The 57147-nt window shown below is 72.5% G+C and carries 52 protein-coding genes (2 of these 52 only partly in view); 41 read left to right on the forward strand and 11 right to left on the reverse strand.

Annotated features, from left to right (window positions below; genetic code table 11):
• Both ACZDYF_RS17180 and nrdR read left to right on the forward strand, forming a co-directional pair.
• A protein-coding gene (locus ACZDYF_RS17180) for a LysM peptidoglycan-binding domain-containing protein (protein ID WP_475060234.1) crosses the window boundary here: on the forward strand, nt 1-20 show its end. The gene continues 358 nt to the left of window position 1, outside the view; 20 of the gene's 378 nt are visible here — the last part of the coding sequence; its start codon lies beyond the left edge, outside the window; the stop codon is at nt 18-20.
• A gap of 433 nt (nt 21-453) precedes the next feature.
• Entirely contained in the window at nt 454-990 is a 537-nt protein-coding gene (gene nrdR / locus ACZDYF_RS17185) for a transcriptional regulator NrdR (protein ID WP_191790649.1), read from the forward strand.
• A 39-nt stretch (nt 991-1029) separates the two neighbouring features.
• On the opposite strand, the gene ACZDYF_RS17190 is transcribed toward nrdR, so the two are convergent.
• Entirely contained in the window at nt 1030-2106 is a 1077-nt protein-coding gene (locus ACZDYF_RS17190; protein WP_475060246.1) for an aldo/keto reductase, read from the reverse strand.
• Between the two features lie 112 nt (nt 2107-2218).
• On the opposite strand from ACZDYF_RS17190, the gene ACZDYF_RS17195 reads away from it, so the two are divergent.
• Complete coding sequence (locus ACZDYF_RS17195; protein WP_191790651.1) at nt 2219-2410, forward strand: DUF5302 domain-containing protein; 192 nt, start codon at nt 2219-2221, stop codon at nt 2408-2410.
• A gap of 102 nt (nt 2411-2512) precedes the next feature.
• Here the strand turns inward: ACZDYF_RS17195 and serA are convergent, their stop codons facing one another.
• Together serA and ACZDYF_RS17205 are read right to left on the reverse strand one after the other, a co-directional pair.
• A complete protein-coding gene (serA, locus tag ACZDYF_RS17200; protein ID WP_475060252.1) occupies nt 2513-3712 on the reverse strand; it encodes a phosphoglycerate dehydrogenase in 1200 nt (399 codons plus the stop codon).
• A gap of 72 nt (nt 3713-3784) precedes the next feature.
• Entirely contained in the window at nt 3785-6019 is a 2235-nt protein-coding gene (locus ACZDYF_RS17205; RefSeq protein ID WP_475060517.1) for a HelD family protein, read from the reverse strand.
• A gap of 318 nt (nt 6020-6337) precedes the next feature.
• On the opposite strand from ACZDYF_RS17205, the gene ACZDYF_RS17210 reads away from it, so the two are divergent.
• From ACZDYF_RS17210 to ACZDYF_RS17230, 5 genes are all read left to right on the forward strand, one after another.
• The gene (locus tag ACZDYF_RS17210; protein WP_475060257.1) at nt 6338-7663 is read left to right on the forward strand and encodes a PP2C family protein-serine/threonine phosphatase; all 1326 of its coding nucleotides are present in this window, start codon (nt 6338-6340) and stop codon (nt 7661-7663) included.
• Nucleotides 7660-9393: a sensor histidine kinase gene (locus ACZDYF_RS17215; protein WP_475060264.1), complete on the forward strand. Its 1734-nt coding sequence runs from the start codon at nt 7660-7662 to the stop codon at nt 9391-9393. Before ACZDYF_RS17210 ends, ACZDYF_RS17215 begins: the two co-directional genes overlap by 4 nt.
• Nucleotides 9394-9517: 124 nt before the next feature.
• Nucleotides 9518-9958, forward strand: coding sequence for a response regulator (locus ACZDYF_RS17220; protein WP_030150524.1), 441 nt, complete (start codon nt 9518-9520; stop codon nt 9956-9958).
• A gap of 177 nt (nt 9959-10135) precedes the next feature.
• Nucleotides 10136-11083 (forward strand): proteasome assembly chaperone family protein, encoded by a 948-nt coding sequence (locus tag ACZDYF_RS17225; protein WP_475060269.1) that lies wholly within the window; start codon nt 10136-10138, stop codon nt 11081-11083.
• 313 nt (nt 11084-11396) lie between these two features.
• The gene (locus ACZDYF_RS17230) at nt 11397-11600 is read left to right on the forward strand and encodes a cold-shock protein (protein WP_030150522.1); all 204 of its coding nucleotides are present in this window, start codon (nt 11397-11399) and stop codon (nt 11598-11600) included.
• Nucleotides 11601-11680: 80 nt separating this feature from the next.
• Here ACZDYF_RS17230 and ACZDYF_RS17235 read toward each other — a convergent pair whose 3' ends face one another.
• Complete coding sequence (locus tag ACZDYF_RS17235; RefSeq protein WP_475060278.1) at nt 11681-12790, reverse strand: spermidine synthase; 1110 nt, start codon at nt 12788-12790, stop codon at nt 11681-11683.
• Between the two features lie 127 nt (nt 12791-12917).
• Between ACZDYF_RS17235 and ACZDYF_RS17240 the strand changes: the two genes are divergently transcribed.
• The 3 genes from ACZDYF_RS17240 (at nt 12918) to ACZDYF_RS17250 (ending at nt 15089) form a co-directional block, all read left to right on the forward strand.
• Entirely contained in the window at nt 12918-13364 is a 447-nt protein-coding gene (locus tag ACZDYF_RS17240) for an SAV_6107 family HEPN domain-containing protein (RefSeq protein WP_204808589.1), read from the forward strand.
• A gap of 22 nt (nt 13365-13386) precedes the next feature.
• Nucleotides 13387-14646, forward strand: coding sequence for a DNA polymerase IV (gene dinB, locus ACZDYF_RS17245; protein WP_475060286.1), 1260 nt, complete (start codon nt 13387-13389; stop codon nt 14644-14646).
• 77 nt (nt 14647-14723) lie between these two features.
• Nucleotides 14724-15089 (forward strand): DUF3040 domain-containing protein, encoded by a 366-nt coding sequence (locus ACZDYF_RS17250; protein WP_475060522.1) that lies wholly within the window; start codon nt 14724-14726, stop codon nt 15087-15089.
• On the opposite strand, the gene ACZDYF_RS17255 is transcribed toward ACZDYF_RS17250, so the two are convergent.
• The 3 genes from ACZDYF_RS17255 to ACZDYF_RS17265 are packed head-to-tail and all read right to left on the reverse strand — an operon-like array spanning nt 15037 to nt 19710.
• Complete coding sequence (locus tag ACZDYF_RS17255) at nt 15037-17379, reverse strand: transglutaminase TgpA family protein (protein WP_475060289.1); 2343 nt, start codon at nt 17377-17379, stop codon at nt 15037-15039. The genes ACZDYF_RS17250 and ACZDYF_RS17255 overlap by 53 nt on opposite strands.
• Nucleotides 17376-18704: a DUF58 domain-containing protein gene (locus ACZDYF_RS17260; protein WP_475060292.1), complete on the reverse strand. Its 1329-nt coding sequence runs from the start codon at nt 18702-18704 to the stop codon at nt 17376-17378. Before ACZDYF_RS17260 ends, ACZDYF_RS17255 begins: the two co-directional genes overlap by 4 nt.
• Before the next feature lies 1 nt (nt 18705).
• The gene (locus ACZDYF_RS17265; RefSeq protein WP_307824053.1) at nt 18706-19710 is read right to left on the reverse strand and encodes an AAA family ATPase; all 1005 of its coding nucleotides are present in this window, start codon (nt 19708-19710) and stop codon (nt 18706-18708) included.
• A gap of 335 nt (nt 19711-20045) precedes the next feature.
• On the opposite strand from ACZDYF_RS17265, the gene mraZ reads away from it, so the two are divergent.
• From mraZ to ACZDYF_RS17385, 24 genes are all read left to right on the forward strand, one after another.
• On the forward strand, nt 20046-20480 hold the full coding sequence (gene mraZ, locus ACZDYF_RS17270; protein ID WP_204810482.1) for a division/cell wall cluster transcriptional repressor MraZ: 435 nt from the start codon (nt 20046-20048) through the stop codon (nt 20478-20480).
• A 241-nt stretch (nt 20481-20721) separates the two neighbouring features.
• Complete coding sequence (gene rsmH / locus ACZDYF_RS17275) at nt 20722-21744, forward strand: 16S rRNA (cytosine(1402)-N(4))-methyltransferase RsmH (RefSeq protein ID WP_475060304.1); 1023 nt, start codon at nt 20722-20724, stop codon at nt 21742-21744.
• Nucleotides 21741-22184 carry a cell division protein FtsL gene (ftsL, locus tag ACZDYF_RS17280; protein ID WP_191790662.1) on the forward strand — a complete coding sequence of 148 codons (444 nt, stop codon included), beginning with the start codon at nt 21741-21743 and terminating at the stop codon, nt 22182-22184. Before rsmH ends, ftsL begins: the two co-directional genes overlap by 4 nt.
• Before the next feature lie 266 nt (nt 22185-22450).
• Nucleotides 22451-24220 (forward strand): peptidoglycan D,D-transpeptidase FtsI family protein, encoded by a 1770-nt coding sequence (locus ACZDYF_RS17285; RefSeq protein ID WP_191790663.1) that lies wholly within the window; start codon nt 22451-22453, stop codon nt 24218-24220.
• Between the two features lie 245 nt (nt 24221-24465).
• A complete protein-coding gene (locus tag ACZDYF_RS17290) occupies nt 24466-26151 on the forward strand; it encodes a UDP-N-acetylmuramoyl-L-alanyl-D-glutamate--2,6-diaminopimelate ligase (protein ID WP_475060317.1) in 1686 nt (561 codons plus the stop codon).
• The gene (locus ACZDYF_RS17295) at nt 26148-27551 is read left to right on the forward strand and encodes a UDP-N-acetylmuramoyl-tripeptide--D-alanyl-D-alanine ligase (protein ID WP_475060323.1); all 1404 of its coding nucleotides are present in this window, start codon (nt 26148-26150) and stop codon (nt 27549-27551) included. Before ACZDYF_RS17290 ends, ACZDYF_RS17295 begins: the two co-directional genes overlap by 4 nt.
• Nucleotides 27548-28648: a phospho-N-acetylmuramoyl-pentapeptide-transferase gene (gene mraY, locus ACZDYF_RS17300; RefSeq protein WP_191790666.1), complete on the forward strand. Its 1101-nt coding sequence runs from the start codon at nt 27548-27550 to the stop codon at nt 28646-28648. The genes ACZDYF_RS17295 and mraY overlap by 4 nt, the downstream gene beginning before the upstream one ends.
• A gap of 8 nt (nt 28649-28656) precedes the next feature.
• Complete coding sequence (gene murD / locus ACZDYF_RS17305; RefSeq protein ID WP_475060328.1) at nt 28657-30111, forward strand: UDP-N-acetylmuramoyl-L-alanine--D-glutamate ligase; 1455 nt, start codon at nt 28657-28659, stop codon at nt 30109-30111.
• Between the two features lie 430 nt (nt 30112-30541).
• Complete coding sequence (locus tag ACZDYF_RS17310; RefSeq protein ID WP_400275072.1) at nt 30542-31753, forward strand: FtsW/RodA/SpoVE family cell cycle protein; 1212 nt, start codon at nt 30542-30544, stop codon at nt 31751-31753.
• A gap of 126 nt (nt 31754-31879) precedes the next feature.
• On the forward strand, nt 31880-33004 hold the full coding sequence (murG, locus tag ACZDYF_RS17315) for an undecaprenyldiphospho-muramoylpentapeptide beta-N-acetylglucosaminyltransferase (RefSeq protein WP_475060333.1): 1125 nt from the start codon (nt 31880-31882) through the stop codon (nt 33002-33004).
• 98 nt (nt 33005-33102) lie between these two features.
• Nucleotides 33103-34539 (forward strand): UDP-N-acetylmuramate--L-alanine ligase, encoded by a 1437-nt coding sequence (gene murC, locus ACZDYF_RS17320; RefSeq protein WP_475060526.1) that lies wholly within the window; start codon nt 33103-33105, stop codon nt 34537-34539.
• Entirely contained in the window at nt 34539-35591 is a 1053-nt protein-coding gene (locus tag ACZDYF_RS17325; protein WP_475060339.1) for a cell division protein FtsQ/DivIB, read from the forward strand. Before murC ends, ACZDYF_RS17325 begins: the two co-directional genes overlap by 1 nt.
• Before the next feature lie 173 nt (nt 35592-35764).
• Nucleotides 35765-37078 (forward strand): cell division protein FtsZ, encoded by a 1314-nt coding sequence (gene ftsZ, locus ACZDYF_RS17330; RefSeq protein ID WP_475060343.1) that lies wholly within the window; start codon nt 35765-35767, stop codon nt 37076-37078.
• A 3-nt stretch (nt 37079-37081) separates the two neighbouring features.
• Nucleotides 37082-37867, forward strand: coding sequence for a purine nucleoside phosphorylase YfiH/LACC1 family protein (locus ACZDYF_RS17335; RefSeq protein ID WP_475060349.1), 786 nt, complete (start codon nt 37082-37084; stop codon nt 37865-37867).
• A 145-nt stretch (nt 37868-38012) separates the two neighbouring features.
• A complete protein-coding gene (locus ACZDYF_RS17340; RefSeq protein WP_030150500.1) occupies nt 38013-38498 on the forward strand; it encodes a cell division protein SepF in 486 nt (161 codons plus the stop codon).
• A gap of 26 nt (nt 38499-38524) precedes the next feature.
• Entirely contained in the window at nt 38525-38809 is a 285-nt protein-coding gene (locus tag ACZDYF_RS17345) for a YggT family protein (RefSeq protein ID WP_191790671.1), read from the forward strand.
• Between the two features lie 154 nt (nt 38810-38963).
• Nucleotides 38964-39620: a DivIVA domain-containing protein gene (locus tag ACZDYF_RS17350; RefSeq protein ID WP_191790672.1), complete on the forward strand. Its 657-nt coding sequence runs from the start codon at nt 38964-38966 to the stop codon at nt 39618-39620.
• 162 nt (nt 39621-39782) lie between these two features.
• Nucleotides 39783-40244 (forward strand): TraR/DksA family transcriptional regulator, encoded by a 462-nt coding sequence (locus tag ACZDYF_RS17355; protein ID WP_191790673.1) that lies wholly within the window; start codon nt 39783-39785, stop codon nt 40242-40244.
• A gap of 105 nt (nt 40245-40349) precedes the next feature.
• Nucleotides 40350-41102: a signal peptidase II gene (locus tag ACZDYF_RS17360; protein WP_475060366.1), complete on the forward strand. Its 753-nt coding sequence runs from the start codon at nt 40350-40352 to the stop codon at nt 41100-41102.
• Complete coding sequence (locus tag ACZDYF_RS17365; protein ID WP_475060369.1) at nt 41102-42040, forward strand: RluA family pseudouridine synthase; 939 nt, start codon at nt 41102-41104, stop codon at nt 42038-42040. Before ACZDYF_RS17360 ends, ACZDYF_RS17365 begins: the two co-directional genes overlap by 1 nt.
• A gap of 43 nt (nt 42041-42083) precedes the next feature.
• Complete coding sequence (locus ACZDYF_RS17370; RefSeq protein WP_191790676.1) at nt 42084-42551, forward strand: GNAT family N-acetyltransferase; 468 nt, start codon at nt 42084-42086, stop codon at nt 42549-42551.
• Between the two features lie 187 nt (nt 42552-42738).
• Nucleotides 42739-46296 carry a DNA polymerase III subunit alpha gene (gene dnaE, locus ACZDYF_RS17375; protein ID WP_191790677.1) on the forward strand — a complete coding sequence of 1186 codons (3558 nt, stop codon included), beginning with the start codon at nt 42739-42741 and terminating at the stop codon, nt 46294-46296.
• Entirely contained in the window at nt 46281-46835 is a 555-nt protein-coding gene (locus ACZDYF_RS17380; protein WP_475060380.1) for an NUDIX domain-containing protein, read from the forward strand. The genes dnaE and ACZDYF_RS17380 overlap by 16 nt, the downstream gene beginning before the upstream one ends.
• Before the next feature lie 10 nt (nt 46836-46845).
• Nucleotides 46846-47253, forward strand: coding sequence for a pyridoxamine 5'-phosphate oxidase family protein (locus tag ACZDYF_RS17385; RefSeq protein ID WP_475060387.1), 408 nt, complete (start codon nt 46846-46848; stop codon nt 47251-47253).
• A 55-nt stretch (nt 47254-47308) separates the two neighbouring features.
• Here ACZDYF_RS17385 and ACZDYF_RS17390 read toward each other — a convergent pair whose 3' ends face one another.
• Nucleotides 47309-47536 carry an RNA-binding S4 domain-containing protein gene (locus ACZDYF_RS17390; RefSeq protein ID WP_475060391.1) on the reverse strand — a complete coding sequence of 76 codons (228 nt, stop codon included), beginning with the start codon at nt 47534-47536 and terminating at the stop codon, nt 47309-47311.
• A gap of 94 nt (nt 47537-47630) precedes the next feature.
• Between ACZDYF_RS17390 and hisD the strand changes: the two genes are divergently transcribed.
• On the forward strand, nt 47631-48956 hold the full coding sequence (hisD, locus tag ACZDYF_RS17395; RefSeq protein WP_475060394.1) for a histidinol dehydrogenase: 1326 nt from the start codon (nt 47631-47633) through the stop codon (nt 48954-48956).
• A 125-nt stretch (nt 48957-49081) separates the two neighbouring features.
• Here hisD and ACZDYF_RS17400 read toward each other — a convergent pair whose 3' ends face one another.
• The 3 genes from ACZDYF_RS17400 to ACZDYF_RS17410 all read right to left on the reverse strand — a co-directional run bounded on the left by ACZDYF_RS17400 (nt 49082) and on the right by ACZDYF_RS17410 (nt 53470).
• Nucleotides 49082-51376, reverse strand: coding sequence for a DEAD/DEAH box helicase (locus ACZDYF_RS17400; protein WP_475060529.1), 2295 nt, complete (start codon nt 51374-51376; stop codon nt 49082-49084).
• 391 nt (nt 51377-51767) lie between these two features.
• Complete coding sequence (gene adhP, locus ACZDYF_RS17405) at nt 51768-52799, reverse strand: alcohol dehydrogenase AdhP (RefSeq protein ID WP_475060398.1); 1032 nt, start codon at nt 52797-52799, stop codon at nt 51768-51770.
• Between the two features lie 191 nt (nt 52800-52990).
• Nucleotides 52991-53470, reverse strand: a complete 480-nt coding sequence (locus ACZDYF_RS17410; protein ID WP_475060403.1) for a hypothetical protein — start codon at nt 53468-53470, stop codon at nt 52991-52993.
• A gap of 155 nt (nt 53471-53625) precedes the next feature.
• Between ACZDYF_RS17410 and ACZDYF_RS17415 the strand changes: the two genes are divergently transcribed.
• From ACZDYF_RS17415 to hisH, 5 genes are all read left to right on the forward strand, one after another.
• Complete coding sequence (locus ACZDYF_RS17415; protein ID WP_475060406.1) at nt 53626-54129, forward strand: Rieske (2Fe-2S) protein; 504 nt, start codon at nt 53626-53628, stop codon at nt 54127-54129.
• Between the two features lie 188 nt (nt 54130-54317).
• On the forward strand, nt 54318-55457 hold the full coding sequence (locus ACZDYF_RS17420; RefSeq protein WP_191790744.1) for a histidinol-phosphate transaminase: 1140 nt from the start codon (nt 54318-54320) through the stop codon (nt 55455-55457).
• A complete protein-coding gene (gene hisB, locus ACZDYF_RS17425) occupies nt 55454-56053 on the forward strand; it encodes an imidazoleglycerol-phosphate dehydratase HisB (RefSeq protein WP_191790683.1) in 600 nt (199 codons plus the stop codon). The genes ACZDYF_RS17420 and hisB overlap by 4 nt, the downstream gene beginning before the upstream one ends.
• An 86-nt stretch (nt 56054-56139) precedes the next feature.
• Nucleotides 56140-56658: a hypothetical protein gene (locus tag ACZDYF_RS17430; RefSeq protein ID WP_191790684.1), complete on the forward strand. Its 519-nt coding sequence runs from the start codon at nt 56140-56142 to the stop codon at nt 56656-56658.
• Nucleotides 56655-57147 carry the 5' portion of an imidazole glycerol phosphate synthase subunit HisH gene (gene hisH, locus ACZDYF_RS17435; RefSeq protein WP_191790685.1) on the forward strand. It continues 155 nt past the right edge of the window, so 493 of the gene's 648 nt are visible here — the first part of the coding sequence; the start codon lies at nt 56655-56657; its stop codon lies off the right edge, out of view. The genes ACZDYF_RS17430 and hisH overlap by 4 nt, the downstream gene beginning before the upstream one ends.

The raw sequence follows: 57147 nt of genomic DNA on the forward strand, positions 1-57147 counted from the left end.
ACCCCGACTTCGCGCGCTGACCGGTCGAGGGTTCCGTGCCGCTCAGGCGTCGGCAGCCCTTCGGCCCGGGGTGATGCTGCCCTCGCTGTGAGGGCCCGTGCCCGGAGGGCTTGCGCAATCGCATTAGGTTCCCCTAAGTTAGTGCTGCCTCACCAACCCGGCTGGGGGGTCGGTCGGTGAGGAGGGGGCGCGCCAGCGCGTCTCCGCAGTTGCGTCGACGTTCGCGAGGCGAGTCGCGGACGTGAGATGGGGACGGGGGCGTCCCGACGGAGGTGGCCGATCATCGGCCACCTCCGTTCTCATGTGTGTGCTGACCGGCGTGTGGAACGCGTCGTGCTGTCTCGTCGTGGCGGGGCGCCTTGCGCCTCGTCAGGGTCGAGACATAGGTTCGGGACGCACCGTCCGTGGCGACCGCCACGGAGCACTCGCGCAGACCCACAGGAGTACCGCCTCATGCACTGTCCGTTCTGTCGGCACGCGGACTCCCGGGTCGTCGACTCGCGGACCTCCGACGACGGTGCCTCGATCCGTCGTCGCAGACAGTGCCCTGCCTGCAACCGCCGCTTCACGACGATCGAGACGGCGAGCCTGTCGGTCGTCAAGCGCTCTGGAGTGACCGAGCCGTTCAGCCGGGAGAAGATCGTGACCGGCGTGCGCAAGGCCTGCCAAGGGCGCCCGGTCAACGAGGACGACCTGGCGGTCCTCGCGCAGAAGGTCGAGGAGTCGCTCCGGGCCGGTGGTAGCGCGGAGCTGGACGCGTACGAGATCGGGCTGGCCATCCTCGGTCCCCTGCGGGAGCTCGACGAGGTCGCCTACCTGCGGTTCGCGAGCGTCTACCAGGCGTTCGACTCGCTCGAGGACTTCGAGTCGGCGATCAACTCCCTCCGGGCCGAGCGTGAGGAGCGCGAGGCGGCGTTCGGCGGTGCCGGGTCCGAGGCCGGCGCGACGGACGACGAGCCTGCGGCCGACGTGGTCCCGGATCGCGCCTGATCCCTCGCTCGGGACCAGCAGGCGGTCGCGAGGGCCCTGCTAGAGGTCGCTCGAGCGCGCCGCCCAGATGTTGATGCCGGTGTCCAGAGGTCGACGGCTCCCGTCGGGCGTGAGCTCGGTCGTCACGGCGTCGATCGCCGTGAGCTCGTCGGTCGTGAACGGCGGCGCGTCGAGGGCCGAGAGGTTGTCGTCGACCTGCGCCGTGGTCCGGGCCCCGACGAGGACCGACGTGACACGCGGGTCGCGCAGCGTCCAGGCGACCGCCGTCCGGGCGAGCGGCTCGCCGCGGCCGGCCGCGACGTCGCGCAGCGCGCGGATCCGGGCCAGGTTCTCCGGGGCGAGGTGCTCGGGCCGCAGCGACACCGAGCGAGCCGCGCGCGAGTCGGACGGTACGCCGTCGAGGTACCGGTCCGAGAGCATGCCCTGGGCCAGCGGCGAGAAGGCGATCAGTCCGGTGCCCGAGTCGCCGGCGACGTCGAGCAGGCTGCGTCCGCTCGCGTCGGGCACCTCGATCCACCGGTTCAGCATCGAGTACGACGGCTGGTGCAGCACCAGGGGCAGGCCGAGGTCGTCGGCGACCGCGAGGGCCTCGGTCGTACGCCTCGCCGAGTACGAGGAGACGGCCGCGTACGTGGCCCGGCCCGAGGACACCGCCGTGGCGAGTGCACCGATCGTCTCCTCGAGCGGCGTGGTGGGATCGAACCGGTGGGAGTAGAAGACGTCCACGTGGTCGGTGCCGAGTCGGCGCAGCGACGCGTCGAGCGACGACAGCAGGTACTTGCGCGAACCGCCCTCGCCGTAGGGCCCTGGGCCCATGCGGTAGCCCGCCTTGGTCGAGATCAGGAGCTCGTCGCGATGCCCTCGGAGATCCGAGGCCAGCAGGCGCCCGAAGGCAGCCTCTGCGGACCCGGGCGGCGGCCCGTAGTTGTTCGCGAGGTCGAAGTGCACGACCCCCCGCTCGTAGGCGTGCAGGACCAGCTCGCGCTGCGCGGAGAAGGGCGTCGACTCCCCGAAGTTCTGCCAGAGGCCGAGGGAGAGGCGGGGCAGGACGAGGCCGGAGCGTCCGGCACGGGCGAAGGGCATCCCGGAGCCCGGCTCCGGCGCTTTGTGCGACATGTCTCGACCGTACCCGGTGGTATTCGCTGGCGTTACCTCGCCGGGTGCGACAGGCTGGGGCACGGGAGCGCCCGACGGCGCGCCTGATCCACCGAGAGAAGGAGGCCCGCCGATGACGACGTCCAAGGACGAGACACCCGCGACCACGCCCAGCGAGGACGCCAAGGCGAAGTTCCGCGAGGCGCTCGACCGCAAGAACGCCGCGAGCCACCGCACTGCGGACGGCGGCTCGAACACGGGCTCCGTCCACGGGTCGGAGACCGTCGGACCTGTGCAGCGCACGTTCCGCCGCAAGTCCGGCTGAGTGGCGGCCGGGAACCCGCAAGGTTCCCCCGCACCTGCACGACATGAGGAAGGGGACCAGCCCGGCGGGCTGGTCCCCTTCCTCATGTCCCGCGGGCTGCGGTCAGGACAGCACGCGCAGCTTGACGGTCGCGTCCATGGCCTGCAGCTCCTCGATGGCCGCGGGCAGCAGTTCCGCGCCGACGTCGGTCACCACGTAGCCGAGCTCGCCACGCGTCGCGAGCATCTGGCCCTCGATGTTCGTGCCGTGCTCGGCGAGGACCGCGTTCACGGCCGCGAGCACGCCCGGGGTGTTGCGGTGCAGGTGGGCGATCCGGCTGACGCCCGTGCTCTGCTCGAGCGCGAGGTTCGGCATGTTGACGCTGAGGGTCGTCGACCCGGTCGCGAGGTAATCGCGGAGCTTCCCGGCGACGAACTGGCCGATGGACTCCTGCGCCTCCTCGGTCGAGCCGCCGATGTGCGGGGTGAGGATGACGTTCGGCAGGCCGCGCAGCTCCGAGTCGAAGTGGTCGCCGCGCTTCTTGGGCTCCTCGGGGAACACGTCGATGGCTGCGCCCGACAGGTGCCCGGAGAGGATCGCCTCGCGCAGCGCGACGGTGTCGACGACGAAGCCGCGCGAGAGGTTGAGCAGGATCGAGCCCTGGCGCATGCGCGAGAGCTGCTTCTCGCCGAACAGGCCGGCGTTGCCACCGCGCCCGTCGACGTGGAGCGTGACGACGTCGGCCGTCTCGAGGAGCTCGTCGAGGCTGTCCATGCGGCGCGCGTTGCCCAGGGCGAGCTTCTCGGCCGTGTCGTAGAAGACGACCGACATGCCCAGCGCCTCGGCGACCACCGAGAGCTGCGTGCCGATGTTGCCGTACCCGATGATGCCCAGGGTGCGGCCGCGGACCTCGTGGGCGCCCTCGGCGGACTTGTCCCAGATGCCCTCGTGCAGCGCGCGGTCGCGCTCGGTCAGGCGGCGGGTCAGCGCGATGATCTCGGCGAGCGCGATCTCGACGACCGAGCGTGTGTTCGAGAACGGCGCGTTGAAGGTCGCGACGCCGTGCGACGCCGCGGCCTTGAGGTCGATCTGGTTGGTCCCGATGCAGAACGCGCCGATCGCGATCAGGTCCGGGGAGGACTCGATCACGCGGGCCGTGACGTTGGTCTTGGACCGGATACCGAGGATGTTCACACCCTCGAGGGCCTCGATCAGCTCGGACTCGTCCATGGCCCCGGTGCGCACGGTCACGTCGATACCGGCGGACTCGAGGATCGAGGTGGCGAGGGGGTGCAGGTTTTCAAGGAGGAGGGCGCGTAGCACGTGTCTATGGTGCGCCGAGTTGGTGCGAGCACCAAACGAGTCTTGTCCCTCGGACGACGCGATCTCCTCCGGTCAGTCGGCGAAGCCCTGGGGGAGGGGGCGTGAGTGCACCACCACGAGCCGCTGCGTCGGGCGGGTCATCGCGACGTAGAGCTCGGACGCCCCGGAGGTCGCCGCGAGGACGTCGGCGGGCTCCAGCAGGACGACCGCATCGAACTCGAGCCCCTTGGCCTGGGTCGGGCTCAGGACCGTGAGCGCGGCTCCCAGGGCGCCCTCGACCTCGGCCGCGGAGCCGGTGAGCAACGGGTCGGTCAGGTGGACGCGGGTCAGGTGCTCGCGCACGTCCGTCAGCCGGTCCGCCGGCGCGACGACCGCGACCCGGCCTGCGCCGTCGGGCCCGACGAACTCCGCCAGGGCCGACCGGACCCGGGCGGCCACCTCGGCCAGCGGGTCCTCCCCGCCCGCGACGGGGGCCAGGACGATCGCTCCCGGGACGTCTCGTGCCGAGGTGAGCGAGGACGTCGGGAGACGGTGGGCCGCGGCGAACCGCTGTGCGGTGTCGGCGATCTGCGTGGGTGTGCGGTAGTTGACCGTGAGCGTCGCGAGGCGCCACGAGCTGCGCAGCAACGGGTCGAGCATGCTCGCCCACGACCGTGCTCCCGCGAGCGAGGACGTCTGGGCGACGTCGCCGACGATGGTCATCGACCGGGTGGGGCAGCGCCGCACCAGGGCCCGCCACGCCATCGCGGACAGCTCCTGCGCCTCGTCGACCACGACGTGCGCGTAGGTCCACGTGCGGTCCTGGGCCGCGCGCTCGGCCGTGGTCAGGCGAGAACCGCCCCCCGCGAACCGGTCGGCGAGGATCTCCGCACCGACGATCCCGCCGCCGGCACCGGACGACTCGAGGACCTGCCGTGCGTAGTCGAGGCTGGCCGCCCGTTCGGCAGCCTCGGCCTTGGCCTGGGCGCGTGCGGCCTGGTCGTCCTCGCCCAGGAGCTCCGCGGCCTCGTCGAGGAGCGGCACGTCCGCCGGGGTCCACGGGGAGCCCTTGGGGCGCACGAGCGCCGCACGGTCCGCGCGCGACATGTCGGGCGCGGCCTCGGCGAGGCGGTGCGGCTTGACGAACAGGTCCTCGATCAGGCGTTCGGGCGTCAGGGGCATCCAGGCGAGGTTGAGCGCGATCCGGATCTCTCGCTGGCGCCGCAGGTCGTCGATCACCTCGGCCCGCTCCTCGGGCGCGACCGGCCCGCCGAGCTCTGCGAGGTACTGGTCCGCGAGCCGACCCAGCATCTCGCGCACGAACGGGACGCGCGCGAGGTTGTGCGGCTTGTGCGTGCGGTGGGCCTTCGCGATCGCGTCGCGCACGTCGGAGCGGCGGATCACGAGATCGTGGCCGTCGATCCGCAGGTGCTGGTCCGCGGCGGGCACGCGCTGGCGTGCGCGGACCGCGCGCTGCACGACCTTGGCCCACGACGCGCGCCCCTTGATCCGGGCGACCTCGGGCGACTCCTCCCCGTCCGCGACGAGCCCCGGCAGGAGCTCGGAGATGGTCGTGCTCACGACGCCCGTCTCACCGAGCGAGGGCAGGACCTGGTCGATGTAGTGCAGGAAGGACAGGCTCGGCCCGACGAGGAGCACGCCCGAGCGTTCGAGCAGGCGGCGGTGGGCGTACAGCAGGTAGGCCGCCCGGTGCAGCGCCACGGCCGTCTTGCCCGTCCCGGGGCCGCCCTGGACCACGAGCGCCCCGGCGAGCTCCGAGCGGATGATCGCGTCCTGCTCGGCCTGGATCGTGGCGACGATGTCGCCCATGCGGCTCGTGCGCCCGGCCGCCATGGCCGCGAGCAGCGCGCCCTCGCCCGAGAGGTTCGAGTCGGCCGCGGCGCCCGAGGAGAGGTCGAGGACCTCGTCCTCGACGCCCGTGACCGAGCGCCCCTTGGTCACGAGGTGGCGGCGGCGACGAACGCCGTCCGGGTGGGCCGCCGTCGCGCGGTAGAACGACTGCGCGGCAGGTGCGCGCCAGTCCGTGAGGATCGACGCGTGGTCCTCGTCGGACAGGCCGATGCGCCCGACGTACCGGGTCGCGCCGTCGTCCAGGTCGAGACGACCGAACGCGAGCCGGTCCTCGACCGCCTCGAGCTGGGCGAGCCGGTCCTCGTAGAGGGTCGCGAAGGCGTCGCGCTCGCTGCGGTTCTGCGGAGAACCCGAGGGGCCCGACCGGCGCACGCCGGCGAGCCGTGAGCGGGTCGAGGCACGCAACTCGTCGAGTCGGGCGTAGAGCGTGTCGACGACGACCTGCTCCCTGCTGATCTCGTGCCGACGGTCCGGCGTCGGGGCGTCCCGCTCCGGCCGGACCTGCTCGTCGGTGGTCGGCGCCCCGCTCGTCCGGTCGCTCGTCTCGCGCACGCTGTTCCGTCCTGTCGTCTCGTCCCTCGCGGTCCGCTCGCGCACCCCGCGACGCAGCCGTCCATTATTGCCGATCCAGGGCGCCCCGGTCGCCATCGACGTCGTGCGTGGACACGCTCTCCCGCCACGCCCGGGACCGTGCGGCGGGGACCCCGCCTCCCAGCACGAGACGCCCGCGTCCTCTACGATCGGGAACCATGGCGACTGTCGGAGGCGCGCGTCGTGGTGACTGAGCCCTTGTCGCCCCGTCCGGAGGGAGGGGCTCCGGGGGTCCTGTCCCCGGAGGACCTCCTGCGCGTCCTGCTGGTCGAGGACGACGACGGGGACGCGATCCTCGTCGAAGAGCTCCTCGACGACGCCCGGGTCAAGGTCGAGCTGCACCGCGCACGGAGCCTCGACGTGGCCCTCGAGATGCTGCGCCTGCACGACGTGCACTGCGTCCTGCTCGACCTCGGTCTCCCGGACGCCGTCGGGCTCTCCGCCGTCGAGCGGCTCCAGTCCCGCCAGGACCCGCCCGCGCTGGTCGTGCTCACCGGGCACACCGGGATCGACCTCGGGGTCCAGGCCGTCGCGGCGGGCGCGGACGACTACCTGGTCAAGGGAGAGGTGGACGGCGACCTCCTGGGGCGCTCGGTCCGCTACGCCGTCCAGCGCCGTCGCTCCAAGGAGCAGCAGCGCGCGCTCTACCGCAGCGAGGTGCGCGCGGCCGAGACCGCCCGGCTCGAGCACGCCCTGCTGCCCAAGCCGCTCGTGACCGACGAGTCGATCGCCGTGATGGTGGGCTACATCCCCGGCGGCAACGGCCTGCTGGGCGGAGACTTCTACGACGCCGTGGAGCGCCCCGACGGACGGGTCCTGTGCCTGATCGGGGACGTCGCGGGGCACGGCCCGGACGAGGCGGCGCTCGGCGCGACCCTGCGCACCGCGTGGCGCACCCTCGTCCTGTCGGACGTCGACCCTGCCGAGATCCTTCCCCTCGTCGAACGGGTCCTGATCCCGGAGCGAGCCAGGCCCGAGGTCTTCGTGACCCTCTGCCAGGTCGTCATCTCGCCGGACCGCACCGGCGTGGACCTCTTCCTCGCGGGACACATGTCCCCGCTGCTCCTGCAGGACTCCTGCACGGAGCTTCCGACGACCTCGCGCGGCCGGGCGCTCGGCATCCCCGTCACGGGCGGGTGGCGCGCCGAGCGCGTCCCGCTCGAGGCTCCCTGGGCGCTCATGCTCTACACCGACGGCCTGATCGAGGCGACCCTCGCCGAGGACGCACAGGCCACCACGGGCGCAGGGACCGACGTGCCCCCCGTCGGGGGCACGCCCGGGCGACGGGAACGCCTCGGCGTCCACGGTCTCGTCGCGGCCGTCGACACCGAGCTCGCGCACGGTGGGGAGGGACTCGTCGAGAGGCTCTTCCGACGGGTGCGAACCCTGCACGGCGGGCCCCTCGCGGACGATGCCGCGGTGCTCGTGATCGGATGGGGCGGCCCGGACCAGGACACGCGGGGCGAGCGGACCGCGACGCTCGCCGACTCCGACGAGTGGTCGCAGTGAGCGGACCGACCTCGACCGGACCGGTCGACGCGCCCGGGACCGCGCCCCTCGACGATCCGGCACCGGAGGGGCCCGCGCCCGACGCGCCGCCGCCTGGAGCGGCGCCTGAGGCACCCGAGGCGCTGGACGAGGCGACCACCACCGAACCTCCCTCGGGTCCGTCGCTGCGGCGCCGGCTCGGCCGGCTCCTGGCGCTCGCCGCAGCGATCCTCCTCGCGGTGGTCTGCCTCTCGGTCGTCGCCCTGGTCAACGTCGTGCGCTACCAGGACGAGGTCACGAACCCGTACTTCACCGCCGTCACGCAGGCCGACAGCGCGTACGTGACCCTGATCGACGCCGAGTCCTCGGTCCGGGGCTACCTGGCCACGGGTACAGCCCTGAGCCTCGAGGCCTTCGAACGCTCGCTCGAGAACGAAGGAGCCGGCGCGATCCACGACGACCTCACGGCCGAGCGCGTCACGAGGTTGCCGCAGGTCGCGACGGCGCTCGACCACGCGACCCGAGCCGTCCAGGACTGGTCGTCCGGGTACGCGGTACCGATGGTCGAGAAGGTGCGGCAGGACGGCCCGGACGCGGTCACGACCGACGAACGGCTCGAGGGTGCCCGACTCTTCGAGCAGGCCCGCACCGCGACGCGGGAGTACATCTCGGTGCTGCGCGAGGTCCGGGAGGAGAAGGTCCGATCCCTCGAGATCTGGACGCAGGTGCTGTTCGGCTCGGTCGTCGTGCTCGTCGTCGCCGCGATCCTCGTCGGGGGGTTCCTCTGGAGCGTGCTCAAGCGCTGGATCACCGACCCCGTCACGACGCTCGCCCACCAGGTCCGCGTCGTGAGCGACGGGAACCTGCGCCAACCCGTCGCCGTCCAGGCACCGGGAGAGATCGGGGCGCTCGCGGTCGACGTCGAGCACATGCGCCGAGAGCTCGTGAGCCAGGTCGCGGAGATCCGCTCGTCGCACGAGGAGGTCGAGCACTCGCACGAGATGCTCGCGGCGCAGGCGCAGGAGCTGGCGCGCTCCAACCGCGACCTGGAGCAGTTCGCGTACGTGGCCTCGCACGACCTGCAGGAGCCGTTGCGCAAGGTCGCGTCGTTCACCCAGCTCCTGCAGAAGCGGTACGGGGGGCAGCTCGACGACCGCGCCGACCAGTACATCGAGTTCGCGGTCGACGGCGCGAAGCGCATGCAGCGTCTCATCCAGGACCTGCTGGGTTTCTCGCGCGTCGGGCGCACGGGGACCGAGAGGGGGCCCGTGGACCTCGAGAAGTCCTTCGCCGTGGCGCTCTCCGACCTCGAGGAGAAGATCGCGACGACCGGCACGAGCGTGACCCACGACCCCCTGCCCACGGTGCGCGGGGAGCGGGCGCTGCTCGAACAGCTCTTCGTCAACCTCGTCGGCAACGCGATCAAGTTCCGTGACCCCGAGCGTCCCCCCGTGGTGCACGTCGCGGTCCGCTCGCTCGACACCGCCTGGGAGTTCGCGGTGTCCGACAACGGGATCGGCATCGACGCGCAGTACGCGGAACGGGTCTTCGTGATCTTCCAGCGCCTGCACCCCAAGGACGTCTACGAGGGGACCGGGATCGGTCTGGCGCTGTGCAAGCGGATCGTCGAGTACCACGGGGGCAGGATCTGGATCGAGCAGACCCCGGGAGGTGGCACGACGGTCCGGTTCACGATCGCGCACCAGTACGACCCGGTCGGGGCCGCCCCGTCCGCGTCGTCGGCGGGGTGAGGACCGACCGCGTCGCTCGCCCGTCGGCGCGCGCAGCCGCGCCCGGACGTCTCGCGTCGACTAGGCTCACGGCGTGGCTCCGGAGGACCGGGGCCCGACGACGAGGAACGGCGCGGTGGACGACATGAGCAACGGGCACAAGGTGATCGACGTCCTGCTGGTCGAGGACGACCCCGGTGACGTGCTCATGACGCGTGAGGCCTTCGAGGACCACAAGGTCACCAACCGTCTCTCGGTCGTCAGCGACGGCGTGAGCGCGATGGCGTTCCTGCGCAAGGAGGGGGAGTACGCCGACGCCCCGACGCCCGACCTGATCCTGCTCGACCTGAACCTGCCGCGCATGGACGGTCGCGAGGTGCTCGGCGAGCTCAAGTCCGACCCTGCGCTGCGTCAGATCCCGGTGGTCGTGCTGACGACGTCGGAGGCCGAGGAGGACGTCGTGCGGTCGTACTCGCTGCACGCCAACGCCTACGTGACCAAGCCGGTCGACTTCGACCGGTTCATCGACGTCGTGCGTCAGATCGACGACTTCTTCGTCACGGTCGTCCGGCTGCCCGCTCGCTGAGCGCGCCCCGCGGTCGCGCGCCGGGGTGCCCGGCCCGTACGCGAGAGCCCCCAGGCCAGCGTGCCGGGAAGCATCGGGCGGCCCCCGGTGTTGTCGTGATCGAACCGCCCGAGAACCGTGCCGGCACCGCCCGGCCGACGACCTGGGCGGGCGAGGACGACGACGGAGGAGCATCTGGTGTTGGACCCACGAGAGATCTACGAGGTGGACGAGGCCGCTGTGGCGCGCGTCCTGCCGGCGGCGACGGGGGCGCAGGGAGAGGTTGCCGTCCGTGCGACGGGCCCGGTCATGCTGCACTCGGTCCGCGGGTTCGTGGACGCGGGGACGGCCGGCGAGCTCGCGGTCGAGCACCTGCTCGAGGAGTTCGAGGTCACGCGGTTGGTCACGTTCGACGTGGACCAGCTCCTGGACTACCGCTCGAAGCGCGTGACGATGGTGTTCGACGCTGACCGGTGGGCGTCGTACGACGAGCCGTTCCTCGCGATCGACCACCTGCGGGACGCCGAGGGCACGGGCTTCCTGCTCCTGCACGGCATGGAGCCGGACCTGCAGTGGGAGCGCGTGGTCGCCGCGCTGCGCGAGCTGGTGAACCGGTTCGACGTGTCGCTCGTCGTGGGCTTCCACGGCATCCCCATGGGCATCCCGCACACGCGTCCGCTGTCGGTGACGGCGCACGCGACGCGCCGCGAGCTCATCGAGGACCACACGTCGTGGTTCGGCACGGTCAAGGTCCCGGGCTCGCTGGCTTCGCTGCTCGAGCTGCGCCTGGGCGAGTCGGGTCACGACGCGATGGGGTTCACGGTGCACGTGCCGCACTATCTCGCCCAGTCGCCGTTCTCGCCCGCGGCCGTGGTGGCGCTCGAGAACGTCCAGCGGTCGACCGGCCTGGACCTGCGGGTCGCGGCGCTCACGGCGGGCGCCCAGGAGGCGGTGGCTGAGGTCGAGCGGCAGATGGCCGAGTCGGAGGAGGTCACGGCGGTCGTGCGCGCGCTCGAGGAGCAGTACGACGCGTTCGCGCGCTCGGTGGGCCGCACGAGCCTGCTCGCAGAGTCGGCTCCCATTCCGACTGCTGACGAGCTCGGGGCCGAGTTCGAACGTTTCCTTGCCCAGCAGACGGGGGAGTGACGGCCGCTCGCGGAGGTTCTGCGGAGGTTGTGCGGACGAATCACGGTATTTCGTCGGCGCTTGACGTGGCGAACTTCACCTTCACCGTGCAAAACTAAGTCTCGTTGCAGTGACGTGCTCGAGACATGCCTTCGCGTGAACCGGTATCGGCGCAGCAGGATCCCGGTCCGCCGAGGTCGTGCCAGTCCAACCGGCGGTCGCCACGACCGGACCTCGCGGAGCGCGTCGCGGGTCCGCGTGGCTGCGGCTCGATGAACGGACGAAGGGTTCGTTCGCGGATGTCCCCGCATGGACAGAAGGTACGAGGAACAGCATGGCGCAGGGTTCTGTGAAGTGGTTCAACGCTGAGAAGGGCTACGGGTTCATCGCCCAGGACGGCGGCGGCGCCGACGTCTTCGTCCACTACTCCGCGATCGAGGCCCAGGGCTACCGGTCGCTCGAAGAGGCTCAGCGGGTCGAGTTCGAGATCACCCAGGGTCCCAAGGGCCCGCAGGCGGAGAACGTCCGCCCGCTCTGATCTCCCTGATCGTGTGCCGACTCTCGCGGGTCGGTGTCGGAGGCCGTACCCCCGCCAGGGGGTGCGGCCTCCGTGCTGCGTCAGCCCTTCCCGTGCCCGACGACGTCGCGTCCGTCCGCGTTCGCCGCACCCGCGGGCGTGGCGTCGGCGGGCGGGAGCGACGGCTCCGGGTCCGTGGGCGGGCCGGGCACCGGTGGGTCCTCGAGCGGTGCCGCCGTGCCGGCGAACCGGCGTGCTTCCTCGCCCGTGAGCAGCGTGGCCGGGACCGGCAGGCTGCGCAGCGTGCGTGCGAGCCCAGCGTCGCGCAGGTCGAGCCCTGCCGGGGCCGAGGTGTCGGACGGGCCGGCCACGGTGGGGGCCGCGCCGCGGACGGCGACCAGGACGAGGTTCCCGTAGCGGCGCCCCTTGAGCTGTCCCGGTTCGGCGATCAGACCCACCTCGTCCCAGACGTCCCGGTCGGTCGAGCCGCTCGCGGCGAGGGCGGAGACGGACGTGGCGAGCTCGGCCCGCGCGAGGGCGAGCGGCGGGCGGTCGGCGCAGTTCGCGAGGTAGAGGCCGCCGGGGCGCAGCACGCGCAGGACGTCGCGCACGAAGGCCGTCGTCGTGACGTGCTCGGGGGTGGTGTCCCCCGCGAAGACGTCGCGCACGACGACGTCCGCGCTCGCGTCCGCCAGCGTCGCGAGCTCCGCGCGAGCGTCGCCGGCGCGCAACCGCAGGCGGGGCGCACGGGGGAGCGCGAACCACTCGCGCACGCGCGTGACGAGGTCGGCGTCCAGGTCGACCGCGACCTGGCGGGAGTCGGGGCGCTCGTGCTCGACGTACCGGGCGAACGTGCACCCGGCGGCTCCCAGGTGGACGACCCGCAGGGGGCCGGGCGGGAGCGCGGCGAGGACCGCCGCCATCTGCTGCATGTACTCGAACGTGAGAAGACCCGGGTCGGCGAGGTCCAGGTGCGAGCTCGGCACCCCGTTGACCAGGAGGGTGACGCCCGTGCTGCCGTCCGGGTCCGGCACCAGCCGGGCGGTGCCCGTCGAGGTGCGGAGCTCCTCGGTGGGCAGGTCGCGGGTGGTCTCTGCGCCCTGCTGCCGCGCGCCTGCGCGGCCGCGGCGCGACGGCGGGACGGTCTCTGTGGGTGGGGAGGTGGATGCTGAGGAACGACGGGACGAGCGCCCGGTGGTCTTGCGGCCCATGAGGTCAACCGTAGGGGGTGCGGGACCGCGGGTGCGTCGTCGTCGCCGGACCGCCGGGTCAACCGACCTGACCGAGCGGATTGACAGATTCGAACAGGTGTTCGATAGTTGGCATGGAGGTGTTCCGATGACCACACAGCACAGGGCGCTCCCGGGAGCGGGGGCCGTCGCTCCCGAGGTCGCGCGCCTCCTGGCTCGTGCCGACGCCGAGCTGGTCGCTGCCGGGCTCACGGCCGACCCTGCGGAGCGCTTCGTCCACTCGCACCTCGGGGCGCTGCGGTCCGCGGCCGCCGTGGTCGCGCTCCGTGGCAGGCCGTCCTCGCGGTCTCGCGCGCGGTCCGTCTGGGACATGCTCGCGCTCGTCGAGCCGGGCCTGTCAGGGTGGTCGGTCTACTTCGCGGGCGGGGCGCGGATCAGGGCCGCAGTCGACGCGGGGCGCTTCGACGCGGTCGAGGCGCACCAGGCCGACGAGATCATGGCCTGCGCCGAGGACTTCCGCGACGAGGTCGCCATGCTCGTCGACCCCGACGTCGGGTTCGTCCGCCATCCCTCCCTGCGGGTCGTGGCCTCGTGAGGCCCCTCGTGGCGGGCAGGCGATGAGCCGCGGCCCACGAGCCACGCAGGCTCGACGCGACTGGGGGGACGACGAGACGGGCTGCTCCATCCTGCACGTCGACATGGACGCCTTCTTCGCCTCGGTCGAGCTGACGCGCCGCCCGGAGCTGGTGGGGAGGCCCGTGATCGTCGGCGGGGCCGAGCGCAGCGTCGTCCTGGCGGCCACGTACGAGGCGCGCGAGTTCGGCGTCCACTCGGCCATGCCCATGGCGCTCGCCCGTCGGCTGTGCCCGCAAGCCGTCATCGTGCCTCCTGACCACCGGGCGTACCAGGACGCTTCGCGCGCGGTCATGGAGATCGTCCACGAGATCACGGCGCTCGTCGAGCAGATCAGCATCGACGAGGCGTTCCTCGACGTGAGCGGCGCCCGTCGCAGGCTGGGCGCGCCGACGTCCATCGCCCAGGGTCTGCGGGAGCGGGTCCGGCAGGAGGTCGGCATCACCTGCTCCGTCGGGATAGCCACGACCAAGTTCGTCGCCAAGCTCGCGTCCACGCACGCCAAGCCGGACGGCCTGATGCTGGTCCCGGCAACCTCGACCGTGCCCTTCCTGCGCACGCTGCCCGCAGGGGCTCTGTGGGGGGTCGGGGAGCGGACCGAGAAGACGCTCGCGGGATGGGGCATCACGACCGTCGCGGAGCTCGCCGACACCGACGTCGCGACGTTGCAGGCCGCGGTCGGGAAGGCGGCCGGTGCCCACCTGCACGACCTCGCCTGGGGTCGGGACCCCCGTCCCGTCGACCCCGGTCGTGCCGAGCAGAGCATCGGCGCCGAGACGACGTTCGCGCAGGACCTCTACGACTTCGCGGTCATCGGATCGGCCTTGCTGGGCCTCGCGGACCGGTGTGCGTCCCGCCTGCGCAGCCAGGGGTTCGTGGCGCGGACGGTGTCGGTGAAGGTCCGGACGGCAGACTTCCGCACGCTCACGCGTTCCCGAACGCTCGCTTCGCCCACCGACGTGGCGCAGGAGATCCACGCCGTGGCGCTCGAGCTCGCACGGGGCGTGGACCGACGTGGCCTGCCCGTGCGTCTCGTGGGTGTGCGTGCGGAGAACCTGGAACGTCGAGGCGCCTCGGTCGAACAGCCGACGCTCGAGGAGTCGGTGCAGGAGGCGTCCGGTGCGCAGCGCGAGGCCGAGCGGGCGCTCGACCTGATCCGCGACCGTTTTGGGGTGAATTCGATCGGCCCGGCGTCCACGCGACGGCGCTCGACTACCACCCGGGCAGATGTAGAACTATCCTGAGGGGGACACATATCAACCGCTGAGAACCGGGGGTGCCCATGCCTCTGTCAGAGTACGAGCAGCGCGTACTGGAACAGATGGAAAGAGCGCTGACCTCGGATGATCCGCGGTTGGCGACGACGCTTCAGTCGAGCCCCCGGAAGTCGGGTCTGCGCTACGTCGCCGCAGGTGTCGGCGTGGTCGGAGGACTGCTTCTCCTCGTGTTCGGTGCGGCGTCGGCTTCGCCGGTGCTGGGAGTCGTCGGGTTCGTCGTGATGTTCGCGGGCGTCGCGTTCGCGTTCTCCGCGCCCCGCAAGTCGACGACCGGTCCGGTCGGGGTCGTGGACGAGCACGGCAAGGTCACGCCCCCGAAGGCCTCGGCCAAGGGAGGCGCGTCCCGTCAGGGATTCCTCACCCGACTGGAAGAGCGTTGGGACCGTCGACGCGAGCAGGGCGGTCGTTGAGCTCTTCACGAACCCCCGCCACCACCTGGTCACGCAACGCGGCCAGGTCGTTCGGCGGCGGAGGAGACCAGGTGCGCGCGTAGCGCTCCGACTCCACCTCTGCGGCCAGTGCGACGAGGGCGTCGACCGTCGTGTCCGGGAGGTGGCGGCCCGTCCTCTGCGCGACCTGGCTCGCCACGACGGCCGGCACCTGGCGGAGCGTGACGGACGCCTGCCAGCGAACGCCCAGGTCGTCGAGCTGCCGGACGAGATCCGCCCACGTCGACTCGACGTCGAGCTCGGGGGTCGAGCCTCCTCGGCGTCGCACCGCCACCCACCCCACGACCGACAGGACGAGGACGACCACCAGGGTGATGATGCCCGCGCCCCAGCCGCCCCCTGAGGTCGCCTGGCCGTCTTCCTGCCCGAAACCTGCCCCTGGCGCCGGAGCCGTGGTCTGACCGGTTCCGGCCGTGGCGTCCGGGCCGACCTGGCTCGTCGGCACGTCGTCGGGCACGGACGTCGAGTCGTCACCCGAGGGGCCGAGCAACGGGTCGGCCCAGGAGGGGACAGGGCCGGCCTGCACCGCGGGCGTCGGCTCGAACCTGACCCATCCCTGACCCGGGAAGTACAGCTCCGGCCAGGCGTGCGAGTCCTTGCCGGTGACCTGGTAGACGTTGTCGCTCGTGCGCTCGCCCGGCAGGAAGCCCACGGCCAGGCGCGCCGGGATCCCGACGGAGCGGGCCATCATCGTCATCGAGGTCGCGAACTGGACGCAGTACCCTTCGCGGTCCTGGAGGAAGTTCCACACCGTGTCGTCGGTCGCGCCGTCGGGGACCTGCGTGGAGTAGGTGAAGTTGGCTCCGTCGCGGAAGTAGGACTGCAGGGCGACCGCGGCGTCGTAGCGCGTCGTGGTGCCCGCGACGATCTCTTCGGCAAGGGTGCGGATCTCGTCCCGGTGCGCGCTGTCGGGGACCTCGACCACGTTGGGGTCTTCCATGTCGTCCCCCGAGCTGGTCCGCAGCGCGTCGGCGGTCAGCTGGCGCGCGAAGACCTCGAACGAGTAGGTCATGCCTGGCGTGGTCGCAGAGCTCCCCGACACCTCGTCCCGGGAGTCGTCGTAGAACCACTCGCCCTCGACGTCGAGCGACCTGGGCTCGGTCGGCAGGACCAGCTTCTCGTCGCGCAGCGTCCGGAGCGTGACGTCGACCGTCCGGGGGTCGCCCGACCCGATCTCGGCGCCGGTGGGCCACAGCACCTGCCCGGCGTCGACCGGGGGGCCTTGCCTCGAGTCGCCGCGGCGCCAGCTCTTCCCGTCGAAACCGGTCAGCGTGAACATGCGCAGGGGGCCGATGCTGGTGCTGGTTCCTCCCTGCGCCGCCTCCTGCGGAAACTCGTAGGTCAGCGCGACCTCCTGGGAGCGGGCGCCGAGGTCGTCCTCCATGTCCAGGTCGCTGGCCAGGCGTTCGGTCGGGCCGGCGGTCGTGAAGAACGCCGACCACGGCGAGCTCAGGATCTGGGGGATCGCGCCGGCGGCACTGCCCGCGACGAGCGCCACCACGGCGATCGCCGCGGTGGCTCCCAGGATTCCTCCGGCACGCAGGACCCGTGCGGCGGGGCCGACGGGGGCGGCCGCTGCGCCCCGGCGACGGCTCGCGAGGTGCGGGTTGTCGACCGCCACGAGAAGAAGGAGCGCGACGACCGTGACGACGAACACTGGCGGCGGGATGGCGCCTTCGATGACCAGGGGCGGGATCCACAGGGCGAGGAGCGGGAGCGCGGCTGCCGCGGGGAACCGCAGGCCGCCCACGACGAGGTCGGTGGCGAGGAAGACGAGGGCGGCACCGGCCACGGCGATGAGGGCGAGGGGGAACGAGGGGTCGATCGGGGCGACCTCGGCGGCGATCAGTGCCCGCCCCGCCGCGAGGCGGGCCAGGAGGCGATCGATGCTCGCACCGCTGATCGCGAGGTCGATGCCGCGTGAGGTCGGCCCGCCGAACAGGGCCAGGAGTCCCCAGGCCCCGACCACCAGTCCCGCCAGCGTGGGGACGATCCCCCTGAGCCCGACGTCGTGGCGTCGGGAGCGAGCATCAGGACCGCGCTCGAGCAGGAGTCGGGTGCCCCCGGTCACGAGAGCGAGCACCAGGACGAGCGCCGTCCCGGTGCTGGTCCACTGCCCTGGTCCGATGAGCACCGTGAGGGCTCGGAACGACGCGAGGGTCGCGACGACGACGAGGGCGGTGGTGGCGACGACCCGCAGGACGGTCGCGCGCGAGGCGCGGCGGGTTGGCTGGGGGGACGTGCTCGTCACCGGTGCTCCTCCATGAGTCGGTTCCATGCGTCGGTGATCGTGGTGGAGCGCGGGTCGACCGCGACGGCGTGCCACCCGATCGTGCGGAGCCTGGTCAAGGTGTCCTGGACGGCGGGTTCCCGGTCGTCGTGCCCGGGGGCGACGACGAAGGCCCAGTGGTTGCCGTCTCCCGCCAGCGGGACGAGCGACGGCCCGGAGAGAGGGCCGAGAGGGCCGATCACCGCGAACGTCAGCTCGCCGGGACGTCGAGAGGCTCGCAGCGCGTCCGCGGTCGCCGCGAGAGCGCGCTCCGCGTCACGCGGGCTGGCGTGGCCCTCGAGGTCGATCGTGTCGTCGAGGATCTGCGCGGCACCGTCGCTCCCGCGCCCGGTCGAGTAGGGGTACGCCTCGAGGGCCGGCGCCGCGGTCGCCGCGACGAGCCGGGCCGGGTGGCCGGCACCCAGGAGCGTGACGGCGACCGAGGCCGCCGCCTCGACCGCCCATTCCCCGTCCTGCGCCGCCCGCGACGACCTGTCGGTGCCCGGAGGGGGGAGGACTCCTCGGTCGAGGAGCACGGTGACGGGCGGCACGCCGGCGTTCTCGTCGGTGCGCACCATGAGCTGTCCTCGGCGGGCGGCCGTGGCCCAGTGCACGCGGCGGGGGTCGTCGCCCGAGACGTACTCCCTCAGGATGCTGTCGTCGCTCGACGAGGTGCGCGCACCGTTCGCGGACCGGGCGAGGTCGCCGAAGGCGCGCGACCCGCGTGTCGCCAGCTCGGTCGTGCGCGGGCGGACGGAGACCATGCTCCGTTCCCCGAGCGGCTGCGCGGCCCGGACGAGGCCGAAGACGTCCACCCTGCTGGTGAGGACGGGGCCGAGCGGCCAGCGACCGCGATGCTCGGGGCGCAGCCGGTACCGGACGGCGATCCGGTCGGGGTGCGAGACGACCTGCGCGCGCAGCGCGTCGTGCTCGCACAGCTCGGCCGCTGCCTGCTCGCTGATCTGCAACCGGGCCAGTCGTCCGAGCGCCGTCGCGGTCGGGGAGACGGGGGAGACGAGGAGCCGGGTGGTGACCTGATGACCGCGGACCGCGGGATCCGGCTCGACACGGCGCGAGACGCGCAGGGCGCCCCGGCCCCGGTCGATCCTGCGCAGCACCATCCAGGCCCAGGCGCCGCCGACGACGAGCAGCCCGGCTGCGCCGAGCGCGACGAGGTCCGCGAGCCCGAGGGCGGTGCCGGCTGCGACGAGGGCGATGCTCGCTGCGAGGACTGCGGTACCTCGGGTGGTGGGACGGACTCGCGCGAGCCTGCTCGGGCCCCGCGGTGCGCGACGCGGACCAGGCACCTCAGTGACGTTCCGTCGCCGTGTGGGCCGGGATCGGGGTCGCCTCGACGAGGGAGCGCACGACCTGCTCGGTCGTACGGCCCGCGAGCCGGGACTCGGTCGAGAGGATCAGCCGGTGCGCCAGGACGGGCTGCGCCAGGAGCTGGACGTCGTCGGGCAGGACGTGGTCGCGGCCCGCCATCGCGGCGACCGCCTTGGCGGCGCGCAGCAGCTGGAGCGAGGTACGGGGGGAGGCGCCGAGCTTCAGGCCGGGGTGCTCCCTGGTCTGGGTGACGAGAGCGAGCACGTAGCGCTTGACGGCGGGCGAGGCGTAGACGGACCGGGCGACCTGGGCGAACCTCAGGATCGTCGGGCCGTCGACGACCGGTTCGATGTGCTCGAGCGGGGTGTCCGACTCCTGGCGCTCGAGCATCTCGAGCTCGGCGTCGAGGTCCGGGTAGCCGACCGTGAGCCGGGCCATGAAGCGGTCCCGCTGCGCCTCGGGGAGGGGGTACGTGCCCTCCATCTCGACAGGGTTCTGGGTGGCGACGACGAGGAACGGGCGAGGGAGCCGGTGCGTGGTCCCGTCGACCGTCGTCTGCCCTTCCTCCATGCACTCGAGCAGGGCGGACTGGGTCTTGGGCGACGCTCGGTTGATCTCGTCGCCGATGACGATGTTGGAGAACACGGGTCCCGGACGGAACTCGAAGTCGTGGGTCTCCGTGCGGAAGATGTTGACCCCGGTGAGGTCGCTGGGCAGCAGGTCCGGTGTGAACTGGATGCGCCCGACGTGGCAGTCGATCGTCCGGGCGAGCGCCTTGGCGAGCGTCGTCTTGCCGACGCCGGGGACGTCCTCGAGGAGGAGGTGTCCCTCTGCGAGGAGGACGGCGACCGTCAGGTGGACGAGCTCCGGCCGTCCGGAGATCACCGACTCGATCCGGGTCCGGATCCGTCCGGTCGCCTCGACGAGCTCGCCGAGAGGATCGATCCCGTCGCGCCGTGGCGCGGTGGAGTAGTCGGTGAGCACGAGAACCTCCGTTGGTCACGCCTTGCATCTGGAAGGTCGAGCCTAGTAGACCATCCTCCCCACTTCCCTCCACGTCCGGATCACGGGATCGTCCGCCGGGCGCGCGGACCGGGGACGAGTCGGGCGTACTCCGCGAAGGCCCCGCAGCGGCGACGCAACGCGCGCGGCGCGCTCCACTGCTGCCCATGCCTTCTGACCTGCGGAGATTCTGCGAAGAGGGGTGAAATGAATCCGATATCCCAGGCCCGGTGGAGGCATGTGGAGTACTGTGGAGGACGAGGGAGCGGGAGGGGAGGTGCAGGCTGATGAACGAGTCGTTCAGCGGTTCTCCGAGCCTGCTCCTCGGGACGTACACCCCTCGGCTCGACGACAAGGGACGGCTCATCCTGCCTGCGAAGTTCCGTGGACAGCTCGCCTCGGGGCTGGTCATGACCAGGGGGCAGGAGAGGTGCTTGTTCCTCCTGCCGATGGACGAGTTCCGCCGGATGTACGACCAGATCCGCCAGGCCCCCGTCACGAGCAAGCAGGCGAGGGACTACCTCCGCGTCTTCCTCTCGGGAGCCAGCGACGAGATCCCGGACAAGCAGGGCAGGATCTCGATCCCGGCCCCGCTGCGGACGTACGCGGGGCTCGACCGGGACGTCGCCGTGATCGGTGCCGGCACCCGTGTCGAGATCTGGGACGCCGCCGCGTGGGAGACGTACCTCGCCGACCAGGAGGCCGAGTACGCCGCCACGGCCGAGGAGGTGCTCCCGGCGTTGCGCTTCTGACCGCACGGACCTCCGGCTCCGACCCGCACGACAGACCAGCACGAGCAGCACGAGAAGCAGGTGGCAGGCTCCGCACGATGAGGCCTCCTCCCGCCCGGTCTGGCGCACTTCCCCGGCGCCAGAAAGGACGCGGAGGGAGACCTGATCGGGCGGGGCGGCCCGCAGGACGAACGACGAACAGCCCGCACGCAATGCACCACCCCTCTTCAGCCCGACGAGGACCGACCAGGAAGGAGGCGTCATGACCACACCTCGCAGCACGTCAGGATCAGGAGCGGAGGACCGTCACGTGCCGGTCCTCCTCCAACGGTGCGTGGACCTCCTCGCCCCTGCCCTCGCCGAACCCGGTTCCGTGCTGGTCGACTGCACGCTCGGGATGGGTGGCCACACGGAGGCGGTGCTCGAGCAGGTCCCCACCGCGCGTGTCGTGGGGATCGACCGCGACCCGCAGGCCATCGCGCTCGCCTCGGAGCGGCTCGCACGCTTCGGTGAGCGGTTCCAGGCCGTGCACGCGGTCTACGACGAGATCGGCGAGGTCGTCGCGGACCTGGGGCTGTCTGCCGTCCAGGGCGTCCTGATGGACCTCGGCGTCTCGTCGCTGCAGATCGACGAGTCGGAGCGCGGCTTCTCGTACGCCCAGGACGCACCGCTCGACATGCGCATGGACACGACGGCGGGCCTCACGGCGGCCGACGTCCTCAACACCTACGACGAGCGAGAGCTGACGAGGATCCTGCGGGAGTACGGCGAGGAGCGCTTCGCGCAGCGGATCGCGCGAGCGGTCGTCCGTCGTCGTGAGGTCGAGCCCTGGACCCGCAGCGCCGCTCTGGTGGACCTCGTGCGGGCGAACATCCCGGCTGCCACGCGCAAGACCGGTGGCAACCCGGCCAAGCGCACCTTCCAGGCGTTGCGGATCGAGGTCAACGGCGAGCTCGAGGTGCTCGAGCGCGCCGTACCGGCCGCTGTCGACGTCCTTGCCGTGGGAGGCCGGATCGTCGTCGAGTCCTACCAGTCGCTCGAGGACCGCATCGTCAAGCGCGAGCTCGCCCGCGGCGCGACGTCGAGCGCGCCGGCCGGGCTGCCCGTCGAGCCCGAGACCCACAAGCCCTATCTCAAGCTGCTCGTCCGCGGGGCCGAGGAGGCTCCTGCCGACGAGCTCGAGCGCAACCCGCGCTCGGCCTCGGTCCGGCTGCGGGCCGCCGAGAGGCTGCGACCCACACCTGACCACCTACGCCACCGCCCACGAGGGGAGAACAAGCCATGAGCGCACGACAGGCCGCTGCCCGGCCTCTGACGTCGACCAGCCCGGCGCCCGCCCGCAGGCCGTCGCTCACCGCCCTGCCGGGAGGTGCAGCGGGGAGGTCGCAGCGCCCGCGGCTCGAGGCGGTGCGAGCCCCGCTGCAGGTGCGGTCCCGCGTGCCCTTCCTGGTCCTGTGCATGTCGATCCTCGGGGCCGCGCTGCTGGGTGCGCTCCTGCTGAACACGACCATGGCCAAGGGGTCGTACCAGATCTCGGACCTGCGGACCAAGGCGGGGGTGCTCGAGCAGGACACGCAGTCCCTGCACTCGCAGCTGCAGGCCGCGGCGACGTCGCTCCACAGCCGCGCGACAGCGCTGGGCATGGTCGAGTCCGACGCGCCGACGATGCTGCGCCTGTCGGACGGTGCGATCGTGGGAGCGCCGGAGGCCGGGAGCGTCCCGTGACCCGTGGGGCGGACCGGCAGGGTCGTGGCGCTCAGCCACGCCGTGCCGGGGCGTCCCGTGGGAGCGCCTCGGCGCCCCGCAAGGCCGGCGACCGCTCTGCGAGCGAGGCGTCGGCCGTGCGCGGCGCGAGCAGCGCTCAGCGGTCGCCCGCGCAGGGTTCGACCGTGGCCCGCAGTGGTGGAGCAGGGCGGGGCACGGGGCTCGGCCGACCCGCCGCGGCCGCCCTGCCCGCCCCCGGGCGTCCGGAACGTCGTCAGCGCTGGATCATGGGGATCGCACTGGCGGTCCTGCTGGTCTTCGCGGTCCGGCTCGTCTACGTCCAGGTCGTGATCGGCCCGAGCCTCGCTCAGGCGGCCGAGAACCAGCGCACGCAGTCGCACGTGACGATGGCGCACCGGGGGGACATCACGGACGCCGACGGCGTGGTGCTGGCCACGTCGATCGACCGCTACACGGTCTCGGCGGACCAGAAGACGATCCCGGACTTCGTGCCGTCGGCCCGGCACACGGTCGACGGGAAGAAGGTCGAGGGCACGGGGGCGGTCGCGCTCGCACGCCTGCTCGCCCCCATCCTCGACCGCTCGGCGCCCGAGCTCGCGGCCCAGCTCAGCGGGACGAACGGGCGGGTCAACCGCAACGTGATCCTCAAGAAGGACGTCGTCCCGGAGGTGCAGCGCCAGATCGTCGAGCTCGGTGTCTCGGCGTACATCAGCACGAAGCTGACCACCGAGCGCACCTACCCGGCGGGCACCACGGCCGGGAACATCGTCGGCTACGTCGGCGCTCAGCCGTCCGAGGACGGCACGACCGAGCAGGTCGTGGGTCTCGGAGGGATCGAGGCGACCTACGACGACCTCCTCACCGGGACCCCGGGGAGCGAGAGCTTCCAGCGTGCCGGAGGTGCGGGCGGGGTGAGGATCCCCGGGAGCACGCGCGAGAACGTCGAGGCCGTGCCCGGCAGCTCGGTGGCGCTGAGCCTCGTGCGCGACATCGGCTGGAAGGCCCAGGACTCGATCGACAAGGCGGTGGCGGAGACGGGGGCGGACTACGGGATCGCGGTGGTCCAGGACGTCAGGACCCAGGAGGTCCTGGCGCTCGCCGACTCGGGCGCGATCGACCCGAACGACCGCAGCGACGCGCGGGTCGCGGACGGCAGCCGAGCCGTCAAGGACGTCTTCGCGCCGGGCTCGACGGGCAAGGTCGTGACGATGGCCGCCGTGATCGAGGAGGGGCTCGCGACGCCCGCGAGCCAGTACGAGGTCGACTACACGTACACGACCGCGAACGGTGAGACCTTCAGGGACTCGCACGTCCACGGGCTGGAGAAGCTGACCCTCGCGGGCATCCTCGCGGAGTCCTCGAACACCGGCACGGTCATGGTCGGCCAGGACCTGCCCAAGCAGACCCGTGAGGACTACCTGCGGGCCTTCGGGTTCGGGGCGAAGACCGGGCTCGGGCTGCCCGGCGAGTCCGCGGGCCTCCTCGCCCCGGCCGACAAGTGGGACGGGCGGACCGAGTACGCGGTCCTGTTCGGCCAGGGGCTGGCGGTCAACGCGGTCCAGGCCACGAGCGTCTTCTCGACGATCGCCAACGGTGGCAAGCGCGTCGCCCCGACGCTCCTCAAGGGCACGACGGGCCCCGACGGCGTCTTCACCCCCGCCCCGGCGCGCGAGACGACCCAGGTGGTGTCGGAGTCGACGGCTGACCAGGTCCTGCACATGATGGAGGCCGTGGTCGAGGAGGGGTCCGGCGCAGCGGCGGCGATCGACGGCTACCGCGTGGCCGGCAAGACGGGCACGGCGGAGGAGGTCGGTGCGGACGGGCGGCTGACGGACATCATGGCCTCGTTCATCGGGGTGGCCCCCGCCGACGACCCGCGGTACACCGTGTCGGTGTTCCTCAAGAACCCTCGGACGAACATCTTCGGCGGGCTCGTCGCAGCACCTGTGTTCAAGGACGTGATGGGCTTCACGCTGCAGCACATGAACGTGCCGCCGAGCTCGAAGGTCGAGGAGCCCTACGCGACCGAGTGGTGACCGTGTCGGCGTGTGGCCGGGGTGCGCCCGTCGGGCAGCCTCCCGGGCAGGCGCGGGGCGCGTGCCGAGGTGCCGCTCCGGGGGCCCGTGGCGACGGCGCCCTGCGGACGGCCCTGTGGGGGTTCCCACACGGGCCGGCGCGGCGTGCGCCGAGCACGGCGGACGTGCGTGAAGGTCCCGTGAAGTACCCGGTCGGGGCGTCCTCGCCGACGGGGCGAGACCCTGACGCACGGTAGGTTCTACTCGTGACATCCCCGATCGACCGCCTTCGTCCCGCCACGTCCGTGCACCGCACAGCCCGGGAGCTCGCGACCGCCTTCGACCTCGTCACCGACGCCGGGGGGACGGCGTCGGGCCAGGGGGACGACGCCCTCGGAGCGACCGAGATCTGGTCCGTGGCCTCGGACAACCGCGTCGTCGCCGACGGCGACCTCTTCGTCGCCCTGCCCGGCGCGGGCACGCATGGAGCACGGTTCGCGAGCGACGCGATCTCGCGCGGCGCGCGTGCCGTGCTGACGGACCCGCAGGGCGCGCGGCTGCTCGCCGACGCCCAGGAGACCCGCGTGCCGGTGCTCGTGACGCAGGACCCGCGCACCGTCCTGGGGCACGTCGCGGCCTGGGTCTACGGACAGCCCGCAGCGCAGCTGACCACGTTCGCCGTGACGGGCACCAACGGCAAGACGACCACGACGTACCTGCTGGACCACGTGCTGCGCACCCTCGGATGGAAGGGCGGACTGATCGGCACGGTCGAGATGCGCTCGGGCGACCGGGTCCTGCCGAGCCGTCTGACGACTCCCGAGGCCGCGGACCTGCAGGCCCTGCTGGCCACGATGCGCGAGGACGGAGTCGGGACGCTCGCGATGGAGGTGTCCTCGCACGCGCTGTCGCTGCACCGCGTGGACGGCATCGTGTTCGACGTGGCGGGGTTCACCAACCTGAGCCAGGACCACCTCGACTTCCACGGGGACCTCCAGGAGTACTTCGAGGCCAAGGCTGCGCTCTTCACGCCGCAGCACGCGCGCCGGGGGGTGGTCGTGGTGGACGACCCCTGGGGCCGGCGGCTGGCCGAGGTCGCGACGATCCCGGTGGCGACGCTCGCCGTCGCCGGCGGCGACGACAGGACCAACGCCACGGACGCGGACTGGACCGTGACCGACGTGCGCGCCGTCTACCCGGCCACCGGCACGGGAAGCTCGTTCGTCCTGCGTCACCGCGACGGCCGCGAGCTGCGGACCTCGACCGCTCTCCCCGGTGGGTTCAACGTGGCCAACGCGGCGCTCGCGCTGGCGATGGTCCTGGAGGCGGGCGCCGACCCGCGCGACGTCGCCACGGCGCTCGAGGCGGCCGGCGGCGTGAGCGCCCAGGTTCCCGGGCGCATGGAGGTCGTGGGCACCGCTCCACGCGTCGTGGTCGACTTCGCGCACAACACGGACGCGCTCTCGCTCGCCCTGGCCGCCCTGCGCCCGACGACGACGGGGCGCCTCGTGGTGGTGTTCGGCGCGACCGGGGACCGGGACAAGGGCAAGCGACCCAGCATGGGGGCGGTCGCGGTCGAGGGCGCCGACGTGGTCGTCGTCACGGACGACGACCCGCACGGGGAGGACCCGGCCGCGATCCGCGCGGAGGTGCTCGCCGGGGCGAGGGCGGCACAGCAGGCCGCAGAGGCGGGCGAGGGCGCAGGCGTGCGCGACGGCGTCGGGCACGGGGGAGCGGCACGCGCGCGAACCGTGGTCGAGGTCGCACCGCGAGCCACCGCGATCCATGACACGATCCGGGAGGCCGACGCGCAGGACACCGTCCTGATCGCGGGCCGTGGCCACGAGGTCTGGCAGGAGATCGCCGGGGTGGACCATGCCCTGGACGACAGGGTGGAGGCGCGCGCCGCACTGGCCGCGCGCCACGAGACGACGAAGGAGCACGGAGAATGATCGAGCTGACTGCGGCGGAGGTCGCCGCAGCGACCGGTGGGCGGCTGGCCGCCGACCCGGACGTGAGGGTGACCGGCTCGGTCGTCATCGACTCCCGACGGGTGCAGGAGGGCTCGCTCTTCGTGGCGCTCCCCGGGGAGCACGTCGACGGGCACGACTTCGTGCCGGTCGCGGTCGGCAACGGCGCGGCGCTCGTCCTGGCGGCGCGCGACGTCGACGCGCCGGCGGTCGTCGTGGCGGACGTGCAGGCCGCGCTCGGCGACCTGGCCCGCGAGGTCCTGCGTCGCCTGCGCGCGACGGGCGACCTCCAGGTCGTCGGGATCACCGGGTCGGTCGGCAAGACCACCACGAAGGACCTCCTGGGGCAGCTGCTCGCTCCCCACGGCCGGACCGTCGTGCCGCGGGGCTCGTTCAACAACGAGATCGGCCTGCCCCTGACCGTGCTCGAGGCCGACGCCTCGACCCGCTTCCTCGTCCTCGAGATGGGGGCCAGCGGCATCGGCCACCTGACCTACCTGACGCAGATCGCGCCCCCCGACGTCTCCGTCGTCCTGGCCGTGGGCAGCGCCCACCTGGGGGAGTTCGGCGGGATCGAGGCAGTGGCCACGGCCAAGTCCGAGATCGTCACGGGCCTCGCGCCGGGGGGCACGGCCGTCCTCAACGCGGACGACCTGCGGGTGGTCGCGATGGCCGCCGTCGCGCCGGGTCCCGTGCGGACGTTCGGCACCATCCCGGCTGCCGACGTGCGCGCCGAGAACATCGGGATGGACCGCAGCGGGTGCGCGTCGTTCGACCTGCGCGTGCGCGGGTCCGAGGTCGAGAACCTCCCGGTCCAGCTCCGGCTGGTGGGCGAGCACCACGTCACCAACGCGCTCGCGGCGGCGGCGGCGGCGATCCGGCTGGGGCTCGACCCGCGCTCCGTCGCGGCCGGTCTGAACGAGGCGACCGCGATCAGCCCGCACCGCATGGCGGTCACGGAGCGTCCCGACGGCATCACGGTGATCGACGACTCCTACAACGCGAACCCCGACTCGATGCGCGCCGCGCTCAAGGCCCTCGCGGTCATGGCGGGGCGCGAGCGCAGGTCGGTCGCGGTCCTGGGCGAGATGCGAGAACTCGGGCCCGACTCGCGCGCCGCTCACGACGAGATCGGCCGTCTCGTGGTGCGATTGAACATCAAGCTGCTCGTGGTGGTCGGTGACGGTGCCGGCGGCATCCACGACGGCGCCACCCAAGAGGGGTCCTGGGGCGATGAGACTCGTTTCGTGCCTGACGTCGAGGCGGCCTCCGCGCTGCTGCGCGACGAGCTCCTGCCGGGCGACGTGGTCCTGGTGAAGTCGTCGAACGGCTCGGGCCTGTGGCGCCTGGGCGACGAGCTCGCGGGTGAGGTGCGCCCGTGATCGCGATCCTCGTCTCCGCGTGCGTCGCGCTGCTCGTGGCCCTGCTGGGGACCCCGCTGTTCATCAAGTTCCTGGTCCACCGCAACTACGGCCAGTTCGTCCGTCAGGACGGCCCGACGGCGCACTTCACCAAGCGCGGCACCCCCACCATGGGTGGGGTCGTCATCATCGGGGCGACCCTGATCGGCTGGGCGATGTCCTACGTCGTGGCGTCGATCGTCTCGGACACGCCGAGGACGCCGAGCGTGTCCTCGCTCCTCGTGCTGTTCCTCATGACGGGCCTCGGCCTGGTCGGCTTCTTCGACGACTTCACGAAGATCCGCAAGCAGCGCAGCCTGGGCCTGTCCCCCCGGGCCAAGATCGTCGGCCAGGGGGTCGTGGGCGTCACGTTCGCGGTCCTCGCGCTCCAGTTCCCCAACGAGAACTTCCGCACGCCGGCCTCGACGCACATCTCGTTCCTGCGGGACACGAACCTCGATCTCGCGTTCGCGGGGGCGACGGTCGGCCTGATCCTCTTCGTCCTGTGGGCGAACTTCCTCATCACGGCGTGGTCGAACGCGGTGAACCTGACGGACGGCCTCGACGGGCTGGCCACGGGCGTGTCCGTGATCGTCTTCGGCAGCTACATCCTCGTGAGCATCTGGCAGCTCAACCAGAGCTGCCAGATCCTCGACGCCGCCGGGCCGCGCTGCTACGAGGTCCGCGACCCGCAGGACCTGGCGATCGTCGCCGCGGCCATCATGGGCGCGTGCGTCGGCTTCCTGTGGTGGAACGCGAGCCCCGCGAAGATCTTCATGGGCGACACGGGTTCGCTCGCCCTGGGCGGCGCGCTGGCCGGCCTCACTATCCTGTCGCGCACCGAGGTCCTCGCGGTCATCATCGGTGGCCTGTTCGTCATCATCGTGCTCTCGGACGTCATCCAGATCGGGTACTTCAAGATGACGGGCAAGCGGGTCTTCAAGATGGCGCCCCTGCACCACCACTTCGAGCTGTCCGGGTGGGGAGAGGTGACGATCGTCATCCGGTTCTGGTTGATCGCCGGCCTGTTCGCGGGTCTCGGGCTGGGGATCTTCTACGCGGAGTGGGTGGTCAGCTAGTGTCCGACGTGACCGACCACGCGCTGCGTGTCCCGTGGGACCGGGCACGCGTCCTGGTCGCCGGGCTCGGGGTCTCCGGTCGCGCCGCGGTCTCCGCGCTGACACCCCGGGTGGCCTCGGTCGTCACGGTGGACCGTGCGGCCCCCGACGCCGACACGGCGGACGCCGCGCAGGTCGACCTGTCCACGGTCGACCTCGTGGTCGCCTCGCCCGGGTGGGCGCCGTCGTCGGACCTGCTGGTGGCCGCCCGGGAGGCGGGCGTCCCCGTCTGGAGCGAGGTCGAGCTCGCCTGGCAGCTGCGCACGGCGCGTGCCGACGCGTCCTACGCCCCGTGGCTGGCGGTCACGGGGACGAACGGCAAGACGACCACGGTCGAGATGCTCACCTCGATCCTGACCGCCGCCGGGCTGCGCGCCGCGGCCGTGGGCAACGTGGGCACGCCCGTCGTGACCGCTGCGCTCGACCCCTCCCTGGACGTGCTCGCGGTCGAGCTCTCGAGCTTTCAGCTCCACTTCACGCACAGCATGTCGGCCCAGGCCGCGGCGGTGCTCAACGTCGCGCCCGACCACCTCGACTGGCACGGCTCGCTCGACGCCTACGCCGGCGACAAGGGACGCGTCTACGAGCGTGCCCAGGTGGCCTGCGTGTACAACGTGGCGGACGCCCGGACGGAGCACCTCGTCCGGGAGGCCGACGTCGAGGAGGGGGCCCGGGCGATCGGCTTCACCGTCGGGGCACCCGCGCGGGCGCAGCTCGGCGTGATCGAGGACGTCCTGGTGGACCGTGCGTTCCACACGGCCCCCGACGACCCCGCGCGGCCCCGCAGCGCCCAGGAGCTCGCGACGTTCGCGGACCTCGCGCACCTCGCGGGTCCTGACGGCGTGGTGCCCGTCCACGTGGTCGCCAACGCCCTCGCGGCCGCGGCGCTCGCCCGGGCGCACGGGGTGGACGCGCGCGCCGTCCGGGAGGGGCTGCGTTCCTTCAGCCCCGGCGCTCACCGGATCGCGCACGTGGCGACGGTCGACGGCGTCGCGTACGTCGACGACTCGAAGGCGACGAACGCGCACGCGGCGGCCGCGTCGCTCGGCGCCTTCGCGCCCAGGTCGGTCGTGTGGGTCGCGGGCGGACTGGCCAAGGGAGCGACGTTCGACGACCTGGTGCGCTCCCGCGTGTCGAGGCTGCGCGCCGTGGTGCTGATCGGGGCGGACCCCGAGCCTCTCGAGGGCGCACTGGCCCGACACGCACCCGATGTCCCCGTGGTCCGAGTCGATCCCGGCGACACTGGGACGGTGATGCAGCGCGCGGTCTCGAGCGCCCGTGGACTGGCGGTCCCCGGGGACACGGTGCTGCTCGCCCCCGCGTGCGCGTCGATGGACCAGTTCGCGTCCTACGCGACCCGCGGCGACGCGTTCGTGCGCGCGGTCCACGAGCTGCCGGGTTCCGAGACCGAGCTGGAGGGGTAGCCCAGTGGCCCAGACGACGAGTGGGCGCGGGCCTGCGTCCCGCTCGGCCGCGGGCCGCACCACGCCGAAGCCTCCGGCCCCGGGCGACGCCCGGCCCACGACCGCTCGCCAGGCCGGGAGGGCGGCGCCGTCGAACCCCGTCCGGACGAAGGGGAGCGAGGCCGGGGGAGCCGCTCGACCCCGCACGCAGGCGGGCGCCGACGGCCCCCGTGCTCCTCGGGCCACCGGCACCGGGAAGCAGACGGGCGCCACTAAGGCCCCGGGCAGGGCAAGGCCGGCGGCGCGCGCGACCAGCACGGCCGCCTCGGGACTGCTCGGTCGGCGCAAGGACGGCGCGACGGCGACGGCGGGCACCCCCCGCAGGCGACCGCGCGCGACCAGGCGCCCGGCCGTCGACGAGCGCGCCTGGCTGGGTCAGTGGGACAGCGCGGTGACGAGCTACTACCTGCTGGTCGGTGCGACGACCCTGCTCGCGATCATCGGGCTGGTCATGGTGCTGTCGAGCTCGGCGGTCACGGAGATCGCCGCAGGTCGCTCGCCGTACGAGGCGTTCTTCACCCAGGCACGGTTCGCCCTCATGGGCCTGCCCGTGCTGCTGGTCGCGACGCGGCTGCCCACGAGCTTCTACCGGCACGCGGCGTGGCCGCTCCTGGGCGTCAGCCTGCTGCTCCAGCTCCTGATCTTCAGCCCGCTCGGCAAGGAGGTCAACGGCAACCTCAACTGGCTGAACTTCGGCTCGTTCTACGTCCAGCCCTCGGAGCCGGCCAAGCTCGCGCTCGCGGTCTGGCTCGGAGTGGTCCTCGGCCGCAAGCAGCGGCTGCTGGGGTCGTGGAAGCACGCGATCGTCCCGGCGGTCCCCGGCGCGCTCCTGGTCATGGGGCTCGTCCTGGCGGGCCACGACCTGGGCACCATGCTCGTGATCCTCCTGCTCGTGGCGGGGGCCTTCTTCGTCGCCGGTGTCGACTGGAAGCTCCTCGCGACGGCGGGCGGCATCTCCGCGGTCGTGGTCGGCGTCGGGTTCGTGGCCATGCAGGAGAGCTCGAACCGCATGAGCCGGTTCCTCGCGACCTACGCCGGCGTCTGCGACACGACCGACGCGAACGTCGGCACGGGGTGCTACCAGTCCGTCCACGGCCTGTGGGCCCTCGGGACGGGCGGGCTCGGCGGCGTGGGCCTGGGGGCGAGCCGTGAGAAGTGGAGCTACCTGCCCGAGGCGCACAACGACTTCATCTTCGGCGTGATCGGCGAGGAGCTGGGCCTGCTCGGCACGCTCCTCGTCCTCGCGCTCTTCGCGGTGCTCGGCCTGGCGATGAGCCGCGTGATCCGTCGGCACCCGGACCCGTTCGTCAAGATCACGACCGCAGGCATCGCCTGCTGGATCGTCGGGCAGGCGTTCATCAACATCGGGGTGGTGATCGGCATCGTCCCCGTGATCGGCGTGCCCCTGCCCCTCGTCTCCTCGGGCGGGTCGGCGCTCATCACGACCATGGCCGCGCTCGGCGTCGTCATCTCGTTCGCGCGCGACGAGCCGGGGGCGCGCGAGGCGCTCAGCGCCCGGGGGAGCGTGGTGCGCAGGTCGCTCGCCGTCGTCGGGCACGCCGGGCGGCGGGCCGTCCCGCGCAGACGTCCCCAGAAGCGATGACGCCGGACGAGTGCACGGGGCGGCGATGCCGACCCGTGCCTCCCGGACGACGCGCACGGCTACTCTCAGGGTCCCGGACCGTTCCGGGACGGACAACCAGCGACAGCAAGGACAGGTGACAGGTACGTGGTGAGCTCTTCAGTCGGCTCGGTGGTGCTCGCAGGCGGCGGGACGGCGGGGCACGTCAACCCGCTGCTCGCGGTCGCGGACGAGCTGCGTGCGCGCAACCCCGAGGCGGTCGTCACGGTGCTCGGGACGGAGAGCGGTCTGGAGGCGGACCTGGTGCCCGCGCGGGGCTACCCGTTGCGTCTCGTGCCCAAGGTGCCGATGCCTCGCCGCCCGAGCGGCGAGTGGGTAGCTCTGCCGGGCCGGCTCAAGGCCGCGGTCGAGGCTGCCGGGGCCGTGATCGACGAGACGCGGGCCGAGGTCGTGGTGGGCTTCGGCGGCTACGTCTCGACCCCGGCCTACATCGCGGCGCACCGTCGCGGGGTGCCGATCGTGATCCACGAGCAGAACGCGCGTCCGGGCCTCGCGAACCGGGCAGGGGCCCGGTGGGCGACGTCGGTCGCGCTCACGTTCGAGGGGACGCCGCTCAAGGGCGGCGTGGTCACGGGGCTGCCCCTGCGCTGGGAGATCGCGGACCTGATCCGCGACCGCGGGGTCGACGCCCCGACGGTCCGGGCGAACGCGGCGGCGTCGCTGGGCCTGGACCCGGCGCGCCCCACGGTGGTCGTCACGGGCGGGTCGCTCGGCGCGCAGAGCCTCAACGAGGCCGTGTCGGGTGCGGCGCGCGAGGTCCTGGCGACCGGGGCGCAGGTCCTGCACCTGACCGGCCGGGGCAAGGCCGACGCGGTGCGCGCCGTCGTGGCGGGCCTGCCGGGCTACGACGTGCGGGAGTACCTGTCGGAGATGCACCTCGCGTACGCGGTCGCCGACCTCGTGGTGTGCCGGTCGGGCGCGGGCACGGTGAGCGAGCTCGCGGCGCTGGGCATCCCGGCGGTCTACGTGCCGCTGCCCATCGGGAACGGCGAGCAGCGGCTCAACGCCGCGCCGGTCGTGCGGGCCGGCGGCGGCATCCTCGTCGACGACGACGCGTTCACGGCCGCGTGGGTCGCCCAGAACGTGCCGGCGCTCGAGTCCGACGGCGACCGGTTGCGCACGATGGCCTCGCTCGCCTCGCGCGCGGGCATCCAGGACGCGGCGGCTCGGGTCGCCGACCTGGTCGTGCAGGCGGCCGGGGGCTCGCGGTGACGGGGACGACGGGCCGGGACGACGGCGGGGTGGCGGCGACGGCCCCGGCGCTCGCGGACCTCGGCACGGTCCACCTCGTCGGCATCGGCGGCGCGGGCATGTCCGTCGTGGCGCGTCTGCTCGCCGCGCGCGGGGTGCGCGTCCAGGGCTCGGACGCGAAGGACGGCGCCGTGGTCGGGGCCCTGCGTGCGGACGGGATCCGGGTGCTCGTGGGTCATGCGGCGAGCAACGTCGAGGGGGCCGACACGCTCGTGCTCTCGAGCGCGGTGCGCCCCGACAACCCCGAGCTGGTCGCCGCGCGGGCAGCAGGCCTGCGTGTGCTGCACCGCTCGGAGGCGCTCGCCGTCCTCATGGCCCAGGGGCGGTCGGTCGCCGTCGCGGGCGCGCACGGCAAGACGACGACGTCCGCCATGGTCGCGACGACCCTGCGCGCCGCGGGCCTCGACCCGTCGTTCGCGATCGGGGGCTCGGTCATCACGAGCGACGGCGCGCTCCCGGGGGGCCACCTGGGTTCCGGTGACGTCGTGGTCGCCGAGGCCGACGAGTCGGACGGCTCGTTCCTCAACTACGCACCGACGATCGCGGTCGTGCTGAACGTCGAGCCCGACCACCTGGACCACTACGGGTCGCGCGAGGCGTTCGAGCAGGCGTTCGTCGACTTCGCGCAGCGGGTCGTGCCCGGCGGGTTCCTCGTCGCGTGCGCCGACGACCCTGGGGCGCGCGCCCTGGCGGACGCGCACCGCGCGGCGGGCGGTCGGGTCGTCACGTACGGCACGTCGCCGGGCAGCGACGTGCTGCTGGCGGACGTCCGGCCCGACGGCGCCGCGGGGGTGGCCGCTCGGCTCACCGTCGTCGGTGGTGCGCAGGGTGGGGAGGCCCGACCTCTCGCCGGTGCGCTCGGTGCGAGCGAGAGCCTGGGCCTCGACGTGGGCCTCGACCTGCGCCTGCAGGTGCCCGGCGCGCACAACGCTCTCAACGCAGCGGCAGCGGTCGCGACCGCCGTCCTGCTGGGCGTGAGCGCCGAGCGGGCCGTGGCGGCGGTCGGTGAGTTCCTGGGCACGGGCCGACGCTTCGAGGCGCGGGGCGAGGCAGGCGGGGTCCGGGTGGTCGACGACTACGCGCACCACCCGACCGAGGTCGCGGCGCTCCTGACCGCGGCTCGCCCCGTGGCCGCGGGTGGGCGGGTGCTCGTGCTCTTCCAGCCGCACCTGTTCTCCCGCACGCGCACGTTCGCGCGCGAGTTCGCCGACGCCTTGTCCCTCGCCGACGAGGTCGTCGTCACGGGCGTCTACGCGGCGCGCGAGGACCCCGACCCGGCCACGGGCTCGTGGACCATCACCGACCTGATGCCGGGCGGTTCGGCACGAGGCGTCGAGGACCGCGTCGAGGCGGCTCGTGCGCTGGCCGCGTCGGCGCGGCCCGGAGACCTCCTGCTCACGGTGGGGGCCGGGGACGTCACTGAGCTCGGTGCCGTCGTCCTCGACGCGCTCTCCGGGTCCGAGCCCGCCGCCCCTGCGGGGGAGGTCGAGGACTGATGCGTCCGCCGTCCCGTCCGCGTCCCGCTGCTCCTCGCCCGACCCCGGCGCCGCCTCGCGAGGAGCAGCCTGCCCGCTCTCGTCCGGCGACGCCCGGGCGGGCCCGTCCCGCAGGGACGCGGGACGACGTCGGGACCCCGGGGCACCCGGACGACGACATCGCGACGCAGCCGCTCGTGCTGCGGGGGAGCGAGCTCGCTCGGACCGGCTCGGCGCCCGCGGCGGGGACCTCGACGCGCGAGCGGCCCACGACCGGACCGGTCCCCTTCGTCCGGGGGCCGGTGGGTGGTGGGGGTCGCCCCGTCGACCGCGTGGTCTCGACCGGGATGGCGGACCGGCTCGCCGAGAAGGCCGCGATGCGTCGGCACCGCCTCCGGAACCGGGTCCTCGGCTGGGCCGGTGGGGTGCTCGTGCTCGCGACCGCGGTCTGGGTCGCGCTCTTCTCGCCGCTGCTCGGGGCCGATCCCGCCAAGGTCGAGATCTCGGGGGAGGGGACCGTGATCGACATCGCCGAGGTCCAGCAGGTGATCGGGGGCGTGGCGGGGGTCCCGTTGCCCCGGGTCGACACCATCGGCCTGCGCGACGCGATCCTCGAGCTCAACGGTGTGCGCGACGTCCGGATCCTGCGGGAGTGGCCCGACGGGCTGAGCGTGACCCTGGAGTCGAGGGAGCCGGTGGCCGCGGTGCCCCACGAGGGGGCCTTCGCACTGCTGGATCGTGACGGGGTCCAGGTCGCGACGGTCGAGGCGGTGCCGGAGGGGCTGCCGGCCATCGGCGTGACGCTCGACGAGGAGGGAGCGCGCTCGCTGCGGGCCGCGCGCATCGTGCTCAACGCGCTGCCGCCCGAGCTGCAGGCCGAGGTCGCCGAGGTCACGGCACCGACGCAGGACGCGGTCACCATGACGCTGCGTGACGGCGCGGTCGTCGAGTGGGGGAACGACGAGGACGCGGCGCTCAAGGTCAGGGTGCTCCAGGCGCTCCGCGGGCTGCCGGAGAACCAGGGGGCCAAGCTCTACGACGTCTCGGCCCCGACGATGCCGATCACCCGGTGAGGGCCGGAGAGAGGTGTGACGTGAACCATGGCAGAGGTTTTCGCCGACACGCGCGGGCGGGTCGTTGATACGGCAGGGGCGGGCACCTACCGTCGACACAGCACAACCTGACATAACTATAACCCTCTAGTTGAGGGTGAAGGTTGAGGGCTACAGGATCGAGAGGCATTGACGTGGCAACTCCGCAGAACTACCTAGCAGTGATCAAGGTGGTCGGCATCGGCGGTGGTGGCGTGAACGCCGTCAACCGGATGATCGAGGTCGGTCTCAAGGGCGTCGAGTTCATCGCCATCAACACCGACGCGCAGGCGTTGCTGATGTCCGACGCGGACGTCAAGCTCGACGTCGGGCGCGAGCTCACGCGTGGCCTCGGAGCGGGTGCCGACCCCGAGGTGGGCAAGAAGGCGGCCGAGGACCACGCCGAGGAGATCGAGGACGTCCTGCGGGGCGCCGACATGGTCTTCGTCACGGCGGGCGAGGGCGGTGGCACCGGGACCGGTGGCGCCCCGGTGGTCGCGCGCATCGCGCGTTCGCTGGGCGCCCTGACCGTCGGTGTCGTCACGCGACCCTTCACGTTCGAGGGGCGCCGTCGTTCGGTCCAGGCCGACCAGGGGATCGAGGCCCTGCGCAACGAGGTCGACACCCTCATCGTCATCCCCAACGACCGGCTCCTGTCGATGTCGGACCGCAACGTCTCGGCGCTCGACGCGTTCCACTCGGCCGACCAGGTCCTGCTCTCGGGCGTCCAGGGGATCACGGACCTCATCACGACCCCGGGCCTGATCAACCTCGACTTCGCCGACGTGAAGTCCGTCATGCAGGGTGCGGGCAGCGCTCTCATGGGGATCGGCTCGGCACGGGGCGAGGACCGCGCGGTCCAGGCGGCCGAGCTCGCCATCTCCTCGCCCCTGCTGGAGGCGAGCATCGACGGTGCGCACGGCGTGCTGCTCTCGATCCAGGGCGGCTCGGACCTCGGTCTCTTCGAGATCAACGAGGCCGCGCGACTGGTCCACGAGGCCGCGCACACCGAGGCGAACATCATCTTCGGTGCCGTGATCGACGACGCCCTGGGTGACGAGGTCCGCGTGACGGTCATCGCGGCCGGGTTCGACGGTGGCACGCCCCAGATCCGCAAGGACGCCCGTGGGCTGGGTCAGGTCGCCGGCACGCCCGCGACGCCGCCCGCACCGGCGCCGGTCCCGGCGGCGGTGCCCACGGCCACGGGCAGCCACACGCTGCCGCGCCCGGTGGTCCCGATCACCTCGGAGCCCGACGACGTCCCCGTCACCTTCGGGGGAGGGGCGGCCACGGTCTCGGCCGGCTACGCGCCGATCCCGACGTTCAGCGTCGTCCCCACCGACGAGAACGTGAACGCCGAGCAGGCCGCGGCCGACCGTTCCGCCCAGGTCGAGGTTCCCCGCCTGTACGACGAGGAGCCCGTCCGGCGCAAGGTCGAGGACCTCGACGTCCCCGACTTCCTGAAGTAGCCCGTGCTCGATCCTGCACTCCCCGCACCCCCGGTTCTCGAGGTCGACCTCGGGCCGGGGGTGCGTGCTGCGTTCACCGGTCGTGCGGGAGGCACGTCGCCCGCGCCCTGGTCGGGGCTCAACCTCGGGCTGGGCGTGGGGGACGACGCCCAGCGCGTCCTCGGCCACCGGGCCGCGGTCGGCCGACTCCTCCGTGCGCCCCTCGTCTTCGGCACCCAGGTGCACGGTGCCGGGGTCCGTGTGCTCACGGCGGACGACAGGGCAGCGCGGGTCGAGCGTGACGCCGGGGCCGCGACGTGCGGCGAGCACGACGCCCTCGTCACGGCCCAGCCCGGCCTCGGGCTCGGCGTCCTCGTCGCCGACTGCGTCCCGGTCCTGCTCGCCGACCCCGAGGCCCGGGTCGTCGGCGTCGCCCACGCGGGCCGGCAGGGCCTGCTCGCAGGAGTCGTCGGTACGGCCCTCGACGCGCTGCTCGCCCAGGGGGCGCGAGCGGGCCGGGTGCGCGCCGTCGTCGGGCCCGCCGCGTGCGGGCGGTGCTACGAGGTCCCCGAGGAGATGCGCGACGAGGTGGCCGCCCTCCGTCCCGGCACCGGGTCGACCACGAGCTGGGGCACGCCCGCGCTCGACCTGCCGGCGGGGGTCGTCGCCGAGCTGCGTGCCGCCGGGGTGGCGGAGATCGCCGAGACCGGGATCTGCACCCTGGAGGACGAGCGCTTCTACTCGCACCGTCTCGCGACGCGCCGCGGCGCCACCACGGGGCGGTTCGCGGGAGTCGTCGCCCTGGGATGAGCCGGTGCCCGCCTCGCGCCGTGCGTGATTCTCACCCCACGGCCCGTTGTCGCTTCCTGGGCGTGTCGCATCACGCGCGTGTCCGGGGCTGGGTTAGCGTGCAAAGCACGGAACCAGCAGTCGACATGAGGACGGAGAGAGGGCGATGGCCGGAGCACTTCGCAAGACCATGCTTTACCTGGGCCTCGCTGATGATCGAGGCGAGGGCGACCAGGAAGAGTTCATCGACGAGTACGACGACTTGGGGGCCGACGTGCCGACCGACTACCAGGCTCAGGTGACCCCCCTGCACAGGACGGTCGCCCCACGAGAGGTACCCCAGACGAGCATGTCAGCAGCAGAGCTCCGCCGGATCACCACCGTGCACCCGCGTTCCTACAACGACGCCCGCGTCATCGGGGAGGCGTTCCGTGGTGGCACGCCGGTCATCATGAACCTCTCCGACATGGACGACGCGGACGCCAAGCGTCTCGTCGACTTCTCGGCGGGGCTCATCTTCGGTCTGCACGGGGCCATCGAGCGCGTGACCAACAAGGTCTTCCTGCTCTCGCCCGAGCACGTCGAGATCACGGGCGAGGAGCAGGCGCCCGAGCCTCCGGTGAGCCGCGCCGGCTTCTTCAACCAGAGCTGACCGCGGACTCTGGCACAGTTGACCCTGTGAATTTCGTCTTCGATCTGCTGGCATTCGTCCTCGGCCTCTACCTCGTGGTGCTCATCGGACGTGTGGTGTTCGACTGGGTGCAGGTCTTCGCGCGCGACTGGCGCCCCCGCGGTGTCATGCTCGTCCTGGCGGAGGCCATCTACTCCCTGACCGACCCGCCGCTGCGCGCACTGCGCAAGGTCATCCCGCCCCTGACCCTCGGTCAGGTGCGGATCGACCTCGGGTTCATCGTGCTCTTTCTCGCAGTGTCGTTCGCTGCACAGATCCTGAGGTCTCTGTAAACACGTAGAAATCTGACATCACGGCGTTCTTGCGACCGGTGGCCCCGACGGGGCCTCGGTCGGAGTCCGCCTCCGCTGACAATCTCCGCTACTTTGGACTGTGGCGATCTCGAGATCGCCCGGACTGACGGCGCAAACGCATTGAGGTGAGACGATGGCACTGCTGACAGCAGAGGACATCCTGAACAAGAAGTTCTCCGCGACGAAGTTCCGCGAGGGCTACGACGTCGAAGAGGTCGATGACTTCCTGGACGAGGTGGTGAGGACGCTCAACTCCGTGCAGGAGGAGAACGACGACCTCAAGACCAAGCTGGCCGCAGCGGAGCGACGCGTCGCCGAGCTCAGCCGCGCCGACGCCTCGGCGCCGTCCAAGCCGGCCGTGGTCGAGACCCCGTCCGCTCCGGAGCCCGCACCCGTCGTCGCGAGCTCGGCTCCCGTCCTGGGCAAGCCGGCCGCGGAGCCCGAGTCGGCCACGGGCATGCTCCAGCTCGCCCAGAAGCTGCACGACGACTACGTGCGCTCGGGTCAGCAGGAGGGGGACCGCCTCATCGCAGAAGCGAAGGAGGAGGGCACCCGGATCGTGCAGGAGGCCGAGGAGACCTCGCACCGCACGCTCTCGCAGCTCGAGCAGGAGCGCTCGCTCCTGGAGCGCAAGATCGACGAGCTCCGCCTCTTCGAGCGGGACTACCGCACGCGTCTCAAGAGCTACCTGCAGAACCTCATGGGGGACCTCGACAACCGCGGCAGCGCTCTCCCGCCGCGCAGCGGTTCCGGCGCGGGTCGCTCGAGCGACCTCAGCGCGGGCATCTAGCCCACCTGCCACCTGGCAGACGATCACACCAGGCGTGCGGACCACAGGGTTCGCCGTCGGTCGGTCCGTGACGACGCACCACACCGGTCCATCCGGCGTGGTGCGTTGTGCGTACCGGCAGGCGGCGTCTACTCTCACCGCAACTCGAACCGGAGGGGCGACATGACCAAGCTCAGCACCGCGACGCGCGCGGTCGTACGACAGCAGTTCCCGAACCTAGCTCGCGACGTCAAGTCCTTCCCCGTGCGTGACGGCGAGGAGCCGTGGACGGTGAAGGAGGCGGAGGAGCAGGCAGCGACCCTGCTGGAGGAGCGCGAGCGCCTCGAGCGAGAGCTCACCGAGGCCGACCAGGAGCTCTCGGAGCTCCTGCGCAACTCGGGGGACGGTGCGGGTGACGACCAGGCGGACTCCGGGTCCAGCGCGCTCGAACGTGAGCAGGAGCTCACCCTCGTCAACAACATGAGGGACCTGCTCGAGCAGACCAAGCACGCGCTCGACCGCATCGCGGCCGGGACCTACGCGACGTGCGAGGCGACCGGGCTCCCGATCGGCAAGGCGCGTCTGCAGGCCTACCCGCGGGCGAACCTGTCCGTCGAGGCGAAGCAGCGCGAGGAACGTCGCTGACGCGACCGTCCTGCGTGCGCGAGAAGGCCGCCGTCCCCACGGGGACGGCGGCCTTCGCCGTCCCGGATCGTGGACCAGCGGCCGGACATGGCAGACTTGCCGCCGATGCCATCGACTCCCTCTCCCCAGCAGCCCGCGCCCGCCGACCCGTCCGCGGGTGGCACAGGGGCCGCGTCCGCGGCCCCTGCCACGGACGTCCCCCCGCGCGTGACCGTCGCCCCGCGGCGCCTCGTCCTGTGGGTCGTGGTGCTCGCCGCCCTCGTGATCCTGGTCGACCAGGTCACCAAGATCTGGGCCGTCGCCGAGCTCGAGGGTCACGAGACCATCGAGCTCCTCGGCGAGTGGCTCCACCTGACGTTCATCCGTAACGAGGGGGCGGCGCTCGGGATCGGATCGGGCTACACCTGGATCCTGACGATCGTCGTCACGGTCGTGATCGTGTTCATCGTGCGCAGCATGCGCAAGATCGGGTCGCGCGGCTGGGCGGTCGCCCTCGGGCTGCTGCTCGGGGGAGCCCTGGGCAACCTCATCGACAGGGTCTTCCGCGAGCCGGGCTTCGCGCAGGGGCACGTGGTGGACTTCATCGGGTACGGCGACCTGTTCATCGGGAACGTCGCGGACATCGCGGTCGTGGCGGCCGCGGTGATGATCGCAATACTCTCGGTCCAGGGCATCGGCATCGACGGCCAGCGGCACGTGGAGGAGACGGCGGCGACCGCAGAGGCCGGGGACGACGCGTCCCCCGTCGTGGAGCACGGACCCGACGCCTCCGCGCCGGGTGCCGGGACGAGGACCGCGCCGGGCGCAGGTCCCCAGGCCTCCGGCACGACCGGGTCGACGACCGGGACGGAGTCCTGATGGGCCAGGTGCGCTCGCTCCCTGTGCCCGACGGGCTGGCCGGGGAGAGGGTCGACGCGGCCCTCGCACGCCTGCTGGGCCTGTCGCGCACGCGTGCGGCCGAGGTCGCCGCCGCGGGCGGGGTGCGCGTCGACGGTCGGGAGCTCGGCAAGTCCGACCGCCTGGTCGCCGGGGCCTGGCTCGAGGTCGAGATCCCCGACGAGCCGGAGGCGTCCACGCCGCAGGTCGTCGCCGAGCCCGTGCCGGGGATGAAGATCGTGTACGACGACGACGACGTGGTGGTCATCGACAAGCCCGTCGGCGTCGCGGCGCACCCCTCGCCCGGCTGGACGGGGCCGACGGTCGTCGGTGCCCTGGTCGCCGCGGGGTACCGCATCTCGACGTCGGGGGCCGCGGAGCGCCAGGGCATCGTGCACCGGCTCGACGTCGGCACCTCGGGTCTCATGGTGGTCGCCAAGAGCGAGCTCGCGTACTCGGTGCTCAAGCGCGCGTTCAAGGAGCGCACGGTCGAGAAGGTCTACCACGCGCTCGTCCAGGGACACCCCGAGCCGACGACGGGCACGATCGACGCGCCCATCGGGCGCCACCCGTCGGCCGACTACAAGTTCGCGGTGACGGCCGAGGGCAAGCCCTCGGTCACGCACTACGAGGTCCTCGAGATGCTCCCGGCGGCCTCGCTCGTCGAGGTGCACCTCGAGACCGGTCGCACGCACCAGATCCGCGTGCACTTCTCGGCGCTGCGCCACCCCTGCGTGGGTGACCTGACGTACGGGGCCGACCCGGTGCTGGCCAAGAAGGTCGGGCTCACGCGGCAGTGGCTGCACGCGGTGCAGCTCGGGTTCGAGCACCCGGGGACCGGGCGGTGGACGCAGGTCACGAGCGAGTACCCCGACGACCTGGCGCGTGCGCTCGAGGTCGTGCGCGGGGCGTACTCCTGACCCGGCTCGGCGGGCTCGCGGGTCCGCCGGCGGAAGGACGACGATGCTGACGACCGAACGGGTCCGGACGCCCGAACAGCTCACCGAGGCGCACGCGCTGCGGCTGGCGGTCTTCGTGGACGAGCAGCAGGTCCCGCTCGCCGAGGAGATCGACGACGCCGACTTCGCGCCGACCACCACCCATGTCGTGGTCCGGGACGCGACGGGGCTCGTCGTGGGGACCGGCCGCCTGCTCTCCGACCCTGCCCACCCGGGCGAGGTGCACGTCGGACGGGTCGCGGTGGCCCGCGCCGCCCGAGGCACGGGCGCGGGCGCGACGGTCATGCGCGCGCTCGAGGAGATCGCGCTCGCCGAGCACGCGGCGGACGGCAGGGTCCGGATCGAGCTCAGCGCGCAGACGCAGGCCACGGGCTTCTACGAACGCCTCGGGTACGAGGTGTACGGGCCCGTGTACCTCGACGCGGGGATCGACCACCGGGACGCCGCGAAGACCTTGCGTCTGCGCGGCTGACGCGCAGACGGGGGCTGTCACGGGCCGCGGACGACTCCAGCCGCCGTCCCTCGTGGGGCGACCCGTGTTCCGCGGCGCCGAGCCCGTGAGGCGCGTGGCGCCGTCGGGCGGGCATGAGAGAAGGCACACGCCGGTGTCGTCGGGCGACACGCCGGGAGGCGTCGGTGGCTCGATCTAGACTCGTCGCATGCCGTCTGCCGTCGCCCCCGGAAGCACCCAGAAGTCCGACGACTTCGTCCACCTGCACGTCCACACCGAGTACTCGATGCTGGACGGCGCCGCGCGGCTCGGAGACCTCTTCGAGGAGACCGCGCGCCTGGGGCAGAAGGCGATCGCGACCACGGACCACGGCTACATCTTCGGGGCGTTCGACTTCTGGTCCAAGGCGACCCAGGCGGGCATCAAGCCCATCATCGGCGTCGAGGCGTACGTCACGCCCGGCACGAGCCGCTTCGACCAGACGCGCGTGCGCTTCGGCGAGAAGGGCCAGGAGTCCGACGACGTCTCGGCCCGTGGCGCGTACACGCACCTGACGATGTGGGCCCGCAACAACGAGGGCTTGCACAACCTCTTCCGCGCGAGCTCGCTCGCCTCGCTCGACGGCCAGATGGGCAAGTGGCCCCGCATGGACCGCGACCTGCTCGAGCGCTACGGCAAGGGCATGATCGCGTCCTCGGGCTGCCCCTCGGGCGAGATCCAGACCAAGCTGCGGCTCGGCCAGTGGGACGCGGCCGTGCAGGCCGCCGGCGAGCTCCAGGACGTGTTCGGCAAGGAGAACTTCTACGTCGAGCTCATGGACCACGGGCTCGACATCGAACGACGCGTCATCAAGGACCTGCTGCGGCTCTCCGAGACGATCGGGGCACCGCTCGTCGCGACCAACGACCTGCACTACGTGAAGAAGGAGGACAGCCACTCCCAGGAGGCGCTGCTGTGCATCAACTCCGGCTCCACGCTCGCCGACCCGGACCGCTTCAAGTTCGACGGCGACGGGTACTACGTGAAGTCGGCAGCCGAGATGCGGCACATCTGGAAGGAGCTGCCCGAGGCCTGCGACAACACCCTGCTCATCGCCGAGCAGTGCGAGGTCAGCTTCGACACGTCCGCGAACTACATGCCCAACTACCCCTGCCCCCCGGGCGAGGACGAGACCTCCTGGTTCATCAAGGAGGTCGAGAAGGGCCTGCACTACCGCTACCCGGACGGCATCTCGGACGCCGTGCGCAAGCAGGCCGAGTACGAGACCCAGGTCATCGTGCAGATGGGCTTCCCGGGCTACTTCCTCGTCGTCGCCGACTTCATCAACTGGGCCAAGGACAACGGCATCCGCGTGGGGCCGGGGCGTGGCTCGGGTGCGGGCTCCATGGCCGCGTACGCGATGCGCATCACGGACCTCGACCCGCTCCAGCACGGCCTGATCTTCGAGCGGTTCCTCAACCCCGACCGTGTGTCCATGCCCGACTTCGACGTCGACTTCGACGAGCGTCGTCGTGGTGAGGTCATCCGCTACGTGACGGAGAAGTACGGCGAGGACCGCGTCGCCCAGATCGTCACGTACGGCACCATCAAGGCCAAGCAGGCCCTCAAGGACTCCTCGCGTCTCCTGGGCTTCCCCTTCGCGATGGGGGAGAAGCTCACCAAGGCCATGCCGCCCGCGATCATGGGCAAGGACATCTCGCTCACGGGGATCTTCAACCCCGACGACAAGCGCTACAACGAGGCCGACGAGTTCCGCCAGATCCACTCGGCGGACCCCGACGCGCAGCGCGTCGTCGAGCTCGCCAAGGGCATCGAGGGACTGAAGCGCCAGTGGGGCGTGCACGCGGCCGGCGTCATCATGTCGAGCGAGCCGCTCATCGACATCATCCCGATCATGCGCCGCCTGCAGGACGGCGCGGTCATCACGCAGTTCGACTACCCCACCTGTGAGGGCCTCGGCCTGATCAAGATGGACTTCCTGGGGCTGCGCAACCTCACGATCCTCGACGACGCGCTCGAGAACATCGTGATGAACGGCAAGGACCCGGTCGAGCTCGAGGCGCTCACGCTCGACGACCCCAAGACGTACGAGCTCCTGGGGCGCGGCGACACCCTGGGCGTGTTCCAGCTCGACGGCGGCGGCATGCGGACGCTGCTCAAGCTCATGCGCCCCGACAACTTCGAGGACATCTCGGCCGTGGGCGCGCTCTACCGCCCGGGCCCCATGGGAGCCAACTCCCACACCAACTACGCGCTGCGCAAGAACGGGATGCAGGAGGTCACTCCGATCCACCCCGAGCTCGAGGAAGCCCTCGAGGACATCCTGGGGACCACCTACGGCCTGATCGTGTACCAGGAGCAGGTCATGGCCATCGCGCAGAAGGTCGCCGGGTACTCGCTCGGCCAGGCCGACATCCTGCGCCGTGCCATGGGCAAGAAGAAGAAGTCCGAGCTGGACAAGCAGTTCGAGGGCTTCTCGAACGGCATGAAGGAGCGCGGCTTCTCCATGGCCGCGGTCAAGACGCTGTGGGACATCCTGCTGCCGTTCTCGGACTACGCGTTCAACAAGGCGCACTCCGCGGCGTACGGCGTCGTCTCCTACTGGACCGCCTACCTCAAGGCCAACTACCCGACCGAGTACATGGCCGCGCTGCTCACGAGCGTGCGCGACGACAAGGACAAGTCGGCCCTCTACCTCAACGAGTGCCGCCGCATGGGGATCACCGTCCTGCCGCCGGACGTGAACTCGTCGTCGGCCAACTTCACCGCCGTCGGCAAGGACATCCGCTTCGGCCTGACCGCGGTCCGCAACGTCGGTGCCAACGTGGTGGACGCGATCGTCGCGACCCGCGAGGAGAAGGGGACCTTCGGGTCCTTCACCGACTTCCTCGACAAGGTCCCCGCCGTCGTGTGCAACAAGCGGACCATCGAGTCGCTCATCAAGGCTGGGGCGTTCGACTCGCTCGACCACGCGCGGCGCGCGCTGCTCGTGGTGCACGAGCAGGCGGTGGACTCGGTCATCAGCGTCAAGCGCGAGGAGGCCAAGGGGCAGTTCGACCTCTTCGCCGACCTGGGCGCCGAGGACCCCGCCATGTCGTTCAGCGTCGACGTGCCCGACATCCCCGACTGGGACAAGAAGCAGCGCCTCGCGTTCGAGCGCGAGATGCTCGGCCTGTACGTGTCCGACCACCCGCTGTCGGGGCTCGAGCACGTCCTGACACGCGCGGCCGACACGTCGATCGCCGCGCTCATGGCCGACGAGGCACGCCCCGACGGCTCGACGGTCGTCATCGCCGGCCTCATCACCTCGCTCCAGCGCAAGATGAGCAAGAACGGCAACCCCTGGGCCGCGGTCACGATCGAGGACCTCGAGGGCGGGGTCGAGGTCATGTTCTTCGGCGAGACGTACCTCGCGTACTCGACGATCCTCGCCGAGGACCAGGTCGTGGTCCTGAGGGGGCGCGTGCGACGCCGTGACGAGACCATGCAGCTCCAGGCCATGGAGGTCTCGCTCCCGGACATCTCGACGGTCGCCGAGACGCCGGTGCTGGTGAGCCTGCCCGAGTCGCGCTGCACCCAGCCCGTGGTCGAGCGGCTGCGCGAGATCCTCTCGACGCACCCGGGGGTGACCGAGGTCCACCTCAAGCTCACGAGCCCTGGCCGGACCAAGGTCATGCGGCTCGAGGACACCCTGCGCGTCGAGAAGAGCCCCGCGCTGTACGGGGACCTCAAGGCGCTGCTCGGGCCGACGTGCCTCACGGTGTGACCGGGACCGGGATCGGAACCGAGGGCCCAGGGCCCGGGGGCGGGTACCTCCCGGCGCCGGACGGCTCCCCGGGGCGCTTCCAGGTGATCCCGGCGGCCTACGTGCTGCTGCGCCGCGGTGACGAGGTCCTGCTCCAGCTCCGGCAGAACACCGGGTACATGGACGGCCACTGGGCCGCGGCCGCGGCCGGGCACGTCGAGGAGGGCGAGAGCGTGCTGGCCGCCGCGCGGCGAGAGGCGCGCGAGGAGCTGGGGATCGACGTCGCGACGGCGGACCTCGAACCGCTCACGGTCATGCACCGCACGCGCCCGGGCGGTGGGGCGATCGAGCAACGGGTCGACTTCTTCTTCGCGAGCCGCACATGGTCCGGCGAGCCGGTCGTCGTCGAGCGGGACAAGGCCGCCGACCTGCGCTGGTTCGCGCTCTCCGCCCTGCCCACCACCGTCGTGCCGCACGAGGCCGCGGTGCTCACCGCGCTCGCACAGGGCGCCGTCCCGCTGGTCACGACCTACGGCTTCGGGCCCGGCCAGGACACGTAGACTCGCGGTCGTGATCCACCTGACCCCCGAGCAGCGCGTCTTCGTGACCGAGCGCCACCTGGCGACCCTGACCACCCTGCGGGAGGACGGCAGCCCGCACGTCGTGCCCGTGGGCTTCACCTGGGCCCCCGAGACCGGGGTCGTGCGGATCACCACGAACGACACGTCGGTCAAGGCGCTCAACGCCGAGCGCCTCACGCCCGAGGGGGCTCACCCCCGGGCGGCCGTCTGCCAGGTCGAGGGCGGGCGGTGGATCACCCTCGAGGGCACCATCTCGGTCTCGCGCGACCCCGACGAGGTCGCCGAGGCCGTGCGCCGGTACACGCGGCGCTACAAGGAGCCGCGCGTCAACCCGCGCCGCGTCGTCCTGCGGATCGTCGCGGACAAGGTCATGAGCTCGAGCTACATGGCCTTCTGAGGGGTACGGGGGGGCGGCTGCTGGGCAGCCGGGGCGCCCCAGTACCCCCCCGCGGCTAGCCGACGATCGCGCCGACCTGGCCGGTCGGCACGTCGACCGTGACGACGTCGCCCTTGCGGAGCTGGCGGCCGCGGCGCGTGTCGACCTCGCCGTTGACCTGAACCTCTCCCTCCGAGATGAGGTCGCGGGCGTGGGCACCGGAATCGACGAGGCTCGCGAGCTTGAGGAACTGGCCGAGGCGGATGACGTCGTCGGTGATCTCCACCGTGGGTGTCGTGGTCATGAGGACCATTCTCTCGCGTCCGGGACGTACCGGGGACCTGCCCATCTGCTGAATGGCCTGGAGGTCGGCTCACGGCCCGGCCTACGATGGGTCGGTGATCAATCGCATCGACCTGCGTGGTCGTTCCCTGTCTCCCCGTGAGCTCACGGAGATCCTGCCTCGTCCGGAGATCGGCGTCGAGGACGCGGCGGAGAAGGTCGCCCCGATCCTGCATGACGTCCGCCTGCACGGTGCCTCGGCGCTGCGGGACCTCTCGGAGCGGTTCGACGGCGTGCGACCGGTCCACCTGCGGGTCCCGGCGGAGCGCATGGCCCAGGCCCTCGAGACGCTCGACCCGCTCGTGCGCGACGGACTCGAGGAGGCGATCCGCCGCGTCCGCACGGTGCACGCCGCCCAGCGCCCCCAGCCGTTCTCGGTCGACCTGGCGCCGGGAGCCCAGGTCCGCCAGCGCTGGATCCCGGTGCGTCGCGTCGGGCTCTACGTGCCCGGTGGGATCGCGGTCTACCCGTCGTCGGTCATCATGAGCGTCGTCGCGGCGCAGGAGGCCGGCGTGCGCGAGCTCGCGGTGGCCTCTCCGCCGCAGCGCGAGAACGACGGCCTGCCGCACCCCACGATCCTCGCGGCGTGCGCGCTGCTGGGCGTCGAGGAGGTGTACGCCGTCGGCGGGGCCCAGGCGATCGGGATGTTCGCGTACGGCGCCGCGGGCGGCGAGCCGCAGGACGGCGACTACCTGTGCGAGCCCGTCGACGTCATCACGGGTCCGGGGAACATCTACGTCGCGGCCGCCAAGCGGCTCGTGCGCGGTGTCGTCGGGATCGACTCCGAGGCAGGTCCCACCGAGATCGCGATCCTCGCGGACGGCGGCGCGGACCCCACGCACGTCGCGCTCGACCTCATCAGCCAGGGCGAGCACACGCCTGACGCCGCGGCCGTGCTCGTGACACCGTCGGTCGAGCTGGCAGCGGCCGTCGATGCCCGCCTCGTGGACCTTGTCCCCGAGACCAAGCACGCGGCGCGCGTGGCGCAGGCGCTGTCCGGGCCGCAGTCCGCGATCATCGTGGTCGACGACCTGGAGCAGGGTCTCGACGTCGTCGACTCGTACGGTGCCGAGCACCTCGAGGTCCAGACGGCCGACGCCGCCGCCGTGGCCGAGCGGGTGCAGAGCGCGGGCGCGATCTTCGTGGGACCTTACTCGCCCGTCCCGCTGGGCGACTACATGGCGGGCTCCAACCACGTCCTGCCGACCGGTGGCTGCGCGCACTACTCGAGCGGGCTCGGGGTGCACAGCTTCCTGCGCGCGGTCCAGGTCGTCGAGTACTCGGCCGACGCGCTCCAGGAGCTGGCGGACCGCATCGTGGCCGTGGCCAACGACGAGGACCTGCCCGCGCACGGCGAGGCGATCAGGGCGCGCTTCCAGTAGGCGCGGCACGTCCCGAGCGGGGCGGGGACCGGAGAGCTGTTCTCCGGTCCCCGCCCCGCTCTCGTGCGTCACCGTCAGCACCGTCAGCACGTCAGCGTCGTCAGCGCCGTCCGAGCTGTCAGGGCCTATCGCACCCCGAGCACGAACGGGTAGACCGCCGCAGCGCCTGCCTGACGCAGCAGGCGGGCGGCGACCGTGAGGGTCCAGCCCGAGTCGGTGTAGTCGTCGACCAGGAGGATCCGGCGTCCCGCGAGACCGGCCAGCGCGGGCCCGGACAGCTCGAGCCGGAGGCGTTCGACGACCCCCGCCAGGCGCATGGCCGAGTTCACGTCGTGGCGCCCGGGCTGCTCGCGGCCCGGCACGGGACCGACAGACCCGACGAGCGGGCGGTCGAGGTAGCGCGCGAGCCCGCCCGCGAGGTGCTGGACGAGGTGAGGTCGCGTGGCCGACCGGACCGACACGACGCCGTCGAGCAGGAGCCGGCGCGCGGGAGCCGGCTCGTCGCCCGCCCCGTCCGCCGCCGACGCGGCGTCGGCCGCCCCGGCGGCATCGAGGCCGTCGCCGCTGGGTGCGGCGTAGAGCGCGTCCCACTCGTCGAGCACGCGTGCGGCCGCACGGCGCAGCGCGACGGGAGTCTCGCCGTCGGGTACGCCGGGCGCGAAGAGCTCACGCAGCGGACCCGACCAGCCCAGCCCGTCGAGGCGCGCGACGGCGCGTCCCGGGGACGCGAGCTCCTCGGGCGACAGCCGGCCCTTGAGGTCGAGCCCCAGCCGGTCGAGGCCTGTGGGCCACTGGCGGCGCGCGACGACCTCGACTCCCGGGCGGTCCATGTCTGCACGCGCGGCGGACACGGCCTCGGCGTCGGGGGCCGCGGGCAGGTCGACGCCGCCGCACCGGTCGCACCGTCCGCACCGCCAGCCGGGCTCGAGCTCGGGGTCGTCGAGCGTCGCGCGCAGGAAGGCCATGCGGCAGCCGGTCGTGGCCTCGTAGTCGATCATGGATCGCTGTTCGGCGAGCCGGGTCTGCTCGACGCGCGCGTACCGGTCGGCGTCGTAGACCCACGGCTGCCCGGTCGAGACCCAGCCGCCCTTGACCCGGCGCACCGCGCCGTCGACGTCGAGCACCTTGAGCATGGTCTCGAGGCGTGAGCGCTTGAGGTCGACCTGCGTCTCGAGGGCCGCGACCGACTGCGTGCCGCCCCCGGCCTCGAGGGCCGCGAGCGTCTCGCGGACCTGTCGCTCGGCGGGGAAGGCGAGCGAGCCGAAGTACTCCCAGATGCGCCGGTCCTCCTCGCCGGGCAGGAGCACGACGACCGCGCTGTCGACGCCACGCCCCGCACGACCGACCTGCTGGTAGTACGCGATGGGCGACGAGGGTGCCCCGAGGTGCACGACGAACGCGAGGTCCGGCTTGTCGAAGCCCATGCCGAGTGCCGAGGTCGCGACGAGCGCCTTGACCCGGTTCTCCTTGAGGTCGGCCTCGAGCTGCTCGCGCTCGGTCGTGTCCGTCTGGCCCGTGTACGCGGCCACGGCCAGCCCCGTCGCGCGGAGCTGGCTCGCGACCTGCTCGGCGGCCGAGACCGTCAGGCAGTAGACGATCCCCGAGCCGTCGACGTCCTGGAGCGTCTCGGCGAGCCACGCGATGCGGCTCGGCTGGTCGGGCAGGTTCAGCACGGCCAGGTGCAGCGACTCGCGGTCGAGGCCGCCGCGCAGCACGAGCACGTCCTCGCGCGGGGCTCCGGGCGCACCGGCGACGGCGCCCGGGGCTCCCGCCCCGACCGACGCCCCCGTGACCCCGAGCTGCTCCGCGACGTCGGCGGTCACGCGCTCGTTCGCGGTCGCGGTCGTCGCCAGCACGGGGATGCCCGGGGGCAGGTCCGCGAGCAGGGTGCGGATGCGGCGGTAGTCGGGCCGGAAGTCGTGGCCCCAGTCGGAGATGCAGTGCGCCTCGTCGATCACGACGAGGCCCGCGTCGGCCGCGAGCCGGGGGAGCACCTCGTCGCGGAAGCCGGGGTTGTTGAGCCGCTCGGGCGAGCAGAGCAGCACGTCGACCTCGCCCGCGGCGATCGCGGCGTGCACCTCGTCCCACTCGGTCATGTTCGAGGAGTTGATGGTCACGGCACGGATCCCGGCGCGGGCCGCGGCCGAGATCTGGTCGCGCATCAGGGCGAGCAGCGGCGAGACGATGACCGTGGGACCCGCGCCGCGCGAGCGCAGCAGCGAGGTCGCGACGAAGTAGACCGCGGACTTTCCCCAGCCGGTGCGCTGGACCACGAGGGCCCGACGGCGGAACGCGACCAGGGCCTCGATCGCGAGCCACTGGTCGTCGCGCAGCGCGGCGTCGTCGCGGCCCACGAGCTTGCGGAGCGCGGCCTCGGCCTCCTCGCGCAGGTCCTTGCCCTCGAGGAGCCCGCGCAGCATGGCGACCTTGGCGAGCCGCGCGGCGTCGGCGGCCGAGGCAGCGTCGGTCGGGGTGTCGGTCGCCGTGTCGGCCGGGGCAGGCGCCGGGGCCGGTGCCCCGCCGGGGGCGGCGGCGCGACGCACCGCGGGTCCCGCGTCGTCGGGGACCGGGGGCTCGTCGTAGAGGTCGGCGGGGGGCTCCGACGCGAAGTCGGGCGGGAGGTCGGCGTACGGGTCGTGCGGGTCACGGGGGAACGAGGTCACCCAGCGATCGTAGGCGCTGGGTGGGACAGCGCGCGGTCGTGCACAGGTCGGGCCCGGTGCGCCCGATGGGAGTCCGTCGGACGCACCGGGCCCGCGTGGTCGGCGCCGTCGCCCGCCCAGGGGCGGGCACGAGCCGCTCACCGGGTGCTCAGGAGCGCATGTCCATGACGACGCGCCCGTCGATCTTGCCCTGCTCCATCTCGCTGAAGATGTCGTTGACGTCGCTCAGCGGCCGGACGGTGTAGGTCGGGGTGACCTTGCCGCGGGCGAAGAAGTCCAGGGCCTCGGCCATGTCCTTGCGGGTCCCGACGATCGAGCCGCGGACCGTGAGACCGAACAGCACGGTCGTGAAGATGTCGAGCGGGAACTTCTCCGGGGGCAGCCCCACGAGGGACACGGTGCCGCCGCGGCGCAGCGCTCCGACGGCCTGGGGGAACGCGTGCGCGTTGACCGCCGTCACGAGCGCCCCGTGCACGCCGCCCCCGGTCTTCTCCTGGATCTCGGCCGCGGCGTCGGCCGACGTGGCGGCGTTGACCGTGACCTCGGCGCCGTGCTTGCGGGCCAGGGCGAGCTTGTCGTCGTCGACGTCGACCGCGGCGACGCGGCGGCCCATCGCGACCGCGTACTGGACGGCGATGTGGCCCAGGCCGCCGATGCCGGAGACCAGGACCCACTCGCCGGGCTGGGTGTCGGTCTGCTTGAGGCCCTTGTAGACCGTGACGCCCGCGCACAGGATGGGGCCCACCGCGGAGTCCTCGACGCCGTCGGGGATGATCGGGGCGTAGCGGGAGTCCACGAGCATGTACTGACCGAACGAGCCGTCGACCGAGTAGCCGCCGTTCTTCTGGTGCGGGCAGAGGGTCTCCCAGCCGGTCTCGCAGTACTCGCACTCGCCGCACGCGCTCCAGAGCCAGGCGTTGCCGACCTTGTCGCCGACCTTCACACGTGTGACCTGGTCGCCGACGGCCACGACCGTGCCGACGCCCTCGTGGCCGGGGACGAACGGCGGGGACGGCTTGACCGGCCAGTCGCCGTGGGCGGCGTGCAGGTCGGTGTGACACACGCCGGTGTAGTCGACCTTGACGAGCGCTTCGAGGGGTCCGGGGGTGGGGACCTCGACGTCGTCGATCGTGAGGGGTGCGGCGAATGTGTGGACGACGGCTGCCTTCATGGTGCTCATGGCTCTCCTCCAGGAGCGGACACCGGGGGGTCGAGCCGTCGACTGGCGCGTCAGGCGCGACGGGACGCGCTGCGCGTCCCATGATGTCCGGCTCCTCGACCGTATCCGAGCGGGTCGGCGGGTGCGCGGTGAGTGCCGGTGAGCACGGACCGGAGGCTTGTGAAGATCATCACAAGCGATGTTCGTGCAGTTCAGGAGCCCCTCCGCGACCGCCCCGACGCCCGGCGACGTTCGACCACGAGCGCCAGCAGCGCACCGACGAGCGCGACCCACTCGGCCACCGCGGCCGTGACCTGCTGGACCCCGCCGACCGTCTCGTTCACGCTGAAGAAGCCGACGGTCGTCGACAGGTAGAACGCGCCCAGCGTCGCGACGGAGAACCCGATCGCCCCCAGCAGCGGCAACCAGTGGCGCCACACCAGGACCGCGAGCCCGAGCGCGAACCCGGCGACCGCGTTGAGCAGGAACAGCGGCCCGACGACCTCGATGTCCTGGTAGCCCTGGACGTACAGGAACAGGTGGACGTCGGCCGACAGCAGCAGCCCCGCGGCCGTCACGCCGCGCAGCAGCCACGCGCCGCGCGGGAGCGGCGGGGGCGTGGGAGGCGTGCCCGACGCCGGTGAGCGCCCGGGCGTCGAGCCGTCGGTGGGAGGTGGGCCGGACGCGTCCATGGGGTGCTCCGAGTGCTCTGGTGCAGGTGCGCTGAGCGCTCCGGCGCGCGCAGGATGCGCGCCCCGGGCGGGCCGTGCCGCGCTCGCGCGCGGCACGGGGCCCGATGCTTCAATTGAAGGACCGATCGACCCGGGACGCACGGCGGAGGGTGACCATGAGGACCTCGACCACGCAGGTGACCACGAGCTCGGTGCAGGCGGTGGCGTCCGCCCCGGACCTCCTCACCCGACGCTCGCTCCTCGTGTCCGCAGGTACGGGCGCGGGGGCGTTGGTCCTCGCCGCCTGCTCGGGCGGCGGTGGCGGGAGCAGTGCCACCGGGACCACGGGCGAGGGCGGGGGGACGAGCGGGACTGCCGCGGCGCCGTCGGGCACCGTGGTCACCGCCACGGGCGACGTGCCCGTGGGCGGCGCGGTGTCCGTCCAGGTCGACGGCGCGCCCTACCTCGTGACCCAGCCCGAGGAGGGGACGTTCGAGGCCTTCAGCGCGATCTGCACGCACCAGGGCTGCACGGTCGCGCCGGGCGACGGCGAGCTCGACTGCCCGTGCCACGGGTCCCGCTTCGACCTGACCACGGGCGACGTGCTCGCCGGCCCGGCGCCCTCGCCGCTCCCACGCCTCGCCGTCGCGGTCAGCGGGACGGACGTCGTCACGACCTGACGCACGGGCGACGGACGACGGGACGCGCGTCGCACGCAGGCTCACCGACCGCCTGCCGGACGTCCACCGCTCCCGCACGAACGGCTTCGTAGACTGTCCTGGTGACCACTCCACTCCTCGAGTCCCCGGACGGCGCACCCCAGGCGGGTGCCTCCCTCTCGCAGCCCCGCGCGCACGCCGCGTCCGAGGTGCACCTGCCGGTGCGGACCGAGCACGCGGGGATCGAGCCGTACGGGGCGCCGCAGCTCGACGTCCCCGTCCTGCTCAACGTCAACGAGAACCCCTACGCGCCCTCGGCCGAGGTCGTCGCGACCATCGCCGCCGACGTCGCCGCTGCCGCCGCGACCCTCAACCGCTACCCGGACCGCGACTTCCTGGGACTGCGCCAGGACCTCGCGGACTACCTCGCGGGGGAGTCGGGCGTGCGGGTGGCCCCCGAGCAGGTGTGGGCGGCCAACGGGTCGAACGAGATCATGCTGCACCTGCTCCAGGCCTTCGGCGGCCCGGGGCGCACCGCGCTGTCCTTCGCGCCCACCTACTCGATGTACCCCGAGTACGCGCGCGACACCTCCACAGCCTGGGTCACCGGCCGCCGCGAGGAGGACTTCACCCTCGACGCCGACGCCGCTCGTGCGGCGATCGCTGAGCACGCGCCGTCCGTGATCCTCCTGGCGAGCCCCAACAACCCGACGGGCACGGCCCTGTCGCGCGAGGTCGTCGAGGCCGTGTGCGAGGCGGCGCTCGCGGTCACGCCGCGCGGCGCCGAGCCGGGCACGTCCGCGGTCGTCGTGGTCGACGAGGCGTACGGCGAGTTCCGTCGCGCCGGGGTCCCCTCGGCCCTCGAGCTCCTCGAGCGCTACCCGAACCTCGCGGTCACCCGCACCATGTCCAAGGCGTTCGCGCTGGCCGGGGCCCGTGTGGGCTACCTCGCCGCGGCGCGCCCGCTCGTGGACGCGCTGCGCGTGGTCCGCCTGCCGTACCACCTGTCGGCCGTGACGCAGGCCGTCGCCCGCGCGGCGCTCAAGCACTCGGCGTCCCTCCTGGCCCAGGTCGACGACCTGCGGGCCGAGCGCGACGCCACCGTCGCCTGGCTGCGCGCGCAGCGTCCGGCCGTCCTGGACGGCGAGCCCCTGCAGGTCGCCGACTCCGACGCGAACTTCGTCCTGTTCGGCACGTTCCCGGACCGCCACGCGATCTGGCAGGGCCTGTTGGATCGAGGCGTCCTCATCCGGGAGACTGGACCGGACGGATGGCTGCGGGTGTCGATCGGCACGCCGCAGGAGATGACGGCGTTCAAGGACGCCCTGGTGGAGGTGGCAGGACTGTGAAGCGCACCGCGCGCATCGAGCGCGCGACGTCGGAGTCGAGCGTGCTCGTCGAGCTGGACCTCGACGGGACCGGGAAGACGGACATCTCGACGACCGTCCCGTTCTACGACCACATGCTGACGGCCCTCGGCAAGCACTCGCTCATCGACCTCACGGTCAAGGCCACGGGTGACACGCACATCGACGCGCACCACACGGTCGAGGACGTCGCGATCACGATCGGCGAGGCGCTGCGGATCGCGCTGGGCGACAAGGCCGGGATCTCACGGTTCGGCGACGCCATGGTCCCGCTCGACGAGGCGCTCGCGCTCGCGGTCGTGGACGTGTCGGGTCGCCCGTACCTCGTGCACGAGGGGGAGCCCGCGGGGCAGGAGTACCACCTGATCGGTGGCCACTTCACGGGGTCGCTCACCCGCCACGTGCTCGAGTCGATCGCGCACCACGCGGCCATCTGCATCCACGTGCGCGTGCTCTCGGGCCGCGACCCCCACCACATCGTGGAGGCGCAGTTCAAGGCGCTCGCCCGCGCGCTGCGGTTCGCCGTGGCGCCCGACGCCCGGGTCGACGGCATCCCGTCGACCAAGGGTGCCCTGTGACCTCCGAGCCGACCACCCCCGCTCAGCCCGACGGGCCTGAGCACGGCGATCACCCCCGCGACCCGCGGACGACCGAGACGGACGACATGACCACCCCGCAGAACCCCGCCGACGAGCCCGAGTTGGACCTGGAGATCCCGGACGACATCTCGAGCCTGCTCACCCCCTCCGCCGACCCCGACGTCGCTGTCCTCGTGACGCAGATCGCGGGCGCCGAGCCGCTCGCGGCGGCGTGCTCCATCGCGCAGATCGAGGTCGACGCCGTGCCCACCGGCATCGGTGCGCTCGCCGTCCTGCGCGACCTGTCGGGCGACGCCCCGCAGCGGGCGGCGGCCGCGATCTCGACGCTCGTCAAGGGCGTGCCCCTGATCCTCCTCACGCGTCGTGGCGAGCAGCTCACGGCGACCCGCTGGGAGGACGGGGTCGAGGGCGACACCCTCGCCCCCGGCCTCGTGCTCGGCGGCGCCCCCGAGGAGCTCGAGGACCTCGTGACGGGGCACGCGACCGTCACGGACCTCCCGGGCGTCGTCCCCAGCTCGGGCATCTCACGCTGGAAGGCCATGCGTCTGCTCACCGCCTCCGCCCGCAAGGCGCGCAAGAAGTGAGCGAGGGCCCCTCGGTCGTCGTCCTCGACTACGGCTTCGGCAACGTCCGCTCCGCGGTCCGCGCGCTCGAGCGGGTCGGCGCGCGCGTCGAGCTGACCGCGGACCGAGCGCGCGCGTCGGAGGCCGAGGGCCTGGTCGTGCCCGGCGTCGGCGCGTTCGCCGCGGTCATGGCGGGGCTCAAGGCCGTGCGCGGCGACCAGATCGTCGAGCGCCGCCTCGCGGGCGGTCGTCCCGTGCTCGGGATCTGCGTCGGCATGCAGGTCATGTTCGACGAGGGCGACGAGCACGGCACCCTCACCGAGGGGCTCGGCGAGTGGCCCGGCATCGTCGACCGCCTCGAGGCGCCCGTCGTCCCGCACATGGGCTGGGACACCGTCGAGGTGCCCGAGGGCTCGGTGCTGTTCGACGGGATCGCCGACGAGCGGTTCTACTTCGTGCACTCCTACGCGGCGCGCCACTTCTCGCTGGGCGTCGACGAGCCCGTGGGTG

This window comes from Oerskovia sp. PE-21s, from assembly GCF_056158145.1.

What these genes read in the sequence shown, in the direction of transcription:
- nrdR (WP_191790649.1), top strand. Translation starts at nt 454, where the DNA reads ATGCACTGTCCGTTCTGTCGGCACGCGGACTCCCGGGTCGTCGACTCG.
- ACZDYF_RS17190 (WP_475060246.1), bottom strand. Translation starts at nt 2,106, where the DNA reads ATGTCGCACAAAGCGCCGGAGCCGGGCTCCGGGATGCCCTTCGCCCGT.
- ACZDYF_RS17195 (WP_191790651.1), top strand. Translation starts at nt 2,219, where the DNA reads ATGACGACGTCCAAGGACGAGACACCCGCGACCACGCCCAGCGAGGAC.
- ACZDYF_RS17220 (WP_030150524.1), top strand. Translation starts at nt 9,518, where the DNA reads ATGAGCAACGGGCACAAGGTGATCGACGTCCTGCTGGTCGAGGACGAC.
- ACZDYF_RS17230 (WP_030150522.1), top strand. Translation starts at nt 11,397, where the DNA reads ATGGCGCAGGGTTCTGTGAAGTGGTTCAACGCTGAGAAGGGCTACGGG.
- ACZDYF_RS17235 (WP_475060278.1), bottom strand. Translation starts at nt 12,790, where the DNA reads ATGGGCCGCAAGACCACCGGGCGCTCGTCCCGTCGTTCCTCAGCATCC.
- ACZDYF_RS17240 (WP_204808589.1), top strand. Translation starts at nt 12,918, where the DNA reads ATGACCACACAGCACAGGGCGCTCCCGGGAGCGGGGGCCGTCGCTCCC.
- dinB (WP_475060286.1), top strand. Translation starts at nt 13,387, where the DNA reads ATGAGCCGCGGCCCACGAGCCACGCAGGCTCGACGCGACTGGGGGGAC.
- ACZDYF_RS17250 (WP_475060522.1), top strand. Translation starts at nt 14,724, where the DNA reads ATGGAAAGAGCGCTGACCTCGGATGATCCGCGGTTGGCGACGACGCTT.
- rsmH (WP_475060304.1), top strand. Translation starts at nt 20,722, where the DNA reads ATGACCACACCTCGCAGCACGTCAGGATCAGGAGCGGAGGACCGTCAC.
- ftsL (WP_191790662.1), top strand. Translation starts at nt 21,741, where the DNA reads ATGAGCGCACGACAGGCCGCTGCCCGGCCTCTGACGTCGACCAGCCCG.
- ACZDYF_RS17285 (WP_191790663.1), top strand. Translation starts at nt 22,451, where the DNA reads ATGGGGATCGCACTGGCGGTCCTGCTGGTCTTCGCGGTCCGGCTCGTC.
- ACZDYF_RS17295 (WP_475060323.1), top strand. Translation starts at nt 26,148, where the DNA reads ATGATCGAGCTGACTGCGGCGGAGGTCGCCGCAGCGACCGGTGGGCGG.
- murC (WP_475060526.1), top strand. Translation starts at nt 33,103, where the DNA reads ATGTCCGTCGTGGCGCGTCTGCTCGCCGCGCGCGGGGTGCGCGTCCAG.
- ACZDYF_RS17325 (WP_475060339.1), top strand. Translation starts at nt 34,539, where the DNA reads ATGCGTCCGCCGTCCCGTCCGCGTCCCGCTGCTCCTCGCCCGACCCCG.
- ACZDYF_RS17340 (WP_030150500.1), top strand. Translation starts at nt 38,013, where the DNA reads ATGGCCGGAGCACTTCGCAAGACCATGCTTTACCTGGGCCTCGCTGAT.
- ACZDYF_RS17350 (WP_191790672.1), top strand. Translation starts at nt 38,964, where the DNA reads ATGGCACTGCTGACAGCAGAGGACATCCTGAACAAGAAGTTCTCCGCG.
- ACZDYF_RS17355 (WP_191790673.1), top strand. Translation starts at nt 39,783, where the DNA reads ATGACCAAGCTCAGCACCGCGACGCGCGCGGTCGTACGACAGCAGTTC.
- ACZDYF_RS17360 (WP_475060366.1), top strand. Translation starts at nt 40,350, where the DNA reads ATGCCATCGACTCCCTCTCCCCAGCAGCCCGCGCCCGCCGACCCGTCC.
- ACZDYF_RS17365 (WP_475060369.1), top strand. Translation starts at nt 41,102, where the DNA reads ATGGGCCAGGTGCGCTCGCTCCCTGTGCCCGACGGGCTGGCCGGGGAG.
- ACZDYF_RS17370 (WP_191790676.1), top strand. Translation starts at nt 42,084, where the DNA reads ATGCTGACGACCGAACGGGTCCGGACGCCCGAACAGCTCACCGAGGCG.
- dnaE (WP_191790677.1), top strand. Translation starts at nt 42,739, where the DNA reads ATGCCGTCTGCCGTCGCCCCCGGAAGCACCCAGAAGTCCGACGACTTC.
- ACZDYF_RS17390 (WP_475060391.1), bottom strand. Translation starts at nt 47,536, where the DNA reads ATGACCACGACACCCACGGTGGAGATCACCGACGACGTCATCCGCCTC.
- ACZDYF_RS17400 (WP_475060529.1), bottom strand. Translation starts at nt 51,376, where the DNA reads ATGCTGCGCGGGCTCCTCGAGGGCAAGGACCTGCGCGAGGAGGCCGAG.
- adhP (WP_475060398.1), bottom strand. Translation starts at nt 52,799, where the DNA reads ATGAGCACCATGAAGGCAGCCGTCGTCCACACATTCGCCGCACCCCTC.
- ACZDYF_RS17410 (WP_475060403.1), bottom strand. Translation starts at nt 53,470, where the DNA reads ATGGACGCGTCCGGCCCACCTCCCACCGACGGCTCGACGCCCGGGCGC.
- ACZDYF_RS17415 (WP_475060406.1), top strand. Translation starts at nt 53,626, where the DNA reads ATGAGGACCTCGACCACGCAGGTGACCACGAGCTCGGTGCAGGCGGTG.
- ACZDYF_RS17430 (WP_191790684.1), top strand. Translation starts at nt 56,140, where the DNA reads ATGACCACCCCGCAGAACCCCGCCGACGAGCCCGAGTTGGACCTGGAG.